Origin of the sequence: Bacillus sp. EE-W1, from assembly GCF_009760835.1 — a bacterium.
GTDB lineage: Bacteria > Bacillota > Bacilli > Bacillales > Bacillaceae_G > Bacillus_A > Bacillus_A wiedmannii.
The window spans coordinates 496,688-554,358 of sequence record NZ_WIPE01000056.1 but is presented as its reverse complement, the minus strand read 5'-3'; the positions used below and the strand labels follow the sequence as shown (position 1 = coordinate 554,358).

General features: G+C 33.7%; 49 protein-coding genes, 5 pseudogenes and 2 other annotated features (1 of these 56 cut by a window edge). Of the genes and pseudogenes, 9 read left to right on the top strand and 45 right to left on the bottom strand.

Annotated features, from left to right (window positions below; all coding sequences use genetic code 11):
- The 6 genes and pseudogenes from dat to asnB form a co-directional block, all read right to left on the bottom strand.
- Positions 1-775 carry the 5' portion of a D-amino-acid transaminase gene (gene dat / locus GFJ36_RS10405; RefSeq protein ID WP_098230740.1) on the bottom strand. 101 nt of this gene lie to the left of the window's left edge, so the window shows 775 of its 876 coding nt (coding positions 1-775); its start codon is at positions 773-775; the stop codon falls past the left edge of the window.
- A 131-nt stretch (positions 776-906) separates the two neighbouring features.
- The gene (locus tag GFJ36_RS10400) at positions 907-1,872 is read right to left on the bottom strand and encodes an ABC transporter substrate-binding protein (protein ID WP_088122016.1); all 966 of its coding nucleotides are present in this window, start codon (positions 1,870-1,872) and stop codon (positions 907-909) included.
- 144 nt (positions 1,873-2,016) lie between these two features.
- A pseudogene (locus GFJ36_RS10395) lies at positions 2,017-2,861 on the bottom strand (phosphatase PAP2 family protein).
- Between the two features lie 343 nt (positions 2,862-3,204).
- Complete coding sequence (locus GFJ36_RS10390) at positions 3,205-3,534, bottom strand: hypothetical protein (RefSeq protein ID WP_098230739.1); 330 nt, start codon at positions 3,532-3,534, stop codon at positions 3,205-3,207.
- Between the two features lie 48 nt (positions 3,535-3,582).
- A complete protein-coding gene (locus tag GFJ36_RS10385) occupies positions 3,583-3,942 on the bottom strand; it encodes a GNAT family N-acetyltransferase (protein ID WP_048541207.1) in 360 nt (119 codons plus the stop codon).
- Positions 3,943-4,035: 93 nt separating this feature from the next.
- Positions 4,036-5,937 (bottom strand): asparagine synthase (glutamine-hydrolyzing), encoded by a 1,902-nt coding sequence (gene asnB / locus GFJ36_RS10380; protein WP_000333826.1) that lies wholly within the window; start codon positions 5,935-5,937, stop codon positions 4,036-4,038.
- Between the two features lie 217 nt (positions 5,938-6,154).
- Here asnB and GFJ36_RS10375 point away from each other — a divergent pair, with 217 nt between their 5' ends.
- The gene (locus tag GFJ36_RS10375; protein ID WP_001288088.1) at positions 6,155-6,619 is read left to right on the top strand and encodes an Hsp20/alpha crystallin family protein; all 465 of its coding nucleotides are present in this window, start codon (positions 6,155-6,157) and stop codon (positions 6,617-6,619) included.
- Positions 6,620-6,653: 34 nt separating this feature from the next.
- On the opposite strand, the gene GFJ36_RS10370 is transcribed toward GFJ36_RS10375, so the two are convergent.
- Positions 6,654-7,241 carry an SCO family protein gene (locus GFJ36_RS10370; protein ID WP_046959312.1) on the bottom strand — a complete coding sequence of 196 codons (588 nt, stop codon included), beginning with the start codon at positions 7,239-7,241 and terminating at the stop codon, positions 6,654-6,656.
- A gap of 335 nt (positions 7,242-7,576) precedes the next feature.
- Between GFJ36_RS10370 and GFJ36_RS10365 the strand changes: the two genes are divergently transcribed.
- Positions 7,577-8,551, top strand: coding sequence for an MBL fold metallo-hydrolase (locus GFJ36_RS10365; RefSeq protein ID WP_088609134.1), 975 nt, complete (start codon positions 7,577-7,579; stop codon positions 8,549-8,551).
- Between the two features lie 199 nt (positions 8,552-8,750).
- Here GFJ36_RS10365 and GFJ36_RS10360 read toward each other — a convergent pair whose 3' ends face one another.
- From GFJ36_RS10360 to GFJ36_RS10345, 4 genes are all read right to left on the bottom strand, one after another.
- Complete coding sequence (locus GFJ36_RS10360) at positions 8,751-9,593, bottom strand: DegV family protein (RefSeq protein ID WP_033657798.1); 843 nt, start codon at positions 9,591-9,593, stop codon at positions 8,751-8,753.
- Positions 9,594-9,745: 152 nt separating this feature from the next.
- Positions 9,746-9,997 (bottom strand): DUF2535 family protein, encoded by a 252-nt coding sequence (locus GFJ36_RS10355; RefSeq protein WP_000629012.1) that lies wholly within the window; start codon positions 9,995-9,997, stop codon positions 9,746-9,748.
- 328 nt (positions 9,998-10,325) lie between these two features.
- Positions 10,326-11,069, bottom strand: a complete 744-nt coding sequence (gene tatC, locus GFJ36_RS10350; RefSeq protein ID WP_000390128.1) for a twin-arginine translocase subunit TatC — start codon at positions 11,067-11,069, stop codon at positions 10,326-10,328.
- 42 nt (positions 11,070-11,111) lie between these two features.
- Positions 11,112-11,297 (bottom strand): twin-arginine translocase TatA/TatE family subunit, encoded by a 186-nt coding sequence (locus tag GFJ36_RS10345; RefSeq protein ID WP_000492443.1) that lies wholly within the window; start codon positions 11,295-11,297, stop codon positions 11,112-11,114.
- 213 nt (positions 11,298-11,510) lie between these two features.
- Between GFJ36_RS10345 and trhA the strand changes: the two genes are divergently transcribed.
- Positions 11,511-12,167: a PAQR family membrane homeostasis protein TrhA gene (trhA, locus tag GFJ36_RS10340; RefSeq protein WP_000136880.1), complete on the top strand. Its 657-nt coding sequence runs from the start codon at positions 11,511-11,513 to the stop codon at positions 12,165-12,167.
- Between the two features lie 40 nt (positions 12,168-12,207).
- On the opposite strand, the gene GFJ36_RS10335 is transcribed toward trhA, so the two are convergent.
- The 6 genes and pseudogenes from GFJ36_RS10335 to GFJ36_RS10310 all read right to left on the bottom strand — a co-directional run bounded on the left by GFJ36_RS10335 (position 12,208) and on the right by GFJ36_RS10310 (position 20,189).
- Positions 12,208-12,927 (bottom strand): lysophospholipid acyltransferase family protein, encoded by a 720-nt coding sequence (locus GFJ36_RS10335; RefSeq protein WP_087982533.1) that lies wholly within the window; start codon positions 12,925-12,927, stop codon positions 12,208-12,210.
- A gap of 111 nt (positions 12,928-13,038) precedes the next feature.
- Positions 13,039-13,674 (bottom strand): FMN-dependent NADH-azoreductase, encoded by a 636-nt coding sequence (locus tag GFJ36_RS10330; protein ID WP_048541201.1) that lies wholly within the window; start codon positions 13,672-13,674, stop codon positions 13,039-13,041.
- 219 nt (positions 13,675-13,893) lie between these two features.
- The gene (gene pbpC / locus GFJ36_RS10325; protein WP_087982535.1) at positions 13,894-15,879 is read right to left on the bottom strand and encodes a penicillin-binding protein 3; all 1,986 of its coding nucleotides are present in this window, start codon (positions 15,877-15,879) and stop codon (positions 13,894-13,896) included.
- Between the two features lie 155 nt (positions 15,880-16,034).
- The gene (locus GFJ36_RS10320) at positions 16,035-16,523 is read right to left on the bottom strand and encodes a dihydrofolate reductase (RefSeq protein ID WP_061679531.1); all 489 of its coding nucleotides are present in this window, start codon (positions 16,521-16,523) and stop codon (positions 16,035-16,037) included.
- Positions 16,524-16,542: 19 nt separating this feature from the next.
- Positions 16,543-17,499 carry a thymidylate synthase gene (locus tag GFJ36_RS10315; RefSeq protein ID WP_088063252.1) on the bottom strand — a complete coding sequence of 319 codons (957 nt, stop codon included), beginning with the start codon at positions 17,497-17,499 and terminating at the stop codon, positions 16,543-16,545.
- Between the two features lie 107 nt (positions 17,500-17,606).
- A pseudogene (locus tag GFJ36_RS10310) lies at positions 17,607-20,189 on the bottom strand (family 78 glycoside hydrolase catalytic domain).
- 184 nt (positions 20,190-20,373) lie between these two features.
- Between GFJ36_RS10310 and GFJ36_RS10305 the strand changes: the two are divergent.
- Positions 20,374-21,831 (top strand): serine hydrolase, encoded by a 1,458-nt coding sequence (locus GFJ36_RS10305; RefSeq protein ID WP_088609128.1) that lies wholly within the window; start codon positions 20,374-20,376, stop codon positions 21,829-21,831.
- Between the two features lie 124 nt (positions 21,832-21,955).
- Complete coding sequence (locus GFJ36_RS10300) at positions 21,956-23,239, top strand: S41 family peptidase (protein ID WP_088609127.1); 1,284 nt, start codon at positions 21,956-21,958, stop codon at positions 23,237-23,239.
- Positions 23,240-23,274: 35 nt separating this feature from the next.
- Here GFJ36_RS10300 and GFJ36_RS10295 read toward each other — a convergent pair whose 3' ends face one another.
- From GFJ36_RS10295 to GFJ36_RS10275, 5 genes are all read right to left on the bottom strand, one after another.
- Complete coding sequence (locus tag GFJ36_RS10295; RefSeq protein WP_088609126.1) at positions 23,275-24,207, bottom strand: aminoglycoside phosphotransferase family protein; 933 nt, start codon at positions 24,205-24,207, stop codon at positions 23,275-23,277.
- A gap of 141 nt (positions 24,208-24,348) precedes the next feature.
- Positions 24,349-24,984: an HAD family hydrolase gene (locus tag GFJ36_RS10290; protein ID WP_141540980.1), complete on the bottom strand. Its 636-nt coding sequence runs from the start codon at positions 24,982-24,984 to the stop codon at positions 24,349-24,351.
- A gap of 105 nt (positions 24,985-25,089) precedes the next feature.
- On the bottom strand, positions 25,090-25,677 hold the full coding sequence (locus GFJ36_RS10285; RefSeq protein WP_001134418.1) for a YpjP family protein: 588 nt from the start codon (positions 25,675-25,677) through the stop codon (positions 25,090-25,092).
- 283 nt (positions 25,678-25,960) lie between these two features.
- On the bottom strand, positions 25,961-27,160 hold the full coding sequence (locus tag GFJ36_RS10280; protein ID WP_098230738.1) for an ABC transporter permease: 1,200 nt from the start codon (positions 27,158-27,160) through the stop codon (positions 25,961-25,963).
- Positions 27,153-27,863, bottom strand: a complete 711-nt coding sequence (locus GFJ36_RS10275) for an ABC transporter ATP-binding protein (protein ID WP_088609124.1) — start codon at positions 27,861-27,863, stop codon at positions 27,153-27,155. Before GFJ36_RS10275 ends, GFJ36_RS10280 begins: the two co-directional genes overlap by 8 nt.
- Before the next feature lie 153 nt (positions 27,864-28,016).
- Between GFJ36_RS10275 and GFJ36_RS10270 the strand changes: the two genes are divergently transcribed.
- Both GFJ36_RS10270 and GFJ36_RS10265 read left to right on the top strand, forming a co-directional pair.
- Positions 28,017-28,448: a GNAT family N-acetyltransferase gene (locus tag GFJ36_RS10270; protein WP_097890775.1), complete on the top strand. Its 432-nt coding sequence runs from the start codon at positions 28,017-28,019 to the stop codon at positions 28,446-28,448.
- Positions 28,449-28,477: 29 nt separating this feature from the next.
- Complete coding sequence (locus GFJ36_RS10265) at positions 28,478-29,005, top strand: HAD-IIIA family hydrolase (RefSeq protein WP_060488621.1); 528 nt, start codon at positions 28,478-28,480, stop codon at positions 29,003-29,005.
- 57 nt (positions 29,006-29,062) lie between these two features.
- Here GFJ36_RS10265 and GFJ36_RS10260 read toward each other — a convergent pair whose 3' ends face one another.
- From GFJ36_RS10260 to GFJ36_RS10235, 6 genes are all read right to left on the bottom strand, one after another.
- On the bottom strand, positions 29,063-29,503 hold the full coding sequence (locus GFJ36_RS10260) for a GNAT family N-acetyltransferase (protein WP_048540883.1): 441 nt from the start codon (positions 29,501-29,503) through the stop codon (positions 29,063-29,065).
- Positions 29,500-29,973: an SAM-dependent methyltransferase gene (locus GFJ36_RS10255; RefSeq protein ID WP_087982557.1), complete on the bottom strand. Its 474-nt coding sequence runs from the start codon at positions 29,971-29,973 to the stop codon at positions 29,500-29,502. Before GFJ36_RS10255 ends, GFJ36_RS10260 begins: the two co-directional genes overlap by 4 nt.
- An 87-nt stretch (positions 29,974-30,060) precedes the next feature.
- A complete protein-coding gene (locus tag GFJ36_RS10250; RefSeq protein WP_087982559.1) occupies positions 30,061-30,759 on the bottom strand; it encodes an aspartate/glutamate racemase family protein in 699 nt (232 codons plus the stop codon).
- A gap of 147 nt (positions 30,760-30,906) precedes the next feature.
- Complete coding sequence (gene eutG, locus GFJ36_RS10245; protein ID WP_087982561.1) at positions 30,907-32,109, bottom strand: alcohol dehydrogenase EutG; 1,203 nt, start codon at positions 32,107-32,109, stop codon at positions 30,907-30,909.
- A gap of 52 nt (positions 32,110-32,161) precedes the next feature.
- On the bottom strand, positions 32,162-33,601 hold the full coding sequence (locus GFJ36_RS10240) for a GntP family permease (protein WP_087982563.1): 1,440 nt from the start codon (positions 33,599-33,601) through the stop codon (positions 32,162-32,164).
- A gap of 356 nt (positions 33,602-33,957) precedes the next feature.
- Complete coding sequence (locus GFJ36_RS10235; protein ID WP_087982565.1) at positions 33,958-34,623, bottom strand: HAD family hydrolase; 666 nt, start codon at positions 34,621-34,623, stop codon at positions 33,958-33,960.
- Between the two features lie 191 nt (positions 34,624-34,814).
- Here GFJ36_RS10235 and GFJ36_RS10230 point away from each other — a divergent pair.
- Positions 34,815-35,611, top strand: a pseudogene (locus tag GFJ36_RS10230) (lipid II flippase family protein).
- 24 nt (positions 35,612-35,635) lie between these two features.
- Positions 35,636-36,211 carry a nucleotidyltransferase family protein gene (locus tag GFJ36_RS10225; protein ID WP_087982569.1) on the top strand — a complete coding sequence of 192 codons (576 nt, stop codon included), beginning with the start codon at positions 35,636-35,638 and terminating at the stop codon, positions 36,209-36,211.
- A 38-nt stretch (positions 36,212-36,249) separates the two neighbouring features.
- On the opposite strand, the gene GFJ36_RS10220 is transcribed toward GFJ36_RS10225, so the two are convergent.
- From GFJ36_RS10220 to GFJ36_RS10140, 17 genes and pseudogenes are all read right to left on the bottom strand, one after another.
- Positions 36,250-37,164: an alpha/beta fold hydrolase gene (locus tag GFJ36_RS10220; RefSeq protein ID WP_088609118.1), complete on the bottom strand. Its 915-nt coding sequence runs from the start codon at positions 37,162-37,164 to the stop codon at positions 36,250-36,252.
- Between the two features lie 37 nt (positions 37,165-37,201).
- Positions 37,202-38,542, bottom strand: coding sequence for a sodium-dependent transporter (locus GFJ36_RS10215; RefSeq protein WP_098082498.1), 1,341 nt, complete (start codon positions 38,540-38,542; stop codon positions 37,202-37,204).
- A gap of 116 nt (positions 38,543-38,658) precedes the next feature.
- Positions 38,659-38,907: a binding site (T-box leader), on the bottom strand.
- 101 nt (positions 38,908-39,008) lie between these two features.
- Positions 39,009-39,149, bottom strand: a pseudogene (locus GFJ36_RS30215) (PepSY domain-containing protein); the annotation flags it as partial.
- Positions 39,150-39,640: 491 nt separating this feature from the next.
- Positions 39,641-39,997, bottom strand: a complete 357-nt coding sequence (locus GFJ36_RS10205) for an Imm3 family immunity protein (RefSeq protein ID WP_097889504.1) — start codon at positions 39,995-39,997, stop codon at positions 39,641-39,643.
- 27 nt (positions 39,998-40,024) lie between these two features.
- Positions 40,025-40,510 carry a deaminase domain-containing protein gene (locus GFJ36_RS10200; protein ID WP_141499179.1) on the bottom strand — a complete coding sequence of 162 codons (486 nt, stop codon included), beginning with the start codon at positions 40,508-40,510 and terminating at the stop codon, positions 40,025-40,027.
- Between the two features lie 80 nt (positions 40,511-40,590).
- Entirely contained in the window at positions 40,591-41,247 is a 657-nt protein-coding gene (locus GFJ36_RS10195) for a hypothetical protein (RefSeq protein ID WP_097889502.1), read from the bottom strand.
- 91 nt (positions 41,248-41,338) lie between these two features.
- Positions 41,339-41,455, bottom strand: a pseudogene (locus tag GFJ36_RS10190) (SseB family protein); the annotation flags it as partial.
- A gap of 69 nt (positions 41,456-41,524) precedes the next feature.
- A complete protein-coding gene (locus GFJ36_RS10185; RefSeq protein WP_097889501.1) occupies positions 41,525-42,280 on the bottom strand; it encodes a DUF975 family protein in 756 nt (251 codons plus the stop codon).
- A 164-nt stretch (positions 42,281-42,444) separates the two neighbouring features.
- Complete coding sequence (locus tag GFJ36_RS10180; protein WP_157349541.1) at positions 42,445-45,126, bottom strand: hypothetical protein; 2,682 nt, start codon at positions 45,124-45,126, stop codon at positions 42,445-42,447.
- Between the two features lie 23 nt (positions 45,127-45,149).
- Positions 45,150-47,825, bottom strand: a complete 2,676-nt coding sequence (locus GFJ36_RS10175; RefSeq protein ID WP_087982586.1) for a tetratricopeptide repeat protein — start codon at positions 47,823-47,825, stop codon at positions 45,150-45,152.
- Positions 47,826-47,908: 83 nt separating this feature from the next.
- The gene (locus tag GFJ36_RS10170; RefSeq protein WP_000136048.1) at positions 47,909-48,181 is read right to left on the bottom strand and encodes a WXG100 family type VII secretion target; all 273 of its coding nucleotides are present in this window, start codon (positions 48,179-48,181) and stop codon (positions 47,909-47,911) included.
- Between the two features lie 127 nt (positions 48,182-48,308).
- Positions 48,309-52,316, bottom strand: coding sequence for a type VII secretion protein EssC (gene essC / locus GFJ36_RS10165; protein ID WP_141542756.1), 4,008 nt, complete (start codon positions 52,314-52,316; stop codon positions 48,309-48,311).
- Positions 52,317-52,347: 31 nt separating this feature from the next.
- Positions 52,348-52,710, bottom strand: coding sequence for an EsaB/YukD family protein (locus tag GFJ36_RS10160; protein WP_097889498.1), 363 nt, complete (start codon positions 52,708-52,710; stop codon positions 52,348-52,350).
- 29 nt (positions 52,711-52,739) lie between these two features.
- On the bottom strand, positions 52,740-53,510 hold the full coding sequence (locus GFJ36_RS10155) for a PP2C family serine/threonine-protein phosphatase (RefSeq protein WP_098082496.1): 771 nt from the start codon (positions 53,508-53,510) through the stop codon (positions 52,740-52,742).
- Positions 53,511-53,524: 14 nt separating this feature from the next.
- A complete protein-coding gene (locus GFJ36_RS10150) occupies positions 53,525-54,289 on the bottom strand; it encodes a vWA domain-containing protein (protein WP_044792564.1) in 765 nt (254 codons plus the stop codon).
- 195 nt (positions 54,290-54,484) lie between these two features.
- A complete protein-coding gene (gene aspS, locus GFJ36_RS10145; RefSeq protein ID WP_098230736.1) occupies positions 54,485-55,771 on the bottom strand; it encodes an aspartate--tRNA(Asn) ligase in 1,287 nt (428 codons plus the stop codon).
- Between the two features lie 108 nt (positions 55,772-55,879).
- Positions 55,880-56,091: a binding site (T-box leader), on the bottom strand.
- 66 nt (positions 56,092-56,157) lie between these two features.
- On the bottom strand, positions 56,158-57,513 hold the full coding sequence (locus GFJ36_RS10140) for a UDP-N-acetylmuramoyl-tripeptide--D-alanyl-D-alanine ligase (RefSeq protein WP_141542758.1): 1,356 nt from the start codon (positions 57,511-57,513) through the stop codon (positions 56,158-56,160).
- Between the last annotated feature and the right edge of the window lie 158 nt (positions 57,514-57,671).

Genomic DNA, 57,671 nt, shown 5'->3' with positions numbered 1-57,671 from the left:
TTTGAACGACTGGGAATATTTCTAGTGGTGTCGCTGTAAAGAAGCACTCATCAGCCTCATATACTTCTTGTAGTGAAAATTCTCGTTCTTCTACTTCAATATGTAACTCTTTCGCTAATGTAATAACGAAGTGACGTGTAATGCCTTGTAGAATGAAGTTGTCAGCCGGATGTGTAATCAATTTATTATTCTTCACCATAAAGAAATTTGAATGACACCCTTCAGTTACAATTCCATCTCGTACTAATATCGCTTCTTGATAGCCTTGTTCGTTTATTTTATTTTTAATCATAATATTAGGTAGCAGATTTAAAGATTTTATATGACAAAACTTCCACCGTATATCCTCTTCTACCGTAACTTTTATTCCCAGTTCCATAGCAGCAATTGGTCTTGGAAACGAAACAATATTTGCAAAATATGTTGGTTGCATATTTGACTCATATACATGATTACGTGCTTGAGCACCTCTTGATATTTGCAAATATACATTCCCATCTTCTTGAAATTGATTTTTTTCAATCATTTGATGCAACTCTTCCACTAACTCCTCCTTAGTAAAAGGTGGAATTAGTTTTATTTCTTCCATAGAATTAAAGAATCGTTCCAAATGTAGATCTAATAAATGTGGCTTCCCATCATATAGTCTGAATACCTCGTATATACCATCACCAAATTGAAAGCCTCTCTCCTCTAATGGAATCATCGGCTGTTCTTCCTTCGTATTTACAATTCTTCCGTTAAACAAAATCCAATCTTTATGAGTAGCTTTCATTCATTCCCACTCCTTTATTCCATAATTGATTTAATTGTACAACTTATCCACACTCAAAAGAAGGAATTTTCTGTATTTTCACAAATAAAAAAGTACATCACCCATTTAAGGTGATGTACTCGACCATTCATTTACTTTAAAAAATATTTTTCAATATCATCTAACATAAGGTTTGCAGCTACAATACCACCTGCTGTATTCCAAATCACTTCATCTACTTCGAATACTTTATTATCTTTAGAAGCCTGTAACTGCTTAAAGAGCGGATCTTCTGTCCATTCTTTCGCTAACGTGTTTCCTTCATTATTCTTATCCGCATCTTTATCAGATGTGAAATAGAATAAGTAGTCCCCGTCCATATTTGGAATTTGTTCTTTTGTAATTCCTTTTATCGCAAATTCATCTTTATCTTGTAATGGTGGTCGTTTAAATCCAATATCATTTAATACAACGCCTGAGAATGAATTTTTTTGATAAATACGAACATCACCTGGGACGAAGCGAATAATTGAAACTTTAGAGTTAATTTTATCACCTAATTGTTCTTTTATTCCTGCAATACGCTTTTTATAATCATTAAGAGCATTTTGCCCTTCTTTTTCTTTATTTACAGCTTTTGTATAAAGCGTAAAGTTTTCTTTCCAATCACCGCGCAATGTTTCAGCATATACTGTTGGCGCGATTTCTTTTAACTGCTCGTATATTTTTTCGTGACGCATTTTATTTCCAATAATTAAATCCGGCTGAAGCTTCATTACTGCCTCTAAATTAATGTCACGCTCAGTTCCTACTACTTTCGTATCTTTTAACTCATTCGCTAAATGAGGATACCATTCATCCCCAGCTCGTGGTTTTGTCGTTCCAACTGGCGTTACTCCAACAGTTAAAAGTGCCTCAGCACCCTCATTCGTTAAAACAACAACTCTTTTTGGTGTACCATTTACTGTCGTTTCGCCCATTGCATGCTTTATACTATATGAATCTTTTGCCTTTACTGATGTATCTTTATCTTTCTTCTCTTCTTCTTTACCGCAACCTGCAATTATGACCATTAATAACATAATGCAAAGTATAAGAATATTTTTAGTGCGTGTCATAAATCCTCCTAGTTGAAAATGATTTTCATTAACATTTAAAGATTAATGTATATCTCATACATTGTCAATAGATATATCAGAAAACTTTTTCAATATATATAATTTCGAACTCATTTTTATTCAAAATATTTTTGTACTTATTTGCTATTCACTTTTTAACCGTAACATGTGAAACATAAACGGACATAAGAAAGTAATTGTAATTCCAGTCAATGCATAACGTACATAATACATATCAGGTATTACTTTTTTAGTATGAGCTGTATCATTAACATGAAACTAAGGCCTAAAACTGTTTTTACTACTTGTATTTTAAAATTATTATTTTCATTCATTTTAATAAAGTGATTCTCTAACATGATACCAATCGTAGAACCTGTCAAAACTCCAAGTAATTTTAAATTATCTATTTGGTCAGTCATAAAATACATAATGAGTGAAACTGCCAATACAATTCGTTGTAACAATATAAATTTCCTATCACTTAATTCCTCTGTTACTTTCGTATATAAATAAACAACTATGACACTAATTAAAACGGCACCTATTATATCACTGAGCCAATGTACACGTAAATATAGACGAGAAGTAGCAACCAATATTATAAAAATAATTCCAATGATCCAAATGATTCTCTTTTTACATAACATCATAAAAGAGCCCCAAAATGTTGTCGCTAACTGGACGTGTGTACTTGGAAAAGAATAACCTGCAGCTGATTTTTCATATAAAGCCTGAATTCCTTCGTATGTATACGGTCGCGGGATTTTCATGAATTCTTTTACCACTATCCCTATATACACAGAGAAACAAAGCATAACAATCATATGAAATGCTTTTCTTTTAGAAACGCACCAATATAAAATCGAAATAATGACTAAATACAACGTTTCATTTGCAATACTAGATATAAGTTTAAAAAGTATTGTAAGCACACTTCCCTCCACACTGGTCATCCATTCAAGAAATAAAATATCCAAATTAAACATAAAAAAACGAAACCTCCCCAAAATTTAATCCTGCTATTTGTCAGCACTTAAGATAAACTAGTTGATTAACATTTCAAATTTATACACCTACTTACGTTACAGATTAAGAACATATAGTACCACATACTAATAATAGATAATATGTTAAATCATCTAATTATTTTTATAAATTTTAATGAAATTTTGAGCTTTATATACAAAAATATCTGTATCTTGTTATCCACTTATTTATATTCCATGTCAAATTGCACCTCGTTGTTTTTTGATATATGGAACTACTATTAAATAAATCAGCATACGTATAACTTTCAAAACCATTACAATTACAAATAAAAAAACCGCCTTATGTAAGGCGGTTTCTATCATTGTGCTTTAACCAATTTAAAATAAATATATACGATTGATAGTGAATATAACGTATGCAAAATAAAAGAAATAAAAGGGCTATTCCAGTGCTACTATACAGCAAACCGAACTTAAAAAAAATATTTAAAAGCGGTGGAAAGTTCGTTATGTTTTGTAATGTAATAAGCATACAAAATAAAAGGAAAAACACAGGGGCATATTGTAATTCATACGGCTTTCTTTTCTTATTCATTCTTTTTCGAATGAACATATGGATTAGCTCTGCTACTATAAAACACCCTCCAATTAATACAAGACCAGAAGTCATCGTCATATATCCACCTGCCTTATATTTATCTCGCACAACTACTCATCGTTATATTTTCTTCACATATATTCCATCTTCTTCATTAAAACCAAAGCTCTCTATGAAAGTTTTTGCTTGTTCTGTTAATTCCGTTTGTAATACCTTTATCTCTTTCACGTTTCTTTCTTTCATCATCGTTTCAAATGTAAAATACGTATTTGTCCCATAACCGTAACTTTGATAATCAAAGTGAATAATTAACTGCGATAAAATTGCACTCTCCTCTTGTACACTATAGTCTATTACACCAATATATGTATCATCAACTTTCACACAATACTGTACTTGATTCTCAGTTAAACTATGTGAGCGAAACATTTCTTTAACAACGCTTTCATTATCTACAGTTACTTTTTCAAACGTAATCATATGTTGTCCATCCTTTTACTATTATTGTATCAATAATACGTCCTATTTATGAAAAAAACCTTAAGACCATATGCGATCTTAAGGTTTTTCTAATTAAACTAAGCTATACGCACGTTTCGTTTCTTCATGGAACTTATTCGTATCGTATTTATGCTCAACATAAATTTGATGCCATACCATAAACGCAAGTACAGTCCAAATTTTACGGCTATAATCGCCTTTATCTGCACAATGTGCTTCCAGTAAGTTTAATACATACTGTTTGTCGATTAAATGCTCTGTTTTACTCTCGTTTATAATATTGATAGCCCAATCATGCATTTCGTCTTTTAACCAGTGACGAATTGGTACTGGGAATCCAAGTTTTTTACGATCTAATACGTGATCTGGAACGATTCCGCGTGCCGCTTCACGTAAAATAGCTTTCGTAGTTCCGTTAGCAATCTTAAATTCAGTTGGAATTTTAGATGCAACATCAAATACTTCTTTATCTAAGAACGGTACACGAAGTTCTAATGAGTTTGCCATTGTCATTTTATCAGCTTTTAATAAAATGTCACCGCGTAACCATGTGAACATGTCAATGTACTGCATTTTGCTTACATCATCATAATCTTTAATCTCGTTATACAATGGTTTCGTGATATCCATATAGTTAACACTTTCATTGTAATACTTCATTAATTCAACTTTCTCTTCTTCACGGAAGATTTTCGCGTTTCCATAGTAACGCTCTTCAATTGGCGTACATCCACGCTCTAGGAAGCTCTTTCCTTTAAATCCTTCTTTAAGAGCACCACTTAATGCTTTTAGAACGCTCTTACCTGGGCTAGGAATGTAAGAGAACATTTTTAGTGAGTTTGGCTCACGATAAATGTTATAACCACCAAATAGCTCGTCTGCACCTTCACCTGAAAGAACAACTGTTACATGCTTACGTGCTTCTTTTGCAACGAAGTACAATGGTACAGCTGCTGGATCTGCTAAAGGATCATCCATATGCCAAATGATTTTTGGGAACTCATCCATAAACTCTTTCGCTGAAATGAATACGTTATGGTTTTTAACGCCTAATTTCTCAGCAGTTTCTTTTGCAACATCAACTTCACTGAAACCACGTTGTTCAAAACCAATTGAGAATGTTAAAAGATTTGGATTCATTTCTCTTGCGATAGAAGCGATAATAGATGAATCGATACCACCAGATAAGAATGAACCTACTGGTACATCACTGCGCATATGCACTTTTACTGAATCATACAACACATCACGAATTGCTTGGATATGCTCCTCTTTCGTTGCGCTTGAAGCATTGAAATAAGGTTTCCAGTAGCGATGGATTTCCATCTCTTTACCGATTTCTTTTACGAAATAATGACCAGGCTCGATTTTATTAACATCAATTGTTAATGTTTCTGGCTCTGGACCATATTGGTACGTAAAGTAATGTTGTAGTGACGTTGGATTAACGCCTTTATCTTCCATCACATGCATAATACTTTTCTTCTCAGATGCGAAGAATGTAGTATCACCTTGTTGTGCGACGTATAAAGGTTTAATACCGAAGTGGTCACGTGCACCGAAAAGTTTCTTCTCTTCACGATCCCAAATCATAAATGCAAACATACCACGAAGATAGTCTACACATTTTTCTTTCATATGTGCATACAATGCAATGATAACTTCTGTATCAGATTGTGTTGCAAACGTTGCACCTTTTTCAAGTAACATTTCACGTAATTCTACATAGTTGTAAATTTCACCATTAAAAATAATTACATATCGATCATTTTCATAAGTTAGCGGCTGATGTCCTGCCTCTAAGTCAATGATGCTTAAACGGCGGAAGCCAAATTGTACATGTTCATCACGAAAATATCCTTCGTCATCTGGACCACGGTGGAAAATCATCGTGTTCATATTTTCAAATTGATGTTTTTCTGTTTCTGAAAACTCTCTAGGGTTTTCACATAAACATCCTACAAAACCACACATACTTCTTACCCTCTTTCAGTTTTCATTCTGTCTATATACTACTATATCAACCCTATTTATACTAGCATAATCAATTGAATATGGCGACCAAAAACTATAAAAAAATCACTCCATTTCACATTTTTAACAATTTTTTATGAAAACATGAAAACTAGGCAATCACCTTTCTCCGCTTTTGTCATATGATATTGCAAATTGATTTCTAGGAGGGAATACCATGAGTGAAGAAAAAAAAGACTCTTCTCGCCCACCGGTTCGCAATTATTTAAAGCAAATTGATGATTTCTTCGAGCAAACACCACTTCGCAATGTAATCGCTGATTTAAATCATTTTTTCCAAAAAGGAAATCGTTTATTAACATTCCCCGTAGATTTATATGAAGTTGGTGAAGAACTCGTTGTTACAGCTGAACTACCAGGTATACAAAAAGAACAAATTCAAATTGAAATACAAAGTGAATACTTAAAAGTCTCTGTAAAAGAAGAGATACTTGAAGAGGTCGAGGAAGAAACATCTCATAACTATTATCGCCGAGAACGTTCCATTTCAGAAGCATCAAGATTGATTAAATTACCGTACTCAATTAATAAAAAAGCAGCGAAAGCTTCGTATCAAAACGGCGTGTTAGAAATTCGGGCACCAAAACTTCCACAACAACATGACATTTTATCCATAGACTAATGTAAAAAAAGAAGGGTGCTATGCACCCTTCTTTTTAATCCACTAATCTCTTCATATCACGTATAATGTCTTCGTACGGCGTATTACTAATACCACTATACTTTTTCATTACTTTTCCGTTTTGATCAATTAAATAAAATGATGTACCATGTATAACTTGACCATCCTCAGGTTTATCTACAAGTGATTGGAAATTATCTTTTGAAAACTTTGTAATATCTTCTAATGAATAACCCGTTAATAAATTCCAGTTACTAGTATCCTCTGTAAACTTTTGAATGAAAGCCTTCAAATTCTCCGGCTTATCAAGGTCTGGATCTACACTAAACGAAACAAACTGAACGTCTAATTTCTCTTCTTTGGCCATCTTTTGCAGTTTTGCCATATTGGCAGTCATTGGCGGACAAACTGTTTGGCAATTTGTGAACATAAAATCAGCAACCCAAACTTTCCCTTTTAAATCTTTTGTACCAAATGACTTTCCATCTTGATTTGTAAATTGGAAAGTTTCTAAATCCCAATTCAATGGTTTACGAAGCTTTGAACCCGATCCACTACATCCAGCAAGTACAAAGAGACAAAATACAACCATAAGACCAATTATTTTTTGATAACGCTTCATTTATAAACCTCTTTTCTCTATCCTAAATTTAAATAGGTTATGTTTATCATAACAAAAGTTAACACTACGAGAAAATTGTTTACTACATTTGTTCACGAAATCGTACGAATTTACGTATGTTACTTCTTTATTTCAAGCCAATTACTAGACAAAATTTATTTTTTTACTATTATTTCTCTAAATAGAAGTTGCAAAACTAATTTTATTGTTACTTTTGTAAACGCATCCCCCTATTTTTTAACAATTCCTTAAACATTCATCCATGTTATACACTGTAGTCCTTAACAACATTTCGGTACAATACAATTACAACGATTTTAAATGAGGTGATGTTCATGACAAAACGTTATGAAAACATGGATAATGTGAGTACAAAAAAATCAATTCGTTCCTTTATACGTTGGCGAAAAGAACGAAAACAAAATAAAAAGGATTTTTCTTTTTTAGTAGAACAATCACCTGTTAAGCAAAGTAAATTCCTACAAAACAACTTTGAAAAGACGTCTGTAACTTGGATTGGTCATTCCACATTCCTTATCCAAACGAATGGGCTGAATATATTAACAGATCCAGTATGGGCTACTAAATTAAAATTAGTTCCAAGACTTACTGAACCTGGTCTTTCTATACAAGAACTACCTAAAATTGATATTGTCCTCATTTCACACGGTCATTATGACCATTTAGATTTTTCAACGCTTCGCCAGCTAAATGATGATGTTTTATACCTTGTACCTATTGGACTGAAAAAACTATTTACTCGCAAAAAATTTACTCGTGTAGAAGAGTATAATTGGTGGGAAAATACGATCATTAATGATGTTTCCTTTCACTTCGTACCGGCCCAGCACTGGACGAGAAGATCCTTATTTGATATGAATACATCTCACTGGGGGGGATGGATTATTAATAATGAACCAACGAAAGAAACCGTTTATTTTTGTGGTGACAGTGGCTATTTCCAAGGTTTCAAAGAAATTGGCAGACGCTTTTCAATTGATATTGCCCTTATGCCAATTGGCGCTTATGAACCAGAGTGGTTTATGAAAGTATCTCATGTTTCACCTGAAGAGGCAGTGCAAGCTTATTTAGATTTAAACGCTACACACTTTATACCGATGCATTACGGAGCTTTTGCCCTTGCCGATGAAACACCTCGCGAGGCAGTAACAAGGCTCCGAAATAATTGGAATTTACGTATGTTACCGTGGGAACAACTGCATGTACTCTTTTTAGGCCAAACTTTTACTTATAATAGCGCAACAAACGATAAGCAAGTAAATGAAAAAATTGAAACATTACACGTATAACGTAACTACTTATTTTCTATATCCAACATATACTATAGAAAATCATAAAGTAAAACTTTAATCAGTGGGTGTTTTCTATGAATAAATATTTACAGACTCGCTATATCATTAGCGGGAGTGCCTGTATAACCCTTCTTATTTCTTACTTTCTATTCACATAAAAAAGCTACTTGAAAATTCATTTCAAGTAGCTTTTTTATTACTCTGCTAAATACATAAATCCGATTGCACCCGGACCTGTATGAGTACTAATAATAGGCGTTGTAAAGAAAATTTCTGATTGAGCAAATCCACTCACTTTTTCAACAGCCGCTTTTACATTTTCAGCTAAAGGAATTGCTTTCGCATGCGGAATTGCAACAGCTTTTACAACTTTTCCAGCTGTATCTTCCTCAAATAACTTAGCTAACGTTTTTACAATTTGACCTTGGCTACGCACTTTCGTTACAGGGTTATAAACACCATCTTCAAGGCTAGCAATTGGCTTTATATTGAGTAGCGAACCGATAAACGCTTTTCCTTTACCGATACGCCCACCCTTCACTAAATTTTCTAATGTATCTACTACTACATATAAACGAGTATTCTTTCTCACTTCATCTACACGTTTTAAAATTTCTTCTAGTGAGCGTCCTTCATTTGCCATTTTTGCAGCTTCTATTACTTGATATGCTAAAGCATGTGTAATAAATTGAGAATCAACAACTGTTACTTTTGTGTCGGTCATTGATGCAGCACTATTGGCAGTTGCCACAGTACCACTCATTCCACTTGTCATATGAATGGAAAGTACTTCACTTCCATCTTCACCTAACTTGTCATACATTTCTACAAATGTACCCATTGCCGGTTGTGATGTTTTTGGTAATTCCTCTGATTTGATCATTTCTTCAATAAATTCATCAGGTTGTAAATCAACGCGATCTAAATATGTTTGTCCATTTACAGAGATTGATAATGGTAGCACATGAATGCCATACTTTTCGATTACATCCTGCGTTAAATCTGCAGTTGAATCTGTTACAATTTTAATTTTTTGCATATTATATTCTTCCCTTTCCAATACGCTCTCCTTGTTATTATACTAGCATTCCCTGTGCTTTCAACAATTTCGAACAAATTTCACCAAATTAATTATATTTTTATACCTAAAATGAAAAAGACAGAGTTTACTAACCCTGTCCATACTTTGTATCATGCATTTTTTTCAAGGGTATTTGTTTTATATACATTTAAATAATCATTCCACTTCAAACAATTTTGCAAATATTCACGGAAAGAATACGAAAATCTTGGGTGCTTTTGTTTTTGAATTTTTGCAATAAATAATTGAAGACGAGACTGAATTAGAAACGATAATGGATGCTGTGCCTGTAGGACAGGGATTTCGAATATTTTAATACAATCCCCTGTTGAATGAGTGAAATAAAAACTTTTCGTAATCACAATATCAATCCTCTTTTTCATTGGATTTTTGAACTTCCTCTACTTTACGCTGTAACACGTTGTTTAAAGTGGAGACTTCTATGAATACAAAAGTATCCTTAGTCAATCCCTGTAGTCCTTTTGGTTAGAAGATTTATACTCTATTCATCCTCCATCCTAAATATCCGATCAGACAGGAATCCCGCTATCCGTATATTGCTTAATAATTTTAGTATAAACTTAGCAAAGCGCAAAGTTTGTCTAAATTTTGGAGATTCTATAATTTTTTTCTTCTATATATTGTATACGTTTATGTCTAAAGTATAACAAATAAATAAAAAAAGTGCCTTTATAACGAGGCACTTTTCGACTGTATTTCTTCTTCTCTTTTCTTTTTCCGCTTACTGACAATCTTTGATAAAGCGATACTAATTTCATAAATACAAATAAGCGGTACCGCTACTAAACTATGTGATAAAAAATCCGGCGGTGATATACACGATGCAATGATAATTAATGCTACGTAAGCATACCTTCTTATTTTTATTAGCAATTCCGCCGTTAACAGTCCAATACTCGTTAAAAACATGACAACTACAGGTAATTCAAAAATTACAGCAAATGGAACTGTTAAATTAAGAACAAAATGAAAATACTTTTCTGTCGTAAACATCGTATTAAACATTTCATTACCTATCGTAGTTAAAAAATGAAATAAAAACGGCATTACAACGAAATATCCAAAACATAAACCTGCAATAAATAATATAGACAATACCGGTATATACATTACTGTCATTTTTTGTTCATTTGGATGTAAACCCGGTTTTACAAATAACCAAATTTGTATAGCAGCAAAAGGAATTGTACAAACGATAGCAAATACTGTAGCAATCGAGAAAAAAATCCATAATACATCACTTGGACCGAGAACAGTTAATTTCATTGGTAAATCTTTTACTAGCCAAAAATAAATATCCTTCGTAAAAGTAAATCCGATAATTAAAAATAGGACAAAGGATAGTACTGTATATATTACTCGTTTGCGAAGCTCAACAATATGTTCTACTACGCTCATTTCCCGATCTTCCATCTCGTTCACCACACTTTATTTATCCATTTCGAGGAAAATTCATTACATTTTTTCTTTCTTTTCCTTCTCTTGAAATGCATCATCAGTCAATTCTTTCGTTGATTTTTTGAATTCTTTTAACGTTTCCCCTAAAGCCTTTCCGATTTCCGGCAATTTTTTCGGCCCAAACAAAATGAGTACAGCTACTAAAATTAAAATTAATCCTGGAAAGCCAATATTTGAAAACATTTCTCCATCCCCTTTATTAGTAGATTCCTTGTCCTACTATTGCATAATTTTATTTTGTCAAAAAAGTTTGAAAACGTCAACAAATCCATTGCCTTTTGTCAAAAAAATTCAAAAATATAATCAATTATACAAATTTCATTTTCTATTGCCCTTGTGTATGATATGGTAAGGGAAGTGACATATTATTTTATGATAGTAGAAAGGATTTGCATTATGACTGAAAAAATGACACGAATGACACATTTTGTGAAAGAAGAAATTGCAAATGCAATTACACATGGTATCGGTGCCATTTTAAGCATCCCTGCCTTAATTATATTAATTATTCATGCCTCTAAGCATGGTACCGCATCTGCTGTAGTTGCATTTACGGTTTATGGTGTAAGCATGTTTTTACTGTACTTGTTTTCGACCTTGTTACATAGCATTCATCATCCAAAAGTAGAAAAATTATTTACTATACTAGATCACTCAGCCATTTATTTATTAATCGCTGGCACATATACTCCTTTTTTACTTATTACGCTTCGCGGACCATTAGGCTGGACGTTACTCGCTATTATATGGACACTAGCACTCGGAGGTATCATCTTCAAAATTTTCTTTGTACGTCGCTTTATTAAGGCATCAACATTATGTTATATCATAATGGGATGGCTCATAATCGTTGCTATTAAACCACTTTATGAAAATCTAACTGGACATGGTTTTTCACTACTTTTAGCAGGCGGAATTTTATATTCTGTAGGGGCTATATTCTTCCTTTGGGAAAAGTTACCTTTCAATCATGCCATTTGGCATCTTTTCGTTTTAGGTGGTAGTGCGATGATGTTCTTCTGCGTACTCTTTTATGTCTTACCTACAGCATAAAAAAAGGTTTCAGCTTATATTAAGCTGAAACCTTTTTTTATTACTTATGTAATTGTGATGCGATAACATCCTGTGTATGCTTCGTTAATTCTTTAATATCCATATTCGCATACTCTTCAGCTGTAATCGGCTTAGAAATTGTTACTGTTGCATGAGCTGGTTTCATACGGTTTCCATTCGCTTCAAACATTTTATATGTCCCATCTAATGTTACAGGTAAGATTGCTACACCAGATTTTACTGCAAGGTGAAAACTCCCAGCCTTAAACTCTCCAATTTCGCCACCCTTACTTCTCGTCCCTTCTGGGAAGATTACGATTGAATGCCCGTTCTTTAACAGCCCAATTCCATCTTTAATCGCTTGAAGAGATTGACGACGATCATTACGAACCATAAATACACAATTCATAAGTTCCATCCAAGTTGGTACAACTGGAAACTTCTTAATCTCTGCTTTTGAAACAAATCCAATTGGTTTATTTAAGTAACCTAGTAAAACAGGAATATCCATATTACTCTGATGATTACTTACAACTAGTACCGGCTTATCTTTTGGAACATTTTCCAGTCCCTTTACTTCAACTGTCCCACCAGCTACACGTACCATTTTCTTACCAAACCAATTTGTCGTTTTATACACAACATTATCTTTTTCTTGTGGCGACATCGTATTTACTTGTCTTTTCAGACGCCACATTCTCGGTGTAATCGCAATTACGATTAAAATTAAATAAAAGATTTTAAAAAACGTTTGAATCATACAGAACCCCCACCTATTATCATTCCGACCTTCATTATACTAGACAAACGAAGGAAAAAGAAGAAAAAATGTCCAAACAGCAAGTGCTTGGACATTTTCAAGTATTCTATATTAGAAACGTTTTGCTAATTCACGAGCATTAGCAATTGCTGCTTCTTTAATTTCTGGTGCTTTTTCAGGGTTTGCATTCATACCTTCAACTGCAATGTATTCAGTTTCATTTACACCAATGAATCCTAATACTGTTTTTAAGTGATTGCGGCCGAAGTCTACAGCTGCGTATGCTCCTTCAGAATAAACGCCACCTGTTGCTTGAATGTGAAGTGCTTTTTTGCCTTCTAATAAGCCAACTGGGCCATTTTCAGTATACTTGAATGTTTTACCTGCGATTGCTAAGTTATCTAGGTATGCTTTTACTACTGGTGGATAGCTAAAGTTCCACATTGGAGTTACGAATACATAACGATCCGCATGCATAAATGTTTCTAAGTTTGTGTTCATTGCTGCAACTTTTTGTTGTTGAACTTCAGTTAAAGTTTCAAAGCCTTCACCTGCTGCAAATTTACCCCAAGCAGCAAATACATCCGCATCGATTGCTGGTACTGTAGTGTTGAATAAATCAATTGTTACAACTTCGTCTTGTGGATGTTCGTTTTTATAAGCTTCGATGAAAGCTTCTCCTACTGCCATTCCGAAAGAACCTTCTGCTGAATTTGGATTTGCTGTAATAAATAGTACTTTTGTCATTGTATTCTCTCCCTTTTACACATCTTATCTTTAATTTGAGATTTATAATTCGAAAGTAAATAACTTACCTTATGTAAGTATAATACAAAAAGTTATGTTCAATGTCAATAAAAAATAGCTACTTTTTTTTCGTAAGTTAATAAACACTATCTTTTCAATATGTTTTTGGTGAAACAAAAAACTACCTCCACATTCCATGGAGATAGTCTTCATCATTTTCTATTTTTGAAACACATGTTTCACTTTTTCAGCTGGAATATTACTTCCGCCTCTACCTTTTACATCTTCAATCATCATTGTAATGACCATATCTGGTGAATTTAAATCAAATGCAGCGAACCAGCCTAGTTCTTTTCCTTCGGCCTCTTTTGATACTTTTAATTCCGCTGTACCTGTTTTTCCAGCAAGAGTCATTCCATCAATTTTAGCAATTTTCCCAGTACCATCTGGATCATTAATTACTTTCGTCATAGCAGTTTTTAATATATCCTGATTTCCTTTTGAAATGACATTCTCTTTCCAAACTTTCGGTTGCTTATCTGTTTTAATAATATATGGAGAAGGTATGTTTCCATCATTAACAATTGGTGCGTACGTTAACGCTAGATGGAGTGGCGTCATTAATACTTGCCCTTGTCCATAACCTGTGTCTGCCATTTGAATATCATTTTTAATACCACCATTTGCGATTTTAGAAGCTGGGAATCCATATTCAATTGGTAATTTCTCATCGAATCCGAACTTTTTCGCTTCACTCATAAATTTATCTTTTCCGATTTTCAAAGCCTCTTGTGCGAAATAAATATTATCCGAGTATTTCATTGCCTTATCAAAATCAATTGGATTTGCATCTTTTACACGTGTTACATAATAATTACCCCAAGAAGAATCTTTCGTCCATTTTAATCCTTCAATTTTTAACTCTTCTTTTGGATCAATTGTTTTCGTTTCAAGACCGATTGCAGCTGTAATCGGCTTAAATACAGATCCTGGAACTGATAATTGTGTAAATCGATTCGTCATCGGTTTTTTCGGATCATTATATACCGCATCACGTTGCGCTTTTGACGCCCCTCTTGTAAGGGTATTTGGGTTATAAGCTGGTGTGCTCACTAGTGCAAGTGTTTCTCCAGTCTTTGGATTAATTGCTGCACTTGACCCTACCTCATTTTTCATTTCATTATAAATTTCGCTTTGAACTGCACTGTCAATCGTTAAAGTTACATTTTCTCCATCAACAGCATCTGTTTTTGCTAAATTTTTAATTTCTTTTCCTTGTGCATCTTCTATGAAGACACGGCCGCCTTTTTTACCGCGTAGCTTTTCTTCCAGTACTTGCTCTAAACCAGCTTTACCTACTGGATCATCTGCTTGATAGCCTTTTTTTTGTAGCGTTTTTAAATCTTCAGCATTCACTTTTCCAATATAGCCAGTAAGATGTGCTGCTTCTTCTCCTAATGGATATGAACGAATATTGACTGGTTTTGTTGCAACACCCGGTAAATCTATGTACGTATTTTGTGTTGCTCCTTCAGGCAATATTCCCATTGGTACAAGGTAATTTGGTTTTACCCATTTAGCTGCTAGTTTTTGATCAATTTCTTCTACAGACATATTTAACAACTTCGCTACCGTTTCTTTCGTTTGCGGAGCAGCATCCCCTAACTGTTCAGGAATCAATCCGATTTCAGAAGCTTTACCATTTACCGCAAGATATTTACCATTGCGGTCATATATTTCTCCACGTTTTGGCTCTGTCGTTTGCATGCGCACTTTACTATCTTTTGTCATCCCTGGGAAGATAAAATCAGGAGTCCAATCTATTTTCCAAGATTCTTTATCTCCATCTTTTTCTTTCACCATTTTTGCTTCATGACCAAAAGTGATTTTACCGCCAACTGTATCCATACTTACTTTAAAAGGAACAGGACCTTCATCTTTTTTATCTTCTTTTACTTCCCCTGTTTCTACTTTTAAATCTTTCACTTCAATGCCAGCATAAATTTTTTCATATTTCTCAGTGAAATCTTTCTTTGAAATATCTTTTTTTGCCTTTTCTGATAATTGATCATACATTTCTGCAAATTTTTGTTTATTCCATGCTTTTGCATATGTATCAAACGCTTCTTGTGGTTTTTCTTCTTTACCACATCCAACTAACATGAATGTTAAGCAAAGAAAAAGAATCCCCCATATCTTTCTCAATCGATTCTCCTCCTCTTTCTACATCAATACTTTAGAAAATATTAGCATTTTTACATGCTACCATTCATTATAGCACTATCGAATCTCATCTATAAACCTATATTGATGGATACAAATAAAAAGATTGATGCGAATATTCACATCAACCTCTATTATTATTGTTGCTTTTCATATACATGATAATAGTACGTATACGGATTTTTTTCATCCGTTAACCCTTTTTCAACAAAAATTTCTTTCCAATTTGCCATATCGATTTCTGGGAAGAATGTATCTCCTTCAAATGCATGATGAATTTTTGTTATATATAACTTGTCTACGTATGGTAAAAAGAGATCATAAATTTGCGCTCCGCCAAAAATAAAAATCTCTTCTTCATTTTTGCATAGCTCAAACACTTCTTCTACAGAATGTGCTACTTCACAACCTTCAACATGATACCCTTCATTACGAGTTACAATGATATTACGTCTTCCAGGCAGTGGTCTACCAATCGCTTCATAGTTTTTTCTTCCCATAATAAGCGAATGACCCATCGTTGTTTTCTTTACATATTGTAATTCACTCGGTAAACGCCAAGGTAAATTATTATCTTTACCAATTACTCTATTCTCGTCCATTGCGACCATAAATGAAACTATCATCTTTTCATCTCCTCTACAATTACACTGCAACCGGTGCTTTAATTGCTGGGTGTGGATCATATCCTTCAATCGTTAAATCTTCCATTTCAAATTCAAACACAGATTTCACATCTGGATTTAATGCAAGTTTTGGGAACGGACGTGGTTCACGTGCCAATTGCTTTTCCACTTGCTCAAAATGATTCGTATAAATGTGTGCATCTCCAATTGTATGAACAAATTCTCCCACTTCAAGTCCGCATTCATGTGCAATTAAATGTGTTAGTAGTGAGTAACTTGCAATATTAAATGGAATTCCAAGGAATATGTCACCACTTCTTTGATATAACTGACAAGAAAGTTTGCCATCCGCTACATAAAACTGGAATAGCGTATGACAAGGTGGTAATGCCATACTTGGTACATCTTCAGGATTCCAGGCAGAAACAATTAGGCGACGGGAGTCTGGCGTTTTTTTAATCATTTCAATTACATCTTTTAATTGATCAAGCGTCTCACCAGCTGTCGTTTTCCAGGCACGCCACTGCTTTCCGTATACATCTCCTAAATAACCATATTTATTCGAGAAATCATCATCTTCTAAAACGTTCTTTTTAAACAATTCCATTTGCTCATCGTACTGCACTTTAAATTCCTCATCTTGTTGTGAGCGAAGACCGAAATCAGTCATATCAGGACCAGTATACTCATCGCTTTCTACCCAGCTCTTAAATGCCCATTCATTCCAAATATTATTATTATGCTGCAATAAATAACGAATATTTGTATCACCTTTCATAAACCAAAGCAGTTCACTTGCTACAAGGCGAAACGGCACTCTCTTTGTCGTTAATAAAGGAAAACCTTTACTTAGATCAAAACGCATTTGATATCCAAATACAGATACAGTGCCTGTCCCTGTACGATCTTCTTTCTTCGTACCATGCTCCATTACATGGCGGCATAAATTTAAGTATTCATATTCAGCATGTTTCATATGTAGTAAAACCTTCTTTCAATCTTATATGAAATTTATCATAACATGAAAAACAGTGAATTAAATAATCCTAATGAATAAAAATATATTTCTATATAAACAGAATTCTACTTCAATATATTTTTACAAAATGTAAATTTATAATCACCTGATCCTAAATCCCTTCCAACGTCATGTTCTGCTTTCCATTTTGTTTCGTCTATCCGTAATGTAGCGCTTGTATTAGCTGGTACAGAAATATATAAAAAGGCTTGTTCCTTTTCTACACGCCACTCAATCTTAATTTCTCCATAAGCTGTCTCACGTTTTACTTTAACCCATTCTATATTCGAATCAAAATGTGGTTGTACATAAAAATGTTTATATGCAGGTTTTGTCTCATCCATTTCTAATCCAATAATATATCGGTATATCCATTCAACAATAGAGCCATATGCGTAATGATTATAAGAATTCATGCTATCATTCCAAAGTGTTCCATCCTCTTTCACGCCATCCCAATGTTCCCAAATCGTTGTGGCACCTTTTTTCACTTGGTATAACCATGATGGATAATCTTCATAAAATAGAAGCTTACAAGCAAGGTCATGCCGGTTAAACTTGCTTAATATTAAATTCAAATACGGTGTTCCTATAAAACCTGTTGTTAAATGATTTTTATTTTCTTTTAATAGCTCAATTAAGCGATTAAATACTTTCTCATTCACATCATCTTTCACTAGTTCAAAAAGAAGTACTAATATGTGAGCTGTTTGTGTATTTGAAATTAACCTACCATTTGGTGTAACGAATTCATTTTGAAATGCTTGAACAATATTCCCATGTAACTCTGCATATAATTTAGCATCTGTATTTTCACCTAAAATCTCAGCAATCCTTCGTAAAAGCGATGTAGAATAGGCATAATAAGCTGTCGCAATAAAATGCTTGTCTGTTCCGCCTTCATATACATCTGGTTTCGTATCTAATGCGAGCCAATCCCCTAAATGATAGCCTGTATCCCATAAATACTCGTTCTCACCTTGTGAACGTATGTAATCTATATACTTCTTCATACTGTCATATTGTTCTTTTAAAATCGATACATCTCCGTAATGTAAATAATGAACCCACGGGCATATAATTGCTGCATCGCCCCAACCACCAGAAGTATGTAAATCAAAATCCGCTCTTTTCCCAAAAGCATCTGGAATAACTAAAGGCACAGCTCCATTAACATTTTGATCTAATGATAAATCTTGGAGCCACTTTTTAAAGAATAATTGTACATTCATAATTTGCGTAGCTGTCCCAATGAACATTTGTGCATCTCCGGTCCATCCAAGTCGATCATCTCGCTGCGGACAATCTGTTGGCACATCAAAAAAGTTCCCTCTTTGAGACCATTCCACATTATGATGAAGTTGATTGATTAATGGATTAGACGTTTCAAATTCAGTCGCTTTTTCCATATCCGTATGTAATACAACCCCTTCAAAATCTGCTATTTGAGGTGGCTGGGTTAATCCACTTATTTTCACATACCTAAAGCCTTGATATGTAAAATGAGGTTCAAACGTTTCCTCTTCTTCTCCTTTTGCTATATACACTATTTTTTGTTTTGCCTTTCGGAGATTTCCGGTGTAAAAACTACCGTCTTTATTCAATATTTCAGCATGATGCAATTCTATCTTTTGGCCAATATAAACATGACGGACTGTAAATTGAACCCAACCTACCATATTTTGCCCCATATCAATGAGCCATTCGTGATTCGGTAGTTTTGAAATAGAAATCGGTTTAATAATTTTCATTTTACGAATTGCTTCGTTTTCTTGCGCAACAATTATTTGTTTGGAATGCTCAATTACTTCAACATCTTCTAGCCCTTGCCTACTTTCTTCTATCCTAGCGTCGTAAACCTCCCCTTCATAAATTTCTGAATACAAAATTGGGCTTGGAGTTACCTTCCATGTTTCGTCTGTTACAATTTTTTCTTTCGTTCCATCTTCATACGTTATATGTACTTGAGCAATTATCACACGTCTTCTACCGTAATAATTACGTACATGATGCATGGTAAGTGGTCCCTTATACCATCCATTACCTAGCAGAACCGAAATAGTATTGTGCTCACCCTTTAATAAATGCGTTATATCATACGTTTGATACAGTACTCTCTTATCATAACTTGTCCATCCAGGGGTAAAATAACAATCTCCAATGCGCTCTCCATTTATAGAAACCTCGTATAATCCTAAACTTGTGATATATAAACGCGCTTTTTTAACTACTTTTTTAATAGTAAAATTTTTATTAAAGGACATAACTTGCGCTCGTTCTTTTTTCGCGGCAATCCAGTTCCCGCTCCAGTTATCTTGCCCTTGTAATCCAGTCTCCCAAAATGCTACTTCTGACCACGATGATTCTTCTCCTTAATTATCCCATACCTTTACCCGATAAAAATAACGCGTTTCCGCTCTGTATGAAAATGAATTGATTGGTATATGTAAACTTTGATCTGTTTCTACTTTTCGCGAATCAAACATTATAATTTCAAAATCTCTATCTTTCGCAACCTGCAATTGATAAGCAAGTTGTTTTACATTTCGGTTACTCGACTCAAGCAGCCAACTCATTTTAACAACTTTTGAATCTATACCTATCGGATTTTTTTTATTGTCGCAAAGCACTCTCTTTATTGTTAGCACACTTCTTCACCATCTTTTCTATATCTTAATTTAAATTAATTATAATAAAATTAAAATTCTAAATAAATAATAACTTTATTCATTCTTACAAAATTATTAACTTTCCAAATTTATAAAGGTTTTCATTTTCTATTACCGAAAGTATAGTGCGGTAGGATAAAATTTATATTTGGAGGTTAGAAGTATGTCTAAAATTGAAACTCCTGTTATGACTTCTTTACAAACAACGGTTGAAAAAATGATGAAGGATTTAAATGTTCCTGGCACTGCTATAGCTGTTATAAAAGATGGTGAAGTCATTATTTCAGAAGGATTTGGCTATCGTAATATAGAGACAAAAGAGGCTGTTACACCGAATACTCGGTTCGCAATCGGTTCCTCAACGAAAGCTTTTGGTACACTTTCATTAAGCTTGTTAGCACAACAAAATAAGTTTAATTGGGATACTCCTGTCCAGACTTATATACCTAACTTCTCTTTATCTGAACTACTTGCTAGCTCACAAGTTACCGGACGAGATTTAGCTTCTCATCGAACTGGTGTAAGCCGTCATGAGGCTCTTTGGTATAGCTCTTCCTTATCTCGAAAAGATCTCGTTGAAAAAATAAAATATTTACCACTTGATGCTCCGTTTCGTACAGCATTTCTTTATAACAACTTAATGTATGCGACAATTAGTTATATTGTAGAAAACATTACGAATCAAACATGGGAACAATATGTTGCAGAACATATTTTAGAGCCTTTAAATATGGATCAAACAAACTTCTCTGTTACAGACTCACAAAATACAGATGATTATGCATTACCTTACGTTGAAAATGACGGTAAACTAAAAGAAGTTCCATTCCATAACATCGATACAGTCGGCGCTGCTGGGTGTATTAATTCTACAATTGAAGATATGGCAAATTGGGTCCTTCTTCACTTAAACGAAGGGAAATTTGGAGATCATGAATTAATCTCCTCTGAATTATTACAACAAATGTATACACCACATAATTCCATTCCAGATCAACCAGTTTTATCACTTCCGGAATCTCCATTAAATAGTTACGGTCTTGGTTGGTTTATTAGCGCTTACCGTGGTAATAAGGTAATTCATCATGGCGGTAATATTGATGGGTTTTCAGCACTTGTTTCATTCATACCAACAGAAAACATAGGCCTTGTTATTTTAACGAATGCTGGAGGCACATTACTACCTACTTATCTCGCTAATCAAATTTATGACGAACTACTTGAAGTAGAATCCATTGATTGGCATAAACGTGCTGTAGAAGATACTGAAAAAATGAAGGAAATGATGAAAGAAGCAACTGAATCCATTCCTGAACAAATTGAAGGGACTACACCTTCTCACAGGTTAGAGGATTATACCGGTACTTTCGAGCATCCTGCATATGGAACATTACAAGTATACAAACGAGATGATTCGTTATATGTACAATTTATGGAGATGGATATTCAATTAGCTCATCATCATTACGACATCTTCTCTGCAAAAGTTGATTTATTCCAAATGAAAATGAGTTTATTATTCGCTTATGAAATGAATGTAAGTGGTGAATTCCCATCCCTTCAGTTACATGTACCAGCTATGTTAAGTACGCAGCCGCTTGTATTTAAGAAAATTAAATAAATATTTTAATAGAGGGAAGATAACACTTCCCTCTATTCCCCTTTTCTCTATGCAAAAAAAGGATAATACGTAAAGGATACAGAATTCTATTATTCAACTAATTAAATTACCAGGAGGAAAAGCTGTGTATACAGAAATTTTCAAAGAAATTGTTTCGATCACTCATCACGATTATTCAGGTTGTATAGATAAGAAAGGATGGGACGATCCTACTACATATTTACAGACAGTCGAGAAACTAGAGAAACAAGGAGAACTAACACCAATACAATTTACTGAAATTGTACGTGATTACTTACTAGACTTTAAAGATAATCATATGTTTTTCAAAATGAACTCTAACAATCAACCACTTAACAGTGCTGGCTTCCAAGTGAAAAGATACGAAGACCGCCTATATATTACATCCACTTCACAAGAAATAAGAGTGAAAAAAGGGCAGTCTATTCTAGCATTAGATAATATGAAAATCCCTGAGTTAATAATAAAATATAGGAAATATTTAAATGCGAATACATATGAACGTGAAAAATGGGATTATGTTTTATTACAATCATCAACTTGTACACTTATAAATGAAGATGGCGTAATCGAAACCATTACTTTACAAAAGTATAAACAAAATGAATACACGCCTATTTATTCATTTAAACAGCATAATAAAGACACACTCTTAATTACTTTGACTGATTTCGCAAATACTGAAGCGATTAATAAATTATTAGACTCACACAAAAATGAGCTTAATTCTTTTCCGAACTTAATTATTGATGTGCGTTTGAATCGTGGTGGAAGTGATGATGCATTTTTTAAATTACTTCCTTACTTATTCGAAGACAAAGAGATCTCCCTTTTAGATCCTTCAGATACAATGCAATTAAATCATACAGAACGAAACTTTCATTTACGTATGAAAGACATCAAAATGGAAGATTACGATTCTTTAGACGAACTTTCCAAATTATTCACTGATATATTTATTCAAGATTTAAAAAAGAATTATAAAAAAGGATTCGTTACATTTGATACTTCTGAGTTACCAAAAGAACTTCAATCATTAAAAATACACGGGAGAAAATCACCTAATAGAGTAGTTATATTAACAGATGTTACATGTGGAAGTTCTGGTGATTCTTTTGTAGAAGTTGCAAAAAAATCATTGAAAGTAAAAGTAATAGGTCGTCCTACTGCTGGTTTAAATGATTATTCTAATTTAGCGGTAATGGAATGGGCTGATACATTCGCACTTTATTACCCTACTTCACGGCTCTCTATTATAGATAAAGGCGAAGGAATGTCCGGAATTGGTATACAGCCGCATATACATATCCCGTGGACTCCGGAACATATACAAGAAGATGTTGATTTAAAATTAGCATTACAACTGCTTCAAAACGAAGAATGGTAAAAAATAAAGGTAGATGTGAATCACACCTACCTTTTCTATTTCATCTTAATCTTCTCTGGTTGAAACCAAATTGGCTTTAATGACTCAAAGTCTTTATGATCTTCTAAAACGATAGTAAGACGCTCTAACGTATCCTCTAACATATGTGGTGCTGCTCGTAAGGACCACACAACTGATGAGAAAACTGTCATGCCAACGTACACCGCATATAAGTTCCAGAACTCCTCTGGTATTCCCCCATTAAAGTAGCCTTCTATTTGTCCGATTGAATACGGAATACTAATGTCTCTTGCAAATAGTGCAATTTTTACGAAATCATGAAGTGGGTCACCCCAATCATAACCATTAAAATCAACAACACCTACATATTTCGCATCACGTACAATTATATTCTCTAAATGAAAATCATCGTGTTGAAATCGATTTGGGCGGTTCTTTAAATATATTCCATTTTCGTCTATAAACTTTATGATTTTATCATCATTTTTTATTTTTATTCCACATGTTTTATATGCCTCTACATATTTTTGATTTTTTTCCATTGCTCTTTCATACCATGGAAGGATATCCTTAGGAGCTTCATATGTATGCATTTTTGCTAAATCTTTTCCTGCTTCTATACCAATATCATATTGTTCTTTTGGTGTATATGTAGGCAATAGTTTCTTCGCATCTTCCCCTTCTAAATATGAAAAAATACCATAGCATAAATCTTCCTCTGCCAATAAACCCATTTCAATTGGTTTTTGAGCTTGCACACTACGTTTTTGCATTTCATTTAAAATTTGAAACTCTATTTTCTTTCTTTCATACTCTTTTATATCGCCTGTCCGTAATAAATATTTTTCATTATTCGCTTTCGTAATGATATATTTCTTATCAGGTGAGAAACCTTTAGAAATTTCTTCAATATTAACTGCATCTTTTACTATCTGTATATTGTTTTGCCATGCTGTAATTGTTTTCATTTTTATTCCCCTTACATTTCTACATTTGGTGTATACGCTACTTCTACAATAAACCCATTCGGATCTTAAAAAGAAATGGACTCCTCTAAATCCAATACCCAAAATTCAATATGATGAATAGCTGATTGAAGTGTATTCATATTAAGAATATGCCCCTTGTACTATTTGCACAATTTCCATTGGTGTATTGACCATGTAATCTGGTGCATCTTTTTTCACTGTTTCAATAACATCATATCCCCAAGATACCCATATTACATTCACCCCAGCCTTTTTACACGCTGCTACGTCTCGCTGTTCGTCACCGACGTATAACATATCTTTCTCTGTTATTTTTTTCGATTTTAAAAATCTTTTTATCATTTTATCTTTACCGAACAAATTTTTAGAACAATATACCTCTTGTATATTTTCTATATCATTATTGTGTAAAAATGCCCGAATATGCTCTTCTGAGTTAGAAGATATAACGGCAATTCCGTATCCTTTTTTATGCAGTTCATCTAATACATCCTTCATCCCATGAAACAAAATAAGATCTTTTATAGCGGGTTGATACAATTTATAAAACTCCAGCGCTAATATCGGTAGTTTATACAATGGTACATCAAGTTGTTTACATCTCTCTGGCATCGTTAATTTACGTAAATACTCAATTTCTTCTTCCCTTACCGTTTTATATCCGTGCTTTTCAGCAATTTGATTATAAATTGGTACAAATATATTTTGTGAATCTACTAATGTGCCATCAAAGTCAAAAACAATATATTTTTGCATCCCCATACTCCCTTTGCTTCTTTTTCTAAACCTATCTTATTCAACACCGTAGTTGTCTAAACCTTCTATATACATAAAAAAGAACAAGATTTTCTCTTGTTCTTTTTAAGAAAGCCACTTTGGCGGTATATTCGTATTCCAATAAATATTCCCTAATTCATGGTGTCCTGAGTACCCATCATCAAAACGGTGATAGTGGAAATTAAAATAATAACCATCTTGCGGTGGATGATCTCTTCTTACATGAAATCGCAATAAGTCATTTCCTGATTTCGTGTCATACACATGAAAAATCTTTTCATTATTTCCGCCAGCTGGTCTTTGAGAAATCGCTAATGATTGCAATGACTCCTCTGGCACATCACTTGCAAGCTCAGCAATTGCCTCTTCAATTTTCGGTAATATTACATCTTTAAACTCATCTTCAATTACTGGACCAATTTTAGTGCCAAACTTTTGCATCGACTGCTTCTCTGCTTCTTGCATTGCGTACGTAATAAAAGTATCAGTGGTTAACCTGTCATTCGTTTCTTCATATGTATAGGACGTACTCTCCAAATTTTGTTGCCCAGCTGTGCTCGTAGGCTTGTCCGCAGCTTTGGCATTATCAAGCAATATGGAAGGAGGCGTCACTAAACCAAATGTAAATACGGTAATTAATGCGACTAAGGTTTTTCTAAACCAATTTGGCATGTATGTTCCCTCCCCTTTCACTCATTATATTTTATATAACGGTTGTTCCTTCTATTATACAAAATGATTGTAATTTTTGCACTTTACAATTTTGTTAACGTTCACATATTTTTCACTTGAATATGAAATTGTAAGATTTCATACAATATAAATACAACAACAATGAGGAGGCAATCCGATGACTTTAGATGTCATGTATTCCGCCGCAAGCATACTCGTTTTGGTATATTTTCTTTATCAATGTGTAACAGATTAAAAAAAGAGCCATTTTTCGGCTCTTTTTCTATGGTAAAAATACAATCCAACCAATCCATACTATAAAAATAATCCCGGCAATTACAGCTAGTAATAAATCAAAATGAGAAAGTATAACTATTCCATACAAAAGCAGTACTGGAAGTAATAAATAGCGATCGGCCTTCCATCTTAACAATAATAATTTTCCTTCATCACAATATAGATGGAGAAACATTTTTTTCGTAAATTCATTCCAATAATCGCGCGCATAACGAGAAATTCCAACAAAAGCAAATGCAAGAATAATAGCTGCAATCCACCTCGGACTCATAATAATACTGACGGTGCTTATACATACAATTTGAATATAAAATATTCGTGCACTACTTGTACGGAAAAATTCTTTTAAAAAGGATTCAACAATACGAGATTCCTTTTTCTTCCCTAAAAACTTTTTAGAACGCGGAAACATCCACGGTTTTTTATTCGAACTACTCGGTTTAGCTGTATGACCACCAACTTGCATAATCCCACTCGTCCAGCGCATACTTTCTTCTTTCTCTTTCTCAACTTCTTTAAAAAAGCAATTTTTATAATTCCATTTTTCTTTTATCAACCCGATAATTAGAAAAACTGCTAGACCGATACTTAGTATAGAATAAACTGGATTTGTATAAATAAGAAACAGACTCAATCCAAAAAAGGTTAAACTTATAGAAAAAATTACATTTTTTATAATCCACAGTAGCCATCGTTTCCCCACACGTACATGAATAAATCTCGTTAATAACGACAACAGAAATCGAAATACAGTAAAAAATAGCCAAAATAATACGACTTGTATTTTCGTCACTCCGATACTTTTCATCAACACTGGTAACATAGTAACTACTACTATTACATTCGTTATAGCTATTCGAATAAACGTATATGTCATACCATACTGGATTAACTTTTGCATGTGAGCGGGATACGAAATTAAAAATAAACTATCTGCTTGTTCAAAAAATGAACGAACTCCTCTTGAATATGTAATCACATAAAATGCGAATAGACCTAATCCGAAATAAACTGTCTCTCCCATCGATAATTCTTCTATCCATAGTGAACGATAATAAATCCCCATAAATATAAGTGCTGGAATAATAATATATAGCGCAACTGTCCAATCAGTTATAGAACGTATGGACTTCCATTTACGCCTCAGTTCATGACGCAATCTTTTATAAAATTGTTGTTTAATCATGCTGTTCACGCCTTACGATTACATCAAAGCAGTCTAATAATGAACTCCCTGGCATTTCTACTAACGCTTGGATAGATTCTAGATTTCCATCTGCGACTAATGTACCTTGTGAAATGAGTAAAAATCTCTCACAAATTCTTTCAGCTGTGTCTAATACGTGAGTACAAAGTAATATACCTGCGCCACGTTCTTTTTCTTTATATAAATAACTTAAAAACTCTTTCGTAGCTACTGGATCTAAACCGATAAAAGGTTCATCAATGATATAAAAATCTGGTTCAGTTAAAAATGCCAAAATGAGCATCGATTTTTGTTTCATACCTTTTGAAAACTTTGATAAATACTCATGTTTATGTTTATCCATTCGAAACATATGTAATAACTCTTCTGCTTTTCTTTCCCAGCTTCCTACTTCGTTCTCGCGAGCAGCCATTAATAGTTCGATATGTTCCCAAAGCGTCAAATAATCATAATATGTCGGGTGTTCCGGCACGTATGCATAAGGATTTTTCTTTTCACCAAATGATATTTCACCATTCATATTTACAAGTAAACCGAGCATCGTTTTAATCGTCGTACTCTTCCCGGCACCATTCGCACCAATAAGTGCAACTAATTCACCTTTTTCAATTGAAAAGGCAATATCATGAATTGTCTTTTCCCCTATATCATATCCGGCAGAGCGAATATTCACTTCTAACATACATTCCCCTTCTTTCCATTTCCAATACAATCAAGGAAAAGAATAACATATAACTATCTATATATCATTATGAAATATTTATTTTCGTAGCAGGAATACATACTTTTTAATAGAATATTTAATGTTTGATTACATTTAATTGGAGTGGATAATATGTCTTTTCAAATTCGTGAAGCTACGATAGACGATATAGATGCACTTTGTTCTTTAACAACAGAATTAAAAGGTTCCTCTATTTCGTATGAAGATATGAACAACCGATTGCAATTCGTACAAATGAGTCCCTTTGATTTTTTATATGTTTATGCGGAAGAAGAAACCATATGTGGATTACTTGGGTTTCGTATTCGTGAAAATTTAGAAGATGTAACTCGTTATGGGGAAATTTCAATTATTAGCGTTGATTCTACAATACGACGAAAAGGCATTGGGCAAGTATTAATGGATTATGCTGAGCAATTAGCAAAGACACATAATTGTATAGGCACATGGCTAGTCAGTGGAACAAAAAGATTAGAAGCACATCCTTTTTACAAAAAATTAGGATATGAAGTGAATGGATATCGATTTGTGAAACATTTTTAAACTACTTATAAATGGAAAGGACTATAACTATGACAAACATCGAAGCTATTTTTATTGATCGTGACGGTACAATTGGTGGTGACACTACAATACATTATCCAGGCTCTTTTACATTATTTCCTTTCACAAAAGCAGCTCTGCAAAAACTAAAAGCCCAAAATATAAAAATTTTCTCTTTCACAAATCAACCAGGTATCGCAGATGGGATAGCAACTGTAGCTGATTTTGCACAAGAATTAGAAGACTTCGGTTTTGATGATATATACGTATGTCCTCATAAACACGGTGATGGTTGTGAATGCCGTAAACCAGGTACAGGTATGCTGCTGCAAGCAGCTGAAAAACATGGGCTTGATTTAAAAAAATGCGCTGTAATTGGTGATCGCTGGACTGATATCGTTGCAGGCGCAACAGTACATGCGACAACGATATTAGTTCGAACAGGCGCTGGATATGATGCTTTACATACATACCGAGACAAATGGGCACATATTGAACCAAACTACATTGCAGAAAACTTTGAAGATGCTACAAATTGGATTTTAAATCAACAATAATACAAATTAAAAGAGACGTTTTCACAATGAAAACGTCTCTTTTAATCTTATATTTTTTTAAAACGTTAATTCATAATGGAAATAACGATTATCTCTCAAATAACCATTTTCAGCATATAATCGCTGTGCTGATAAATTATCAATTTCCGTTTGTAATTTTACACCTTTTGCACCATTTTCTAATGCAAATTCTTTAGCAGCTTCTAATAATTTTTTACCTGTTCCTGCTCCGCGCTTAGTTGCTTGTACAAATAAATCATTTAAAATCCATAATTCTTTCATCGAAATGGAAGAAAATGATGGATATAATTGTGTGAAGCCAATATATTCGCCGTCTTCAACTGCCACAAAAATAACGGATTCTTTTCTCTCGATCCGACTTCGCAAAAATACTTTTGCTCCTTCTAAATCGGAATCTTGTCTATAAAACATACGATAGTTATTAAAAACTGATGCTAGTCCATCTAAATCTGCAATTGTTGCCTCATATATTCTCATTTTACTCCATTCCCCTTCCAATACTGTCTCATTATATCCGTTGCCCATTTAGGCTGTACAATTTCTTCTTTCGGCATAAACTCTTTCATTATCGGCTTTATATCCAATATAGGTGTGCCATCAATAGCATCTAACCCCTCAACAATAATTGATTTACCTTCTCTTTTGATCACCTTTACAATTGTTGCTCCTATGCGATTCGGACGATTTTTCCCGCGCTGTGCAAAAATGCCTACTTTAGGATAATCATTATTATTTCTAGGATGTCTAGCAAAATATTGAATTTGTTCATCAGTTACTTTATGAAAATAAAAAACAACTTCAATATGAGAAAAATCTTCAATCCCTTGTATACTTTCCTCAGTATATATTTCAGTTAAAGTAATATAGGATCTTACTTCTCCCCACTCATCATCTTTTATTTCCTTTCTTTCATTATGTACAAATGCGATTGGTTGAACTGAAAACATACGCATTCCCCCTTGAATGTAACCACTTACATTATAAAGTATTTTCAGAATGTTTTCCACAAACACGAACTAGGTTACATAATATAATTATGATCTATTTCGTAAAGCGAAATTAACTGCTTCAACTGCATGTATATAAGTTGTGTCGAATATCGGAACTGATACGTCTTCCTGCTTTATTAATAATCCTATTTCTGTACAACCTAATATAATTCCTTGGGCCCCTTCTTGTACTAGCTCTTCTATAACTCTTTTATAATATTCTCTAGATTGAGATGTTATCTTTCCTAAACATAATTCTGTATATATTACTTCGTTTATCTTTTCTCTATCCTTTTCTGATGGAACCATTACTTTTATACGATTCTCTTCTATGCGTAATTTATAAAAGTCTTGCTCCATTGTATATTTAGTTCCAAGCAAACCAACCCTTTGAAAATCTTTCCTTTTAATTTCTTTCGCAGTTGCATCAGCGATATGTAAGACTGGAATATGAATATTCTCCTTTATTTTCTCAACTACTTTATGCATTGTATTTGTGCAAATAATTATAAAATCTGCTCCTCCCCTCTGTAACGAATATGCCGCATTTCCTAATATTTCTCCTGCTCCATTCCAATCTCCGTTAGACTGGAATCGTTCAATCTCTTCAAAGTCCACACTATTAATCATACATTTTGCTGAATGTAATCCTCCCAATCTCTCTTTTATTTCTTCATTTATGATTCGATAATATTCAGAAGTTGATTCCCAACTCATACCACCAATTAAACCTATTGTTTTCATTACACAACACCCACCTTATACTGTTTTTTAAAACTAATCACAACATTTTATTATGTATATTATACACAATAAAACAAGACTTTACGTTTATAATATAAAGTCTTGTTTTAACTATTTCCAAGGAAATTTTATAAGAATATTCTGAAATTATTTTTTTGATGTTTTTATAAAATCTTCATATTGATAATGAAAACATTCTCGATACAACTGTTTAATTTCATCATATGATGGCACACGTGGATTATTTGCTGGACTTCCACTTTCAATTGCATCTGATGCCATTTTAGAAATAGCTGTTTCAAATTCAACTTCACCAATTCCGTATTCTTTTAAATTTGGAATACGAAGATCAAAACAAAGTTTTTTTATTTCCCTCAGCGTGTAGTCGGCTACTTCTTCATCACAATAGGAATACAAATCTTTATTTAAACAACGTCCAATATCCGCTAGTCTTTTTACTGCACTAATTTTTGTATATTGTAAAACTGTAGGTAATAGTATTGCATTCGATATACCATGTGGTACATGAAATAACGCTCCTACCGGCCTTGACATTCCATGAACTAACGTAACAGATGCATTGGAAAATGCGATTCCAGCTTGTAAGGAAGCAATCATCATCGCTTCTCTTGCCTCCATATTCTCTCCATCCTCATATGCAATACGTAAATATTTCATAATACTTTCAATAGCGGAAAGTGCAAGTACATCGGTAAGTGATTGTGAAACTTTAGAAATATATGCTTCGACTGCATGACATAATGCATCTATCCCTGTTGCTGCTGTAATATGAGATGGTACCGAACGCGTTAATATTGGGTCAATAATCGCTACTTGCGGTGTGAAATTTGGATGCTTCATCATCATTTTTACATCTGTTCGTTTATTCGTAATTACTGCTACACTTGTTACTTCCGATCCAGTACCAGAAGTTGTTGGGATTGCAATTAGTGGTAGCGGATCGTTGTCTATTTCCATATCTTTTTGGACATAATCTTCCACTTCTCCACCATTTGTATATAACACCGCAACTGCTTTCGCTGCATCAATACAACTTCCACCACCAATACCAATAATAAAATCACACTTTCCTTCTTTACAAAGTGTTAACGCTTCTAACACGTGTATATTTGTAGGCTCAGCATTTACTTTATTATATGTACTAACAGTAATACCTTTCGTATTTAATTGTTGTATACACCTCTCAACATATCCTAAATTCTCCATAATTGTATCCGTAACTATAAACGCTCTTTTCCCCAACTTCTTAGATTGTTCCCCCAGCTTTTCAAGCGAATTTCTTCCATATAATACGGACTTCGGCATACGAAACTCAGCAACTTCTTGCAAGTACTTCACCCCTTCTTACCTTAATTAATGTTTTAGTTTATAAAATATCTACTTAATAAATTCCTGTTGCAGTATAGAATGCAATTACTAAAAATACGGCAACCGTTTTCAAAACTGTAATGGCAAAAATATCTTTATATGACTGTTTATGTGTTAAACCTGTTACTGTAAGAATAGTAATAATAGCTCCGTTATGTGGTAATGTATCCATTCCTCCCGATGCCATTGACACGATACGGTGCATTACTTCTAATGGAATATCAAATTGATTGGCCGCTGCAATAAACTTATCTCCCATCGCACTTAAAACAATTCCCATTCCTCCTGATGCAGAGCCTGTAATTCCAGCTAAAATATTCGTCGTTACAGCTCCATTCACTAGAGGATTTGTGAATGTGGCAGAAATGCCGTCTCTCATAATCGCGAAACCTGGAAGTGCTGCGATGACACCACCGAATCCAAACTCAGCACCTGTATTCATCGTTGCAAGTAACGCTCCACCAATACTTGTATTCAATCCAGCTTGAAATCCTGTTACTACTCGTTTCCAATATAATAATAACGTTGTTACAATACCTATAATAAGTGCTAATTCTACTGACCAGATTCCAACTACTGCACTTAATTCTACTTTTCCAAATGCTTTCATACCAATTTCAGAAAAATCAAAACCATCTGGATACCACTTCGGTATCATAATAGTAAAAACTTTATTCATTACACCTACTAAAATAAGTGGTATAAAAGCAATCACTTGCTGAACTCTTGTAATTTCAATGCTTTTAAGCACCGGCATATCTTTTTGTTCTACTTGCAAAGAAGCTGCCATTTCAGTATCCCCATCGTTAAAACCAAAATACCCTTCTCCTGCCGCCTTCGCCTTCTTACGTCTACTCTCTAAATATAGTAATCCTAACGTCAGTACAAAAATTGCCCCTACAATACCCAGTATCGGTGCAGCATAAATGTCCGTTTTAAAAAATGTTGTAGGTATTACGTTTTGAATTTGTGGTGATCCAGGTAGCGCATCCATCGTAAACGTGACCGCTCCAAGTACAATCGTTCCAGGGATTAAACGCTTCGGAATATTCGCTTGTCGAAACAGCTTAGCTGCGAACGGATATACAGCAAACACTACTACGTACACACTAACGCCACTATACGTTAAAATAGCACCCATTAATACAATCGCTAAAATTGTACGTTTTTCACCAACTAACTCTATAATTGTCTTTGCAATCGAGTCTGCAATTCCTGACATTTCTACTACTTTCCCAAATATTGCCCCAAGTAAAAATACAGGGAAATATAGTTTAATAAACCCTACCATTTTCTCCATAAAGATATTCGAAAAGAAAGGTAATACAAAACTAGGCTCTGTCAAAAATACGGCAAATAATGCAAATATCGGTGCAAATAAAATAACAGAAAACCCTCTATATGCTACAAACATAAGTAAACTAAGTGCTAATAATATAATAACTAGCTCCAATCATACCCCTCCTTTAAACTGAAAATTCAAACTTTTATTGATAAACTTCTACTAATCTTTTATTTCTGACATCCCTCCTCTTATTCATACAAATTTTTCATGCTAAAAATGTCTAATTATAAGTATTCGATTACATATGAAAAATCCCTTTAAACATAAAGTGAAACTTTAATCAGTGGGGGTTTTCTTCATCCCCCACTGATTATTAGTTGAACCAATCGGACGTTTACGGACAGTTGATCCCCACCTAACTTCTTTGCTCCAACTGAATTTTGAGGTGGGAGTTTTACTGTCCGTTAACGCGGGATAAACGAATTCATCGTCATACGTTATAAAGGGATTGCTAGTCTCTATATTTACTGCTTTATCAAACTATTGTCTACACAAAAATGATGTAGTTCTTTTACATCATTTACTATATGAGTCGCACCAACTTCAGTCAATTCTGTTTTACTACCATAACCATATAAAACGCCGATTGAAGCAATTTCATTATTATTCGCACCGATTATATCGTGCTTTCTATCTCCAATCATAACAATTTCTTCTTTATTTAGGCCTTCATTTGTTTGTAAAATATGAGCAATGATTTCTTCTTTTTTTATTCTCGTACCATCTAAATTACTTCCAATGATATCTTCAAAATAAACCGTTAATTGAAAATGATCTAGTACTTGTTTTGCAAATACAGTAGGTTTTGAAGTTGCTATAAATAAACGATTTCTGGTATCTTTTAATTGTTTTAAAAGATTTGGAATACCATCGTATACCTTATTTTCTAACAATCCACGCTGCTTTAAATATTCTCTGAAATAAAAAACAGCGCGTTCTACTTCTCCTTCATTCATATTGTATCTCTCTATGAATGATTGCTGGATGGGTGGACCAATAAATGAATCTAACTCGCTTACATGTAATTCTTCAATTCCAACCTTTTTTAATGCATATAATACTGAATTTATAATTCCTTCTTTCGGATCCGTCAATGTTCCATCTAGGTCAAATAGAAATGTTGTGTACAAATTTAATCCCCCGCTCCTATTTAATTTACATATTATATAGAAGGCTTTTTTATGCCTACCTTTTACTATACTACCATTATTTATCTTTTCGGAAATTTATTCTTCTATGTCACATACGTTCAGTTACAAAATGTAATAGATATGATAAAGTAAAAAAGTTACAATTAACTAAATAGAAACTGGTGAACTAAATGTCAATTACCTTAATATTTATTCTGGCTTTCACAATTATTATCCACGCAGTCGAAACAAGTTCTTATAGTATTCGATTAGCCGGTGTTCGTTTAAAAAAGATTGTCGTTGCCTTATCCGTCGTAGGGATGGTACTGCTTATTTCAAGAACATCTAACTTACTACAAGCCTTTTTAATTGGCGGGATTGTCGATGAAGCAAAACTAGATTCTTCTATTGATTTAGAGCATATTATACGGCTCGTTCTATTATCTGCCTCTGTCGGTACACTGCTTGCGATTATTCTGTATCCAACTTTGACAAAACTATTTGGATATGTCATTCGAAACTTTGAAACAGACGGTTCTTTCATTCGAATGATGAAAACAAATAACATTCAAAAATTAAAGTATACAAAAAATATGTACGATTTCCAAAATTAGAAATGATTCATAGACTACGTATTGGTGGTATTCCAAAACGTATTATGCTTATTAACATGTTTGCTACTGCAATTTATACAGCTGGTGTTCTTTCAGCCCTTTACGCTTCTTTTTTAAATCCAGATTATGCAACAAATGCAAGTACAGCTTCTGGACTTGTGAATGGTTTCGCTACTATTTTATTAACAGTGTTACTCGATCCACGTATTGCACTTTTAACAGAACGTGCTTTACAATCAGAAAATGGCGTTGAATCTATGAGTAAAATGTATGGTTGGCTAATGATATCTAGACTTCTCGGTACATTATTAGCACAGCTACTATTTGTACCAGGTGCTTACTGGATTTTATGGATTATTGAACTGATGCATTAATTTACTAGAAAGGTAGATTTATCAATGAATATAAAAACAGAGCAAGATATAATTCGCTTAATAGAAAACGACGAATGGATGATGGATATATTACAAATGGCAAAATCACTAGAGCTACCAGATTGGTGGATTTGCGCCGGATTTGTTCGCTCTAAAATTTGGGATACTTTACATGACTACGAAATACGAACGGCTACACCAGATATTGATGTCATTTATTTTGATCAATTACATACAGATGAGGTATATGAGCAATCACTAGAGAAAGCACTGGTAAATATGGATGCTTCTATACCTTGGTCGGTAAAAAATCAAGCTCGTATGCATGTAGTGAATAATATGCCACCGTATTCTTCTTCTGTTGATGCTATTTCTAAATTTCCTGAAACAGCAACTGCTTTAGGAGTTACACTTGATGAATTAAACAACGTCATATTAACGGCCCCATGCGGTATTGAAGATGTACTTTCCTTACAAGTGAGGCCAACAGCTCATTTTCTTGAAACAAAAGAGCGATTACATATGTACAACACTAGAGTTAATAAAAAGAAATGGCAAAACATATGGCCTAACATTGCAATCACTTATCCTAAAATCTAAAAAAGGAGCTTCTCATTATACGAAGCTCCCTTTCTATTTTATTTCAAAAACTGAATGACTATTTCCGCAAATCGATCTGCTTCTTCATAATGCGGTGTATGACCACTCTCTTCGAATACAATACAATCCCCATTTTGAGCATCTTTATTAAATATTTCAATTTGTTTTTCACACGTTACTGCATCATGTTTTCCTACAATTAATAACATTGGATTTTGTATATCTTTTATTTTTTGTAATAATGAAGTATGAACTGCTCCTTCTATTTTTAATCTATCAAAATGAATTTTGGAGCGATTTGAAAATACTTCCCACTCTTCATCACTATACAAACTCTCGTCTGTCACATCTTCCTTATAATTGTAAATCTCCATTCTATTTTCTTCTAATTCATTGCTTAGTCTTATATAAGCTTCTAACAACTCTTCGGAACTAGCATTGCTAGATGAATAAGCAAGAGACTCTTCTGCTACTACTTCTTTTCCATACTTTTTTAATAAATACCCTGTCTTTTGTAACAAAGCTCTACTTGTTAATGCAAAATCGAAAGTTGGCGCTTCAAATATGATTTTCTCTATTGAACTTGGATATATCGACGCATATAACAATGCTAAATATCCACCGAAAGAATGTCCAATGACAGACCATTTCTCAATTTGTAATACTTTTTTTAGTTCCTCACAGTCTTCAATCAAATCATTTAATCCAAAAGCTTCGTCCTCAGTAATTTCTTCTGAGCGACAAACACCTCTTTGATCTATCATTATTACATATAAAGAATCTTTTAAACGTTCCGCTTGATGAAATGAAAAATCATAGCAACTTTCTCCTGGTCCACCATGCAAGTATAGGACTGGTTTATTTTTAGGATTTCCATGCGTTTCAACGTATAGTTTTTTCCCTCTAATATTCATATATTTTCCTACTTCTATCAAATTCGCTTTTATGACCATCACCTTCTTTTTTTACTGAATATTATAACATTTAATTTTAAATAATCCCTATTACATTTAAAAAGACGATGATTATTGCAAGTGGTGCTATAAATCGAAGTAAAAACGCCCAACAAATAAATACTTTCTTTCCATAATTTCCACCTACAAAAAACTCTGCTTCTAGTACCTTCTTTTCCATTTTGAATGAAACGAAAATACTAATAAATAGTGCACCAAGTGGCATTAGTATATTACTAGATAAGAAGTCTACTGCATCAAAAATATTCTTTCCGAAAATCGTAATATCACTCCATACTCCAAATGATAACGCGGATGGTATACCTACTAAGAAAATGCCGAAACCGATTATCCATGATAATTTCGTTCTTTTTTCTTGTTCACCATTTGCTAATGCTGAAACAACTGTCTCTAGTAGAGAAAATGCCGATGTTAATGTTGCAAATGTAAATAGTGCAAGAAATACTGTTAAGAACAACCCACCGAATGGAATTTGACTAAATACAGATGGTAATACGATAAATAGTAATCCAGGTCCTTCTGTCGGCTCCATTCCTAATGAAAATACGGCCGGAAAGATAGCAAGACCTGCAAATAATGAAACAAATAAATTCAATCCAACAATTGTAACTGCTGATTTTGGTAAACTTTCTTTTTTATTTAAATACGAGCTATAGGTAACCATAATCGAAATCCCGATACTAATCGCAAAAAATGATTGTCCCATCGCGAATAAAATACTTTCTGAAGTAATCTTTGAAAAATCTGGTTGTAAGAAAAACTTCACACCTTGTATTGCATTATCAAGTGTTAATGAACGAATAATAAGAGCAACAAATAAAACAAACAATGCTGGCAACATATATTTACTTGCTTTTTCAATTCCATTTTGTACACCCTTTGATACAACCCAAATCGTAATGAACATAAAAGCGAAATGTCCCATAATCGCCCAAGCGGGATTTCCAATTGTTTCAGTAAATAACGCTCCATAATTTTGTCCCGGAGTAATAAGTTGTCCCGTTACTCCTCTGAATAAATAAATTAACACCCATCCACCTACAACACTATAAAACGAAAGTAGTATAAAACATGTTCCAACGCCAAGGCGTCCAATCCAGTGCCATCCTGTATTAGGTGCGATACTTTTAAATGCTCCAACTGCTTGTTTCTGTGTACTGCGCCCAATCATAAATTCAGCTATAAGTAGTGGTAGTCCAATTAATACAGTAAATAATATAAAGATTAAAAAGAATGCCCCTCCCCCACTCTTCCCAGCGATATAAGGAAACTTCCATATTGCGCCAAGTCCAATTGCTGATCCTGCTGCAGCCATTATAAAACCTAATTTCGAAGTCCATTGCTCCGTCTGTTTCATCTTATTTTCCTCCTAGTCAAATTACTTTATATAAATAATTAAATTTTGTAAACCAATCCGAATAAACCCTCCATTTCTATTTCCATAAAATAAAAAAATGGCTCAACGTCTCTATATAAAGAGACGCTAAGCCATTTACTTAACGCGGTACCACCCTTATTGATTCCATTATGAATCCACCTTAGTAGTAATCGTTTGATTACAAACCTAATATCGAAGGTTAACCGTTAAGATTTACTAAGAATGTGATTCCGTTCCACCTTACTGCTCCTAGGCGAGTTCAGGATGTCATTTGACTATGTCGCACCAACCCATAGCTCTCTGTACAAATACATGACCTTACTACTCCTATTCAACACATTTTAATATTTAGAATATATTTTCTTTTGAAATTAATATGAAGTATATCGGTTATATTAGTAACTGTCAAGCTATATATTAAAATTTAATAAGAAATCCTTTTTTATTATCCTTCGTCATCAGTACCTTCTTCTTGATCATCGTCATCTTGTTGTTGTGATGACTCCTTTTGTTGAATAGCGTTATTTACCGTTGTAGTAGACATAACTCCACCTCTTATTATATGTATTCTTACATCACCCGTTAAAACGTACTTTACGATGATTTCAAAAAATAATACCACCCTTTATGTTTGCCTCTACTATCGTCATACACTGTACATAGCCATTACAATCTATAAAAATTTAACAATTATTGCACTTATAAAATTATTATTCTCTTTTAAACTTTCACGTTACAACACAAAAAAGCACTTGTTGCCTTTCATAGACAATCAAGTGCTTTAAGTTCATATGTTTTTTAAGTAACATTAAATTTGTAAGTTTTATAGTAACAATATGACACCTTTTACATGTCATGACAACTACTACATTAAAACTTACGAGTTTGTACGAGTTCGTTTATTTCATATACATTCCATGTGTTTTATATTCGTCGCCCAATAAAATGTCATCTCGCCTAAGCTCGTACTTCTTTTTCTATTCTATCATTGTATACAGTACTCTATGATGATACAACTATCATGAGCTTTTTACTCTTATTTAATCAGCTAATATAATCAATCCTTTATAAATATCACTATTCTGCTGAAGGATTATAATCAACCTCTACATTTTTTAGTCCTTCTATTACTTTATTTATTCTTCTCGATAAGTCTTTTATTTCTTCTAAAGTTAATTCATCTCCTGCTTCTTGTGGATTAAACATGCTTAATCTCTTTGTTATACCTTCAATGCGCCCAACAAAAACTTTCTCATGGCCGATTGCAATTTCTCCAATAGCAGTATCAACAATAATATCTTCTATCTTACCTAAGTTATCAAATTCACCCGCTAGTTTTGCTATAGCATACCTATATCCCCTGTCTTCATCTAACAACTCTTCATATGTCTCCTGAATCGCATCAAATAATTCATTATACTCCCAGTCTTTCATCAGTCTTCCCCTCCAAAAAAATTAAATTTAAGGAATAATTCTATTACCATTGTTGTGTATGACTTCTAATTCAATATTTTTATATTTAGTAGCAAACTCTGCTATGACTTTACTGCAACTGTCGCAAATATCCAATTCTGTAAATAACTTAATTTTTCCAGTAGCTTGTGTATTCTCTCCAAGCCTAGAAGCAATATCATTTAGTATTTTATACTCCGTATCTGTATTCCTTAAATAACTCTCTCCCTCTTTACCAACTGCTTCTGTAGCTTTAAACATTGGATTTTCAGGTTGTAAAGAAATATCAGGCACCTTATGCTCAAGATTTCCTTTGAGTTCATTTATGCTACTTTGAGCATAAAATTCAGATTTACTTATCCCACTGACATCCACTTCTGCAACAGCAAAATTACCAGATTTCTTATACCTACTTGTTAAATTCCCTCTTATTTCTTTCACTCTATCAATTATATGTGCTTCTGTTACTGAATCTATTTGTCTCGTTGGATACACTTTTCCCGTACCCTTATTTAAAACCAAAAGCGATAATTGGGTTACCAATTATCGCTTACTAAGTCAAACCATTTGATGTACTATAAAGTAACAAGTATTTTATTATCTATGATAGTTCTAAAATTGGTGTAATTCCTCATCATGTTATTACCATATGCACTAACTGCTTCATTACCATACACCATACTTTCATAGTTATCTTTAAATTCTTTTTTTATTGACTCTTCCAAACTGTCATAGTATCTTTTGATAGCTTCCTCTGCCAATTCACGTGACCCGTGCTTTAATATAAAATTAATATCTACCATATAACCCTTTTGAGGATAAAAACCCCTTTCAACAACCTCTTTTACAAAGTTGTTCAAATCATTTGTGCACCTTTCTACAATTGGCATAAATACACTATTTAACCAATTGATGAATTCGTTAACTGTCCGCTCCCACTCTTCCTCATTTGCTATGTTCCAATATAACTGATTGCTTGGTAGATTGTACTGACGTGTATTAATATGAAATATTTTATCTTTAGATTTTAAAGGAAGAATTGCGCATTCACCATAAAATACTACATTTTTATCAGATATATTATTCCAACTTGTATAAAAGGATACCTTATAAATGAAATTTTTATCTTTTTTACTCATCCAATGACCCGACTTAGAATATTTCCAACCATTATCTAAATACTTTTCAGATATTAGATTACATACGCGCTCAAATGCTTTATTCGCTTTCATATTACATCTCCAATTCAAACTACCTAAGATTCATATATTTTAAACTCAATCCTTAAATCTTGAGTATTCTTCCTAAAAGTCTCCAGTCATCTGCAACAACGTGCAAATTTGATTTCTGTAATATTTCATAAAAACGAAATCTTTTTTCTTCATTCTATAAAGCTTCCACTAACACCTCATCTAATGGACAAATTTCTAGTAAACTCATTGAACTTCACTCTTTATGTGAAATAATTTCGCCACCTTACTTAAAGTAAGATGGCGAATGTTAAATCCGTTATTTTTGAATATTGATTACTGGTACTTCATTTGTATTATTAGTTCTATTTACTAGATTTAGGTAGAAATGCGATACTGTAGTAGTATAATATGGCGAAATCCAAAGATATGGGAGATTTAGGGTAAATATTCCCACCAATGAACCTAAAATAAACCATCCAATGAAACTTAGCCAAGTGATAAATAAATCTAACTTATGTCCTTTCATCATCATTTTACTTTTTTTAATTGCCTCACTTGCTGTACATTCTGGATCCTCTAACATAATGTAGTAAGCCATAGAATAAGAGAAAAATTTAATAATACCTGGAACTATGAACAAAAGACTCCATAAGCTAATAAATATTGTTTGTAAGATACCTAGTTTCATAGCTCTAAATATATTCTTTGAATTGAAACCCGCAAACAGATCACCTATTGTGGTAGATTCATTTTTCGCTAAACCTAATGTGATTGTATAATAGCCGTAACTCATAACACTCTGTACAACAATATAAAGAATAGAAATAATAACCCATACAATAATTTGAGATAAAATTAATCCAAAATTAATTTGAGGTTCGCCATATGAATAATATACAAAGTTCTCAGGTCCTATAACATCTATAAACAAACCAAAAATTAGAAATACTACTATACCAATGATATACATACTTGCTACGGGAATGAGATAATTAAGAAACGTTGAACCTACCCCTAATCCCCATCGGCCTTTCAATGAGGCTAATGCTTCCCTTTTTAAATTGCTAATCATCTTTTTTCCACCTTTCAAATTCTTTATTATGCATAGTGTGGCTTTAATGAATAATTAATGAGTTTAGTAAAATTTAAAATTCTACTAAACTCATTAATATTTACTCCTTATACGAAATAATTTCGCCATCTTACTCAAGGTAAGATGGCGAATGTTAAATCTAATTATTTTTTAACGTTCATAGATTTAATTTTATCTACCTCCACTTTTGCTTGTTTCGTTATTTCTCCATTAATAGCATTTGCATATTTATCACGACTTAAAAATTCAAAACATTTATATGCATTATTCGTGTCAGTTGCGGACATATATCCTGCACCTTTATTAAACATTTTTAGAGCTACCATATTCATCCATTCTTTTGCATCTGCTTCTGGATATCCTAATTCCATAGAACGATAAGTTAATTCAATTGCTGAAGCTAAATCTTCAATCGTATCTTTATTCCCGCTTGCCTTTGCAGCTTCAAATGTACTCAAATACTCAATTGCCGCTTTTACCCCCTCTTTAATTCCTAATTCTTCAATACCTGGTGTTTTATATAAAATTTGATAGTTGTTTAACGCTGATTTATATTGCGTTTTTTCTAACTGTTTTGCTTCTTTAATTACAAGACTAGCAACATTAGAAAATCCTGTTTTGTCAACAACACCACGAGAAGCTGCTTGACCATAATAATGTAAAGCATTATAAAGGCTCGTTTGCCCTTCTTTATTTGCTTCATCACCTGCTAACTGAATAAGTTGAATTCCCTCCATTTTTTTGGATGCATTATCAATCATATTCATACCACTAATTTGGCCAATCGTTTTATCAATATCCTTTAACTGTGCAAGTAATGTGTATGATGGTAATAAGTTTTTACTTACTTCACTTTGCCATCCTGTCGTTCCATTCATTTTATTCCATTCATTTTCTGTATCTGTCCATAATTTATTCGCATAATTAACCATTTCTTCTCTTGAGCGTTCCAATGGGTGCTTTGTACGAATTGCATTTGCAATATTTAATACCGCTGTATAATATTCTCCATTATTTGCAGCATCGTTTGCTTTTCTTTCAAACATTAACGGCATTAATAACTGATGAGATTCATCTTGAACAGATTTTTCTACTCTTGCCGTATTTGCTAATAAATTCGCTTTATTTATAGCATCTTCGACTTTGAAATTAGAATCTTTAATTTGTCCACGAAGTCCCTCTACAGCCGCACTAAATTGCTTTTCTAATTTTTCTTTTTGTTCTCCTGTTGCACCGTCAATACACTGATTTGCTAATAGTAAAGCATTTTCATATTGAGGATTCACTGGATTTAAATATGTTTCTATTTGCTCGATTTCTTGACTAAATGGTTCAGATTTCACTTGTACTTTTTGAGTACTTGAATCGATATTACTTGTTTTCTCGTTATTTTTGGCACCTTCAGTCTTTTCATCTTTTTGGTGTTTCTCAGTTGTTGTACTTGTTGCCTTATTATCTTCTGTAACTGCTGTTCCTTCATTACTGCTAGTATTTTCTTTTACGCGGCTTGTTTTTCCCTTTGCCTCAGTTGCAGACAGCACTACTGATGTTTGGATATTAAGGTTCTTTAATTCTTCTTGTAATAGCTTGTTGAAAATATCTTCTACATCTTGATTCGCTTTTTCTACTAATGTAGGATCCACACTTTCAAATACTGATGTAACTAAATAAAATTTACTTAACGCTTGTTCTAAAGATGCTACATCCCCTGTATTTGACCACTCTCTTTTTTCTTCTGTTGCTGTTTGATAAACTTTTTCTGCTACAGATTTAATATAATCCTTCTTATTTTCACTTAAATATCTTTGTAGCTCTTCTTGTGTAGTAACCGATTCATTTAGTACATTCATTTGATTACGTAAATAGAATAGTGCTCTCTCATTTGAATATTCACCACTTGTAAGAATTTGTTCTACATTATCTAATGCTAGCTTATGTTCAGCTATCGATTTTGATTTTGATGGTGTATTCAATTGGCTAACGAGCGTCCAGTCTTCTTTTTTGCTATAGTAGTTCGTTAAATTATTTAATGCATTTTCATCCAGTTCTTTTTGACTCGTATAAAAATCATTAAAGAAAACAGATGAGTAGTATTTTCCATTTCCAGCGTACCACTCAACTAAAATGTCACCCGTTTTTGGTGATACTGTAATTGTTGGGTGTGTTGGTTCTGGATCTGGTTTTGGGTCTGGTTTTGGGTCTGGATCTGGTTTTGGTTCTGGGTCTGGTTTTGGATCTGGTTTTGGGTCTGGTTCTGGATCTGGTTTTGGGTCTGGGTCTGGTTTTGGTCCTGGGTCTGGTTCTGGTTTTGGTTTTTCTGTTTCAGTTCCTCCTGTTTCAGTATTAGTTTTTGGTGGTTCTACAGTAGATGTAGGTAATTGAGCATTATCATTATTTTTACTTGGCTCTGCCACAGGTCCAACCATATTAGTTGGTAAATCTAATTTCTGTGGAGTTGGTGCATCCGATAATTTGATTTGTGGATCTTTCTTTTCCACCGATACTTCATCTGGTTTATATGTTACTGGCGTAATTGGTGATTTATTATTCCCAATTAAGTCTGCTAAATTAATAGTTGGTTTTTCACCGGGTTTTTCATCTTTTTTTGCAGGATCAGCAACTAAATTTGGGAACATAGACTGTAAATCGCCCCCTGTAATACGATCATCTTTTTTCTCTTCTGTATTACTTGCTAGTTTTACTTGTTCTTTTCCTGCTGTCTTAAAACCTTTGTCATACACAAGGTATCCTGATGTTCCTAGTAATGCTACCGACATTACGGATATAGCGACTTTTTTCCCTAAGTTATTATTGTTTTCCTCCATGTCCTTTTCCCCTTTTCCTATCTTTATTGAATCCAACCGTTTGTTTTCATTTCTGTTAGTTTTTCTTGCGCAGCTCTTACTTCGGATTCATTTTCATTTGCTTGCACTGTTTTTCTTAAGAAACGACTTGCTTCCTCGTATTTTTTCTGTTTAATTTTAAACATCCCGAATGCAAAATTCACATGTGGATTTTCATCGTTTTGTGCGTATGCTTCTGTGAAAAGCTTCTCTGCTTCATTCCCTTGTCCCACTTTATCGTATAAAATCCCTATATTTACAAGCGTATTTATGTCGCGTGTTCCACTGCTGACAACTCTATTGTAAGCTTCTAACGCTTGCTGATATGCAGCAGTACTCTTTGCACCATCTCGCGTTTCATAAAATTGACCCGCTTCGTAATACACAATTCCTAGTTGATTTAACAACTCAATATTTTTCATATCTTTTTGAATCGCTACTTGTAAAATGTGAGATGCTTGTTGATAATTCATTTCTTTCTTCGCACTATCAATTAGATTTGTTTTATTCCAAAGCACATATAAATTTGAAAGTTCAATTGTATATATGGCATTCTTTGAATCTTGCATAATAGCTTCTTTAAAGAAAGATTCTGCTTTATCTAACTGTACCGTTGCGGTTGATAATTGACCTTTTAAATACGAAACAATTGCTTTATCTTCATTTGTCTTCGTACTCATTTTGACAATAACATCTTCCGCTTTTTCAAATTCTTTCATTTTCATATGACTTACAGCTAAATCTCGCATCGCATCTTTTTTGTATGCTTCAATTCCTTTTGCATTATTCGCTAGCGCTTGTTCAAAATTTTGCACTGCTTCTTGATATTTTCCAATGCGGAAATTCGCTGAAGCTAATAGATAAGCAGCTTCATTATTTTCTTTATCGATTTCTCTATCTTTTATTAGTTTTGTAATATAATCGATTGCAATTTTATTTTTTCCTTCAGCAACGTAAATCGTTGCTAATTGGAGATATGCCTCGTCTTTCCCCTTCACAGCAATTGCCTGTCCAACAGCTTCTTCTGCTTTTGTATATTTTTTATCATCATAAGCTTGTCGTGCTTGTTCCATAAACTTTTGATATTTAGCATTTGTTGTGTAGAAATAAAACAACGTCGAACCACCTATTACAACAACTGCAGTTGAGCCAATAATCAAAATCCGTTTTTTATTCTTTTTCCACCATTTAGAAAAAGGTGACGGTTCACTTTGTTCATGCGCTACTGTAAGTGGTTGATTGGATGCTTTTGCATTTAAAATCTCATCATCTATATCATATTCCACTTGTTTTTTCGTTTGTTTTCGGCTCTGTAGAATGCTATTTGGCACTGTAATTGTAGCTGCTACTTCTTGCTGCGACTGTGTTCCTTGCTCTTCTTCTATCTCTTTAATAATGCTTTCAATTTCCTGTTTTAACGCCTGATCAATGTTTGGAAATTGTACGATTCGTGAATAGACGAAACAAGCAAATGCTGCATTGTTTTCTCGTTCCAATTCAGTAGCTAATTCCAAATAATGTTGTAGGACCATTTTATTATTTATTTCAGGCTCTTGACTCTCCATAGTTTGAATGATATATGCGAGTTCTTTTTGCAGAGCTGTTGATGGATTGAGTGAATTGAAAATTATTTTATATTCATATAATGCCGCTTGTTTAAATCCTCTCTCTTCTAATAATCTTGCAATTTCCAAACATTTTGATACAAAAAGAGAGTGTTCTTCTGCTGACTGCCTTTCCGCATCAATTTTTATTCTTTCTCTCGCGCTATTAAATACATCGTACCACTGTGCAAAGCTTGGGCATTCTGCGAAAGAATTACTACTCCATGCCTGCTTAAATAATTTTGCAATTTCCCCGTTCCATTGATTATGTAATACTTGCTGAAGTAACGTATACCTTCCACATTCTGTCTGCATTTCTTCCGTTTTAAAGTAGCTTGCATCCGTCCATTTTTTATTTCGAACTTCTTCACTACACCAACTTAATATTTCTCCCAATAAAATAGCGCCTGCAAATCGATCGGCTTCTTTTTGCCATACTCCACTTTTTAAATACATTGGTGCGTAACCCGCTGAACCTGCTGGCAATAACGAAGGTCTTTTCGTTTTTGGGCCATACATTTGCTCAACATCAACAAGTTCGATATAGTGTTGACCTTCAATTGCATTTTCACTTAAGAAAGGTACGAGTACGTTGCTAGACGATAAATCATTATGAGCAACTTCATTTTCCTCCATCATTTTAAGTGTTGTAAGAAATGCTTCTGCAATAAAGAAACATTGTTCTTTTGATAACACTCGTTGTTCTTGTAAAATATCAGCCCAAGTTGGACCTTCAATCCAAGGCATTACAATACTATTAGCAAGATCTTCTGATTTTTCGATAGCAGATGTATGTTCTTCTTTAGTAACGATATAGCGCGAACATACTTTCAGACCCACTAAGGAAGAAAGTGGTTTCAAAAATGCTAGTTGATGTTTTTCCTCACGATAGCGTTCCTTAAAAACTTTTAATGCAATTCGTTCTACACCATTTTCCTGTTGTAATTGATAAACTGTTCCTTGTCTTCCCTCTTGACCATAGGGCATCTCAATACCAATTACAGCTGGGTGTTTCTCAAAACGATAAACATCTTTATTAAGATTAATTTTTTCTCCTACTTCTGGTCGGAATCCCATTTTATCCCCTTACTCTCGTATAACAATTTTTCAAAAAAAAGACCAGGAACAATAGCTCCTGATCTTTTGCAATTGTTCTATTCTTAGTATGTGTTATCTGTACTACGGAATTTCTCAGCAATACGTTTTAGATCTCTCGAAATTCCTTCTAAAATAGGAATGTATTGTTGCATTTTTTGTTTAGAATTTTCAAATTCCCCTCTGAATTTCGCTTGTGTTGACCCAGCCCATTGACCATCTAAACTTTTAATATCGCCTTCAAGTCTATTAACTTGACTTTGCGCTTCCGCAGCTGCGTTATTAAAGTTATTAGAAATTCTTTCAAGGTCTTCTGGTCTAATTTTAATTTCTGTCATTTTATTAATTTCCCCTTTCAAATCATAAATGATACAACAATTAGATTATAAACTATATTCATACAATTTTAAAAGAGTTAAATTGCAAAAAAATTCTATTTTATAGTAATTTAACCCTATTTTAATATTATTTCACTTTTAATTCAGACCATTTCACACTAATTTTGTCTGTCATCGTGCGCAGTAAATGTAACGGTGTATATGCACATTTTATTTTTATTGGCTTTCTACGTATGCAATATCCATCCCCACTTAATAATTCTTGATCGATTTCAGCATGTGGAAGTTTCATATTAAAGAAATATACATCGTTATTGTGAGTCGTTCCTAATAAATAACCAATACTTCTCTTTCTAATTTCCGCAAACCATTTTTCATGTGAAAAGTTATTTACACTAGATGTTGTAGCCGCCGTTAAAAAATGAATCCCTTTATTTTTACAATTTTGAACTATTAGTTCCATTTTATTTTTCGCCTCATAATCAATAGATAATACAGTTAACATTTGATCAATATCATCAATTGCAATGATTATTTTCTTATATGGAAACTCCACTGTTACGTTTGGATCTATAGAAGGTACTACTGCTTCTCTATTATTTATTAGCTCTAACAATTCATCTAACATTTCTTTTAATTGCATATCATCTGTAACTTTCTTCTTCACATGAGGTAAATCTCCAAGAGCTAATATGCCAGTAGGTCTTTCACCAAGGTCTACTAAGTATAGCTCAACCTTTTCTGGAGAGTATTGGTATGTAGTAGTGAAAAGAAGTGTTTGTAATAATGATGTTTTTCCACCTTCTATTCTTCCACCGATAAATATATGATTCATTTCGTCCAATGAAAAATTTTGCAAACGGATATCGTCTGTTTCAACTCCTGCAGAAATTTGAGTTGGTTCTAATTGCTCAACTAAATCTTCTACAAATATTTCTTTAGGAACCATTGGAATCTCTTTTGCTTTTTCACCATTCCATTCACTGCCCATTTTTTGAATAATCGTTTTTAATTGCTGTGAGTATTCTAATTCACTTTCACCTATAAACGGTAGTGCTGCTTGGAACAATTCCGGTGGTTGACCTTTCATTAACCCACGGCCAGTAGGAACTTCAATTAACGGGAAATTCGGTCTACCAACTAAACTAGGATATTCAGCTCTATCTTGCAATTCAAATGTAATTGCCATCGGTATATTATTACGAACACGATCAAACATATCAATTGTTTGATTAAGTGAGAAATAGAAGTACACGCCATATGTGCTTGATTCGCGTAATAATATTTCTAATACTTCATTCTCTTTTTCGAATTCATTTTTAAATCTTATATAACCATCTACCATTACAACGATAGCAGGAATTTTCTTTCCAACCATTCGATTATACATAGAGAATGACTTTGCACCGATATTAGAAAAACTCTCTTTTCTATGCGTGATTTCCTTCTTTAAAAATCCGAATAGACGTTTCATTTTTTCATTTTCGTCCTCTTGTACAACCCCGCCTACATGAGGTAAATCTCTAAAATCTAAGAACATACGACCAAAATCAATAATATAAAAATTCACTTCTTCTGGTGTATGAGATACTGCTAGGGACATAATAATTGTTTGTAACATCGTTGTTTTTCCTGTTCCTGGCATACCATAAATATTTAAATGTCCTTCTTGTAAATCTAACTTCAGCGGAAATTGCGCTTGATTTGCAACATCATCAATTAATCCTACTGTTACTTGTAAATATTCTTTTGATTTATTCCACTCAGCAATTGTCCAATCTTCCATAGCATAAAATTCTTTTAACAATAATTTTTCCGGTAATGGATCCAGCCAAGGTCCTGGTAATGCTTTAATATTTTCTTTTTCTGATACGCTCTGTACATATTGAATAAAAGCTTGTAGTTGTTTTGGACTATTTGTCATTGGTTTTGGACGCTTTTTCACTTTTATTCTTTCACCCGAGAGCTTAACTTCTGTAAAATCAACAATATCAAGAACTTTCTCTTCATCTGGATTATAAGGTGCTCCGCTCCATGCTGATTGGAATAATTCCAATACTTCATTGCTACCAACTTGGAGATACCCTCGTCCTGGTACATTGATTTTAGAGGCATCTGGAATCTTTAACATTTCACGACTATCCGCATCATCTTGGACACGTAAACAAATTCGAAAACGCGAGTTACTCCAAATCTTGTCATTTACAACCCCCGAAGGTTTTTGAGTTGCTAATAATAAATGAACTCCTAATGTCCTTCCTATTGCAGCGACACTAATTAGCTCGTCCATAAATTCTGGTTGTTCCTTTTTCATTTGAGCAAACTCATCAATAACAATAAATAAATGTGGTAAAGGTTCTTTTTCACGCCAGCTTGTTTCATAATATTCATCTAAATGCTGAACATTTCCAGCCTGAATGAATAATTTTTGTCGACGCTCTAATTCTGCTTTTAATGAAATTCTGGCACGCTCAATTAAATTTGGATCTTCTAAGTTCGTAATAGATGCAATAATGTGCGGTAATCCCGCAAATGTATTTGACATTCCACCACCTTTATAGTCGATAAGCATAAATGCCATCTCATGAGGATGATAGGTTGCCGCTAACGCCGCTATTATAGACTGAATCACTTCACTTTTTCCGGATCCAGTTGTACCAGCCATTAGACCGTGCGGACCATGCCCTTTTTTCTCTATTTTATCGTGAATATTTAGAAAAACAGGTTTACTTCCTTCTCTTACACCAATTGGAACCGGTAATGAAGTCGGATATCGATTTTCTTTCCATCTCTCTAGCACTTGTAATTCTTCCATGTTTTTAGCTTGAAACAAGTCTAAAAATGTTAATACTTTCGGAATGTTGGCTGCTGTAGAACTTTTCATTCGAATTGGAGCAATGCTTCGCGCTCCTAGTTCACATCGTTCGAATGAAAGTCGATCTACTTTAAAACTAGCACGCGTTGTCCCACTATTTTCAGCTGAACTTGAAAACGTTTCTACTAACTCACCATCTTCTCCATTTAAACTTATTACAAGATCACATTCCATCGGTAACCTTTCCTTTTGTTCCGCAAAAATAAATGTAGAAGCTCCTACGCTTTCACCTTCTCTAAGTAACATTGGAGTTAAAGGATCATCTTCTAAAAATTCTCTCGCTGATAAGAAAAAAACATACATCGGAATTAAAGGAACTTTTGCATCCGCTTGCGCAGAAGAATTATAGATTCTACGCATGTTAAGTGGGGTAAATAGTACTTCAGCTAGTTTCTGTGCATCTTGTTGATTTTCAGATAAAAAGCGCATACTTCTCTGTTCATCCCATACGTGAGGAAGCCACCTCATCCAATCCCACTGCTTTTTCTCTTTCTCATGATAAAATGCAGCTATTTTCACTTCATTTGGTGCATGATGCGTCATAATTTGCGTCGTTACAATTCGAATAAAGTTTAGTCTATCTTCTTTATTTCCAACTACACCAATTACATCGTTTTTTTTCAAAGAAATGGAAATGTGTCCATTTGGTATCGTATTGAAATCCCTTTTCACATTTTGCGCTTCTGTAACTAATGGATTTTCTTCATAACCTTTCTGTTCAGGCACCTTCAATTCTACAAGAAATGGTCTTTCTCCTGTACCAATACGAATATCTAAAAAGTCTGGACTTTCAGGTGTTCTCTCCCATAAATTACTTTCCCGATTTTCAATTCTTTGTACACTTTTTAATGGGCTTGGATTTTGTGTAATTAAATATTTTGCTTGTTCAACCTTTAATGTATCTAATTCCACTCGATGCTTTTGAATTTGCTCTAAATATCTTGTTTGTAATTGTTCAACCATTTGACGATGTTCTTTCTTTTTACGGAAATGCCCCATCGTTGTAATTATATATGATCCCAACATCGGAATACTTGAAACCATCATTAATGGCATATAACTTGCATTCATCTTCATAAATTTCATCATTACAAAATATAATACCAATGTTAAAACTGTCATCATTGCAGGCAGTAACATTGTTTCAATTGAAAACTTCGGCTCCTCCGGTATGTTCGGTGGATCATGAATAATAACATCCCCTGTTGGTATATCTACTTTCACACGCGGAGAGCGTTGAAAATACGGTGATTTTTGCACAAAACATTTCTCCTTCCCCATCCCAAAACTATTACTCAATGATTTTCCATACATAATCTTCTTCACTAGAAGACATATCTTGTTTAACAGGTTCATTATAAACTTCTTCTGCTGGCATCATTTCAAAAGAAGGGATAATTGCTCCTTTTTTATGTAGCATTACATATTGTCCATCCCACACATCATTATCGCGCAACGTTTCATCATTTCGAATAGAATGCCACTCTTCTTTATCTTTTGCTACTCTAATTTCATAGATTCCGCTTAATACTTCATCTATTTTTTCATGATGTAAAATCGCTTCAATAATTTGCACCACTTTTACGTCATTTGGAATTGCAATATCAATTTCTTCATTTGACTGTTTTATGTATGTCACAATAATCTCTTCCACGTTTATTCACCTTTTTTCCATCATGTTTGTTACCAAGAAACATCTAAAAATGAAATATCATCGCTTGTCGGAGAGTTCTGTGCCCTCTCAATTTCTTTTAACACTTCCTCAAAGTTATACTGCTTAAGTGGCAAAAGTCCGTCTGAGTGAATAACTATCCGATTAGCTTCTTGTCTAGATAATACCTTTGAAAAAACCGCCAATTCCCCACCAATAATGCCTCGCTGTGTAGACCATCTTTTCTTTATATTTCTCTTAAACTTCATTACATTCGAACAATTCTCCTTATCTTGAAACAATTGTACAAATGAATCGCCATGTGTAACTATCGTTATTTGTACTTTATCTTGATTTGGAATGAGTTCTATTTTCCCGCCAGTAAACATCGCTTCACTACCTTTTTTTCGCTTTTCTTCCAAAACATCGCGTAGTAACCACGGTGTTTCTTCTGGCAATCGAAATGCACTCACTTCCTCTGAAGCTTCTCCTATCCAATTATTTAACTGTTCATTTAATAATGTAGCAATATCCAGTCCACTTTCTTGACATGTATCAAACAAGTTTACTAACTTCATACCAAGAAATTCCGCAGCAATTTCACCATGAAAAGATAGCCCTACACCATCACATAAGGCAAATACGAAACTAGTTCCATTATCTAGAAATACTAGAAAGTCTTGTCCACTCTCGTTTAAATCCTGCGTTTCTTTTGCTCTTACATAACTATATCTATAAGTAAAATGTTTCGTTTCCTTTTCTTGCAATACCGTTTCTTCCTTTTGCGATAGGGTATATTTCACCTTACTCCCCCCTCCTATCGAACCGGCGTTGCAGCAGACATTTGAAATCCAAGTGATACTAAGTCCGCATTTGTCCCAGGAAACATCATCACAGCACCATCTGCAATATGAAACCCATGTTCCGTCATCATCTCACGATAGCTTTGAGGTATAGGCGATGAAAGTCTTTGCAACTTTGCACCATATTCATCTGTAATCTCTGTATTTGGCATAATCCCTTCCCACTTCTTTATATTAGAAATTTGTTCTTGCATAATTTCATCTGAAATAAAAATATTTTCAATTAGTACGTTTCCATCAGGTACAGACATATTCATAATTCTTCGTACAATTAATTCTGGATCTTCACCAGTTGATGCCCCATCTGTCATATGACAAACAACAGGAGCTGGTCCATCTTGTAAATTTGGTAATTCCTTTTGCAATAACTTCTCCACTACAGAGAAAGCTTTTGCTGTATCAGTTAAACGATGCGTTTGAATTTTTTCTAATGGACGCAGTCTTGCTACCTCGTCTATTGTTTTCACACCACCCAATAAATCAAAAACATGATCGCTATAGGCTAAAATAGATAACTTATACCTTGGAAGCAAGCGACTACCTTTTGTTGAACGAAATACCATTTGGCGAATCGCTAAAGAAAGAGCATCCGTTACAATATCAATTCTTCTTTTTTCTTCTCCGCCTGCATCCATCATTTGGTTCATTGATGCGCTTACATCAAGAAGATAAATTATATAAGCTGGTGTTTGTTGTGTTGCTTGAGTTTGATATAACATGTTTCATACCCTTCCATACATTATTATATGAACTTTTTTTATATTCATATTTCATTATAACTTATGAATTTTCTTTTTCTCAATTCATTATAAAATGTTCTTAATATAATTTACATATTTTCACACAAAAAATTATTCCTTTTAACATGTGTTGAAAGGAATAACCCCCTTCTACACTATAGAAGGGGGTTATTCTTACGGTATAAGACGCGTACAATCTCTCGGAAAAGCACTCGCCTCTCGTACATTTGTTAATTCCAATAGTTTGTATACAACTCTCTCTAATCCAATTCCAAAGCCACCGTGCGAGGGACAACCATATCGGAATGTATTTAAATAAGATTGAAACCTATCTGGATGTAATCCTTTTTCTTTAAAAGAAGTGAGTAACATTTCGTAATCATGAATTCGCTGCGCCCCTGAAGTTATTTCTAGTCCTTTATATAGTAAGTCGAACGAATCAGTAATAGATGGATTCTCTTTATTTGGCATCGTATACATCGGCCTAGCTTCTTTCGGATAATGTGTAATGAAAACAAACTCACTCTTATATGTTTCCTTCACATATTTCCCTAATAGCTTCTCACCTTCTGTATCTAAATCCCCAATTGGCGATTCTTTCTGGTACTTACTTTTCAAAATTTCTTGCGCTTGTAACAATGTAATTTTCGGTATTTCTGTAATAACAGGTACTTCTATTTGTAATAGTTTTAGTTCTTTTTCACAGTTTTTTGCTACTTGTTGAAACATATATCGTAAAACATCCGTTTCTAGTTGCATCACTTCATAAAAATCATGAATAAATCCAAGTTCTACGTCTAACGATATATATTCATTCAAATGACGGGAAGAATTATGATGCTCCGCTCTGTAAACAGGTGCAACTTCAAAAACACGTTCTAATCCTCCAGCTACCATCATTTGTTTATAAAACTGAGGTGATTGTGCTAAATAAGCTTCTTTTTGAAAGTATGGAAGCTTAAAAACATTTGCTCCTCCTTCTGCCCCTTGTGAAACAATTTTCGGAGTAAATACACGTGTGAAATCGTTCTCTATAAGAAATTCACTAAAGCTCTGAACAAGTGTAGACTTCACTTTAAATATCGCCGCAGTTCTCTCATGTCTTAATGATAATACCCGCTCATTCAGTAGTTGATCTAAGCCAACTTGCAATTTCTTTTTATTTATTTCAAATGGAAGTGGTTCTGCGCCGTTTAATATTTTCACTTCATGAGCAAGCACTTCCACCCCTAATTCTGTTTTCGAAGTCTCTACTATTTGACCAACTACTTGCACAACACTTTCCACATCTACTTTAAATCCAGCTAACTCATTTTCTAGTACACATTGCATAACTCCTGATCGATCCCTTATTAATAAAAAACTAATATTACCTAGATGACGAATTTTTTTTACCCATCCTTGAAGTAATACAACCTTGCCGCCTTGCTCCGCACATTCTTTTGTGAGTGAACGCTTCATTACATTTCCCTCCAGTAATTTTATATTTATTTACGTTATTGTTGTTGTCATCGTCATCATCCACGGTCACTCACCTCCTTTCAAAGAATACAAAAATCCGCCCCTATAAATAGGGACGGATTTTTCCGCGGTACCACCCAAATTGTCATAATGACCATCTTAGCCCTGATAACGGTAGGTACCGTTTGCTTTTACTAATTATCACGTTCAAAGCAACACTCACAGGTGTCTTTCCATCATGCGGTATCGCAATCTTCTCAGCAACCGATTGCTCTCTGTAGACCTTTGCATTATGTACTTTTCCTGATCCTCACTTTTTATATTTACAGAGTATTCTATCTCTTTGTTTTATAAAACGCAAGCCTTTTTAAATATATTTTGATCTTTCATATCCAATTTTGTACAATCTCCTCTAAAGCCATTCCACGTGAGCCTTTCAATAATATGATATCCTTTTTCGTTATAACTTTTAATACTTCCTCTGCTATCTTGGCTTTACTATTAAATGACTGTACTTTTCCTATATCATATTTCTTTCTCGCTTCTTCCGCTACAATTTCAGCTAACTCTCCATAAGTGAATACATATTGAATGCTCTCTTGATTTAACATTTTACCAATTTCTCTATGATATGTTTCAGCATTCTTCCCTAACTCCAACATATCCCCAATTACTATCATTTTTTTCTTATAGGCATTTAATGTCTGTAACGTTTCAATTGCGGCCTTCATTGAAGAGGGACTGGCATTCCATGCATCGTTAATAATTGTAAAACCTGTTTTAGCAGTTAAAAATTGAAAGCGCATATGAGTAATATTTACTTGTCGCAATGCTTTCTGTATTTTTTCTGTGGGGACATTATAAAATTGACCTACGGCGATTCCGACAATCGCATTTAAAATATTATGTTTTCCATGCAAGGGAACATCGTACTGTATTTTTGAATCATTTAATTTAAAATGAACACCATATTCATCTAATTGCACGTTTGTTGGAAACAAATCATTTGTATACTTTTCACCAAATGCCTTACAAGTTATACTCGATAAATTCTTATTTTTCAAAAGCAATGGCTCATCACCATTATACAAACATAATCCTTCATCTTTTAATCCATCAATAATTTCTAATTTAGCCTTCGCAATTTCTTCTTTTGATCCAAGCGTCTCTAAGTGAGAATGACCAATCATTGTAATGATCACTACATCTGGCTGTGCTATTATTGATAAGTTTCGAATTTGTCCTTTTTCACTCATCCCCATTTCAAGAATTAAAAACTCTGTATCTCGTTTCATTTCTAAAATAGTTAATGGTAAACCGATTTGACTATTAAAATTTCCCTTTGTTTTATGCACACGACGAGTTGTACTTACAATCGTGCTTATTATATCTTTTACCGTTGTCTTGCCATTACTACCTGTAATTCCAATTACTTTTACATTTAGCTCTTTCCGATAAAATTGTGCCAATTGTTGCAAAGCAAACAAAGTGTCATCTACAAATATAATTGGCATCCCTTTTGGCGGAGTGCTGTAAGACTTTTTCCATAAGGAAGCGACAGCTCCATTATCGAATGCCTCTTTCACATAATCATGTCCATCTTTCACCCTAATGATTGGAACAAATACATTTCCTTCTTTAATGCTTTTGGAATCTATGCAGACACCATGTATCTCTATGTGATGAAACGATTCTTGTAACCCTTCACCGCCTACTACCTCTTCAAGTTTTTTCAAATTCATTTGAATCAAAGTATCACCATTTCCATTTTATTACATAATTTCCGTTTTATTTACACATATTGATAAAGTAAAACTTTAATCAGCCCTCACCAATCGGGCTTTTACGGTAAGCCCGCCCCCCACCTAACTTCTTTGCTTTCCCTGAATTTTGAGGTGGA

Excerpts from the sequence above, each read along its gene's own strand:
- GFJ36_RS10140 (WP_141542758.1), bottom strand. The coding sequence starts at position 57,513 with ATGAATTTGAAAAAACTTGAAGAGGTAGTAGGCGGTGAAGGGTTACAA.
- GFJ36_RS10295 (WP_088609126.1), bottom strand. The coding sequence starts at position 24,207 with ATGAAAACAATTACAGCATGGCAAAACAATATACAGATAGTAAAAGAT.
- GFJ36_RS10205 (WP_097889504.1), bottom strand. The coding sequence starts at position 39,997 with ATGAAAGACTGGGAGTATAATGAATTATTTGATGCGATTCAGGAGACA.
- aspS (WP_098230736.1), bottom strand. The coding sequence starts at position 55,771 with ATGAAGCGTTCACTCACAAAAGAATGTGCGGAGCAAGGCGGCAAGGTT.
- GFJ36_RS10285 (WP_001134418.1), bottom strand. The coding sequence starts at position 25,677 with ATGCCAAATTGGTTTAGAAAAACCTTAGTCGCATTAATTACCGTATTT.
- GFJ36_RS10170 (WP_000136048.1), bottom strand. The coding sequence starts at position 48,181 with ATGACAGAAATTAAAATTAGACCAGAAGACCTTGAAAGAATTTCTAAT.
- GFJ36_RS10305 (WP_088609128.1), top strand. The coding sequence starts at position 20,374 with ATGTCTAAAATTGAAACTCCTGTTATGACTTCTTTACAAACAACGGTT.
- GFJ36_RS10195 (WP_097889502.1), bottom strand. The coding sequence starts at position 41,247 with ATGAAAGCGAATAAAGCATTTGAGCGCGTATGTAATCTAATATCTGAA.
- GFJ36_RS10150 (WP_044792564.1), bottom strand. The coding sequence starts at position 54,289 with ATGTTATATCAAACTCAAGCAACACAACAAACACCAGCTTATATAATT.
- GFJ36_RS10270 (WP_097890775.1), top strand. The coding sequence starts at position 28,017 with ATGTCTTTTCAAATTCGTGAAGCTACGATAGACGATATAGATGCACTT.
- GFJ36_RS10370 (WP_046959312.1), bottom strand. The coding sequence starts at position 7,241 with ATGAAGCGTTATCAAAAAATAATTGGTCTTATGGTTGTATTTTGTCTC.
- asnB (WP_000333826.1), bottom strand. The coding sequence starts at position 5,937 with ATGTGTGGTTTTGTAGGATGTTTATGTGAAAACCCTAGAGAGTTTTCA.
- GFJ36_RS10265 (WP_060488621.1), top strand. The coding sequence starts at position 28,478 with ATGACAAACATCGAAGCTATTTTTATTGATCGTGACGGTACAATTGGT.
- GFJ36_RS10180 (WP_157349541.1), bottom strand. The coding sequence starts at position 45,126 with ATGGAGGAAAACAATAATAACTTAGGGAAAAAAGTCGCTATATCCGTA.
- trhA (WP_000136880.1), top strand. The coding sequence starts at position 11,511 with ATGACTGAAAAAATGACACGAATGACACATTTTGTGAAAGAAGAAATT.
- GFJ36_RS10345 (WP_000492443.1), bottom strand. The coding sequence starts at position 11,297 with ATGTTTTCAAATATTGGCTTTCCAGGATTAATTTTAATTTTAGTAGCT.
- GFJ36_RS10225 (WP_087982569.1), top strand. The coding sequence starts at position 35,636 with ATGAATATAAAAACAGAGCAAGATATAATTCGCTTAATAGAAAACGAC.
- GFJ36_RS10290 (WP_141540980.1), bottom strand. The coding sequence starts at position 24,984 with ATGCAAAAATATATTGTTTTTGACTTTGATGGCACATTAGTAGATTCA.
- GFJ36_RS10175 (WP_087982586.1), bottom strand. The coding sequence starts at position 47,825 with ATGGGATTCCGACCAGAAGTAGGAGAAAAAATTAATCTTAATAAAGAT.
- GFJ36_RS10375 (WP_001288088.1), top strand. The coding sequence starts at position 6,155 with ATGAGTGAAGAAAAAAAAGACTCTTCTCGCCCACCGGTTCGCAATTAT.
- GFJ36_RS10320 (WP_061679531.1), bottom strand. The coding sequence starts at position 16,523 with ATGATAGTTTCATTTATGGTCGCAATGGACGAGAATAGAGTAATTGGT.
- GFJ36_RS10220 (WP_088609118.1), bottom strand. The coding sequence starts at position 37,164 with ATGGTCATAAAAGCGAATTTGATAGAAGTAGGAAAATATATGAATATT.
- GFJ36_RS10385 (WP_048541207.1), bottom strand. The coding sequence starts at position 3,942 with ATGATTACGTTTGAAAAAGTAACTGTAGATAATGAAAGCGTTGTTAAA.
- GFJ36_RS10365 (WP_088609134.1), top strand. The coding sequence starts at position 7,577 with ATGACAAAACGTTATGAAAACATGGATAATGTGAGTACAAAAAAATCA.
- tatC (WP_000390128.1), bottom strand. The coding sequence starts at position 11,069 with ATGGAAGATCGGGAAATGAGCGTAGTAGAACATATTGTTGAGCTTCGC.
- GFJ36_RS10400 (WP_088122016.1), bottom strand. The coding sequence starts at position 1,872 with ATGACACGCACTAAAAATATTCTTATACTTTGCATTATGTTATTAATG.
- GFJ36_RS10215 (WP_098082498.1), bottom strand. The coding sequence starts at position 38,542 with ATGAAACAGACGGAGCAATGGACTTCGAAATTAGGTTTTATAATGGCT.
- GFJ36_RS10250 (WP_087982559.1), bottom strand. The coding sequence starts at position 30,759 with ATGAAAACAATAGGTTTAATTGGTGGTATGAGTTGGGAATCAACTTCT.
- GFJ36_RS10275 (WP_088609124.1), bottom strand. The coding sequence starts at position 27,863 with ATGTTAGAAGTGAATATTCGCTCTGCCGGATATGATATAGGGGAAAAG.
- GFJ36_RS10335 (WP_087982533.1), bottom strand. The coding sequence starts at position 12,927 with ATGATTCAAACGTTTTTTAAAATCTTTTATTTAATTTTAATCGTAATT.
- GFJ36_RS10390 (WP_098230739.1), bottom strand. The coding sequence starts at position 3,534 with ATGACTTCTGGTCTTGTATTAATTGGAGGGTGTTTTATAGTAGCAGAG.
- GFJ36_RS10280 (WP_098230738.1), bottom strand. The coding sequence starts at position 27,160 with ATGATTAAACAACAATTTTATAAAAGATTGCGTCATGAACTGAGGCGT.
- GFJ36_RS10330 (WP_048541201.1), bottom strand. The coding sequence starts at position 13,674 with ATGACAAAAGTACTATTTATTACAGCAAATCCAAATTCAGCAGAAGGT.
- GFJ36_RS10260 (WP_048540883.1), bottom strand. The coding sequence starts at position 29,503 with ATGAGAATATATGAGGCAACAATTGCAGATTTAGATGGACTAGCATCA.
- GFJ36_RS10315 (WP_088063252.1), bottom strand. The coding sequence starts at position 17,499 with ATGAAACATGCTGAATATGAATACTTAAATTTATGCCGCCATGTAATG.
- GFJ36_RS10185 (WP_097889501.1), bottom strand. The coding sequence starts at position 42,280 with ATGATTAGCAATTTAAAAAGGGAAGCATTAGCCTCATTGAAAGGCCGA.
- GFJ36_RS10360 (WP_033657798.1), bottom strand. The coding sequence starts at position 9,593 with ATGCAAAAAATTAAAATTGTAACAGATTCAACTGCAGATTTAACGCAG.
- GFJ36_RS10255 (WP_087982557.1), bottom strand. The coding sequence starts at position 29,973 with ATGTTTTCAGTTCAACCAATCGCATTTGTACATAATGAAAGAAAGGAA.